This is a genomic window from Sinomonas sp. RB5 (assembly GCF_054063535.1).
Genome location: NZ_JBSSGJ010000006.1, coordinates 57,078 through 113,364 on the forward strand (window position 1 = coordinate 57,078; position 56,287 = coordinate 113,364).

Here is a 56,287-nt window from a genome sequence, read left to right on the forward strand (position 1 = left end):
GGTCACGTTCGGCGAGGCCATGGCGATGTTCATGGCCTGCGAGCCCGGCCCCCTGCACGCGGTGAGCACCTTCGAGCGCGGGCTGGCCGGCGCGGAGACCAACGTCGCCGTCGGGCTCGCCCGGCTCGGGCACCGTTCCGGCTGGATCGGGCGCGTGGGGGCGGATCCCTTCGGCACCTACGCCCTGGAGACCCTCCGGGCCGAGGGCGTGGACACGCGCGCGGCGAGCGTCGACGGGACCGCCCCCACCGGCTTCCAGCTCAAGGGCCTGGCGCTCGGGGGCGACCCGGAGGTGCGGTACTTCCGTGCGGGCTCGGCCGGCAGCCGGCTCGCCTCGACGGAGGACACGGACGAGGCGATCGCCTCGGCCCGGCACCTCCACCTCACCGGCATCCCGCTCGCGCTCTCGGCCAGCACCCGCGCCTTCGCCCTGCGCGCCCTCGAAATCGCCCGCGCCCACGGCGCGACCGTCTCGTTCGACCCGAACATCAGGCCCACCCTGTGGACGAGCGAGGCGGAGCTCATCGACACGACGAACGCGATCGCGGCCAGGGCCGACTGGGTCCTGCCGGGACGGTCTGAGGGGCGGCTCCTCACGGGCCGGGACAGCGCCGACGGCATCGCCGACTTCTACCTCGGCCTCGGGGCCTCGCGCGTGGCCGTCAAGGACGGCGCCGCCGGAGCGTCCCTCCATGCCGCAGGCCACCGGTGGGACCATGCGGGCTTCCGGGTCAGCGTGGTCGACACCGTCGGGGCGGGCGACGGGTTCGCCGCGGGGCTCATCAGCGCCTACCTCGACGGGCTCGACGACGCCTCCGCCCTCGAGCGCGCGAGCGCCGTCGGCGCCCTCGCCACGACCCACCGCGGCGACCGCGACGGCCTGCCCACCCGGGAGCAGCTTTCCGCCTTCACCGCCGGCGCCACCCTGGCACCGGCTCCCTGACCCCTCAAGGAGGACTCCCCGTGGAGCTCCAGATAGCACTCGACCGCATCCCCCGTGCGCGGGCCCTCGCGCTCGCGCGCGCCCTGGCCCCCTCCGCGGACGTCATCGAGGTGGGCACCTCGCTCATCAAGGCCCACGGCATGGAGCTGGTCCGCGAGATCGCCGCGGCCGCGGGGCCCACCCCCGTCCTGGCGGACCTCAAGACGGCCGACGACGCGGCGACCGAGTTCCGCATGGCCTTCGAGGCCGGCGCGCGGGCGGCGACCGTCCTCGCCGTCGCCCATGACGCGACCCTCGAGAAGGCCATCCGGACCGCGCAGGACCATGGTGCGGAGACGGTCGTCGACCTCATGGCGACGACCGAGGAGCGGCGCGCCCGGCTCGCCGCGGATCTGCCCGACGAGGTCGTCCTGGCCGCGCACGTCGCCAAGGACGTCCAGGCCGCGCACGCCGGCCCGGCGAGCCTCCTCGGTGCGTGGGCCGCGGGACGCAGGCTCGCCCTCGCCGGCGGCCTCGGCGCGGACGACCTGCCGGCCCTCGCGGCCATCCCGCGCCTCCGCGTGATCGTGGGCGGGGCCGTCACCGGCGCGCCCGACCCCCTGGCCGCCGCGGAGCAGCTCCGCGAGCGCCTGGACAGCTCCGACGAAAGGACCCGCAGTGGCCGATGACCCCCTGACCACGATCGCCCGAGAGCTGGAGCCGGTGCTCGCGCGGATCGACCGGGACGAGCTCGAGGGGACGGTGCGCGCGCTCGAGGAGGCGCCGCGCGTCTTCGTCACCGGGGAGGGCCGCTCGGGCCTCATGGCCAAGGCCTTCGCGATGCGCCTCATGCACCTCGGCCTGACCTCCTACGTGGTCGGCGAGACCACCACTCCGGCGGTGGGCCCCGGAGACCTCCTCGTCGCCGTCTCGGGATCGGGCACCACGGGCCACACCGTGCAGATCGCCCAGTCCGCCGCGGGCGCCGGGGCGCGGGTGCACGCCGTGACCTCGGACCCGGACTCGCCGCTCGGGCGGCTGGGCTCCGCGCGGCTCGTCCTCCCCGCCGCCACCAAGCACCGCCGTCCCGGCGAGCCGCCGAGCATCCAGCCGCTCTCGAGCCTGTTCGACCAGGCCACGCACCTGACGCTGGATGCGGTGTGCCTGATCCTCGCCGAACGGCGGCAGGTCGACAACGCGGCCGCCAAGGCAGCGCACGCCAATACCGAGTAGGGGCGAGCGGAGGTCAGGCGCCGGTCGCGCGCGAGCCGGCCCACCCGCCGTCGGCCGCCTCGAGCCCCTCGACAAGCTCGAGGCCGCGGCGCGCCCAGGCGATCTCCGAGCGCGCGCGGTCCACGAGGCCCTCGTAGGTGAAGCGCTTGAACGCGACCGTGCGCTCGCGCGCCCCGGGCTCCGTCACGGCGAGCCGCCGGGCGAGCATGGGGTTCGCGACCGCGTCGATGCGCCGGAGCTCGCCCTCCCACTGGGCCAGCTCGCCCTCCCACTGGCTGATGTGGGCGCGGAAGAACTCGCGCGCCGCCGCGGGGGTCGCGGCCTCGAGGTAGGCGGCGCGCAGGTGGGCGGGGTCGCGGACCCGCGCGTACTCGAGCGGGGTCCCCATCCAGTCGAGGAAGGCGCGCTCCCCCGCGGGGGTGACGTGGTAGACCCGCCGGGTGGCGCGCTGGCCCCGCGGCTGCTCCTCGCCCTCGATGAGGCCCTCGGCCTCCATCTTGCGCAGCTCGGGGTAGATCTGGGAGTCGGGGGCATGCCACACGTGGCCCACCGAGAGGGAGAACTGCTTCTGCAGGTCATAGCCCGAGAGCGGGCCGACCCGGAGCAGGGCGAGCAGCGCAAACCTCAGGCTCATGCGACCTCCTTGAGAGACGGACTCGGCACGGGGCGGCGGAGCGCCCCGTGCCGAATTCCCAACCTAGGCCGTCTGGTAGTTGGTGCGCCACCCGCCGTGGTACTCCGTGCGGGCCACGGTGGAGTACGGGACGGGGCTGACCACGGCGCGGACCTCGATCTGCTCGTGGGGCTCGACGGCGGCCTTCCGGCTTCCGCCGTCCGGCTCGCCCCAGACCACCTTGATCTCGGCGCCCTCCGGGACGTTCGGGTCCACGGTCGCGAGCGAGAGCGCGCGGCGCTCGTTGGCGCTGTACCCGGTGAACATCGAGAACCCGACCACGTTGCCGTCGGCGTCCACCACCGAGTCGTAGTTGGCGGAGCCGTAGTTGGCCAGCGGCAGGTCGAAGAACTTGTACTGGGGGCCGTCCACGTCGAAGAGCGAGCCGAAGATCTTGGTCATGTCCTCGGCGTTCCAGGCGAGGGTGACCTTGCGCCGCTGGGTGGCCGGGTCCATCTTCTCGAGCGCGTCGCGGCCGATGAAGTCGTGGTCGAACTTCACGAACGAGCCGTAGCCGAGCTCCCAGGGGGTGAGGTAGTAGTCCTCGATGCTGTCCGAGACGAACGAGCCGGCCAGCGTGCCCGTGGCCTCGTAGCCGTCGGCCGGGAGCCACTCGCGGTAGCCGCGCTCGGCCTCGCCGGTGTAGATGGCCGGAAGCGGCGAGGGGATCCAGCCCGACTCGAGCGTGTTCGAGGGGTAGGCGCGCGAGCCCACGGGCACGAGCCCGAACTCGGCGCCGGCCTCGACGATCGCGTTCATGATGCGGTCGTGGTCCGCGTAGGGGCCCCAGACCTCGAGGCCGGGAGCGCCGGCCATGCCGTGGCGGAGCGTGCGGACCGTCGTGCCGTCGATCGTCATGGTGGACATGTTGAAGAACTTCAGCTGCTCGACGGGGCCGCCGTTGAGCTTCTCGATCACGGCCCACGCGTTGGGGCCCTGGATCTGGAAGCGGTAGTACTGGCGCGAGACGGCGTGGCCGTACGGGCGGGAGGGCGAGCGCCGGTCGGCGGTGATGTCCAGGTTGGCGTAGCCGCCCGTCTCGCCCTGGTACAGGAGCCAGTTCGTGACCGGCGCGCGCCCGACGTAGACGTACTCGTCCTCGGCCTCGCGGAAGAGGATGCCGTCGCCGATCACGTGGCCCGAGGCCGTGGTGGGCACGTACTGCTTGGCCTTGTCCACCGGGAAGTTCGCGGTGGAGTTGATGGCGGTCGCGGTGATGAGCTTGATCGCGTCCGAGCCCTTGAGGAACAGGTTGTCCATGTGGTGCGACTGGTCGTAGAGCACGGCCGTCTCGCGCCAGGCCTTCTGCTCCTTGATCCAGTTCTGGAAGTCCGCCGGGACCACCGGGTAGATGTAGGAGCCGATCTGGGAGTTGCGCAGCAGGTCGACGGCGCCGTTCGACGCGTCGAGGACTTCCTGCAGATTCTTCGGTGCCACGGTGAACCTCTTTCTATGCGGGAGGGGTCTGGGGATGGGTCAGAAGACGATGGTCTGGTTGCCGTGCCGGATCACGCGGTCCTCGGCGTGCCACTGCACGGCGCGGGAGAGCACGGCGCGCTCCACGTAGGCGCCGCGGGCCTGGAGATCTGCCGCGGTGTGGGCGTGCGTGGCGCGGGCGACGTCCTGCTCGATGATCGGGCCCTCGTCGAGGTCCTTGGTCACGTAGTGGGCCGTGGCGCCGATGAGCTTCACCCCGCGCTCCTTGGCCTTGCGGTAGGGCGCGGCGCCGATGAACGCGGGCAGGAACGAGTGGTGGATGTTGATCAGCGGGACTCCGACCCGGTCGAGGAAGTCGGCGGAGATGATCTGCATGTAGCGGGCGAGGACCACGAAGTCCACGTTGCCGGCCAGCAGCCTGAGGATCTCCTCCTCGGCGGCGGTCTTGTCCGGGCCGGCGGAGGGGACGTGGAAGAACGGGATGCCGAACGAGCGCACGTCCTCGGCGGTGTTGGTGTGGTTCGAGATCACCATGGGGATCGTCACGGGCAGCTCGCCGCGCCGGTGCCGCCACAGGAGCTCGAGGAGGCAGTGGTCCGAGGTCGAGGCCATAATCGCCATCCGCTTGGGCACGGACAGGTCCGTGAGCGTCCACTGCATGCCCAGCGGGCCGAGCGTCGCCGCGAGGTCCCCCTCGATCTCGGGCATCGCCACCGCGAGGTCGGGCCGGATGAACTCGACCCGCTGGAAGAAGTCCCCGCCCGTGGGGTCAGTCGAGTACTGGTCGAGGGTGACGATGTTGCCCTGGTTGCGGGTCACGAGCGCCGCGACGGCCGCCACGATCCCGGGCTTGTCGGGGCCGTGCACGATCAGGCACGCCCTGTCCTTCCGCGCTTCGGTGTGCACTGCCACGGCGCGGCCTAGGACCGTTCGGCGGTGAAGGTGCGGACCCAGTCGGCGGTCGCCTTCAGGCCGCCGAACGTGTAGAAGTGCAGCCCGACCTTGCCGGGGATGCCCGGGTGCGGCCAGGCGTCCGTGAGCGCGGAGGCGAGGTCGTCGACGAAGTGCTCCGGGCCGGCCTCGCCGAGCAGGTTCGTGAGCGAGAAGCCGTACTTCTTCACGATCATGGCGTTGGCGCCCACCCCGAAGCGCCGGGCGAAGCCCAGGAGTCGCTTGATGCCGGCGGGCCCAGGGGTGCCCACGCGGATGGGGGCCTCGATGCCCTTGGCCCGCACGCCTGCGATCCACTCGGCCACCGGCTGTGTGTCGAAGGCGAACTGGGTGAGGATGACGGCGCCCAGGCCTTGGTCCTTCAGCGCCGCGGCCTTGTCCTCGAGGGCCCGTGCGAGGGTCTCCTTCGAGATGTCGGGGTGGCCCTCGGGATAGCCGCCGATGCCGACCTCGCGCACGCCGTACTGCTGGAGCACGCCGCTGGAGATCACGGCCAGGGAGTCCTCGTAGGGGCCCTCCGGCGCGGCCGGGTCGCCGCCGACGGCGAAGAGGTGCTCAGTCGCGCCGACCTCCTGCAGGCGGCCGAGGAACTCCTCGAGCTCGCCCTGCGACTTCAGGCGCCGGGCGGAGATGTGCGGGACGGGAGTGAACCCGTTCTCCCGGACGGCCCGGGCGGCCGCCACCCGCATCTCGAGGTCCTCGTTGCCGAGGAAGGTGATGTTGATCCGCGTCCCGGCGGGGATGTGGTCCTTGGCCTCGAGCAGGCCGGGCACGTCCTTGCCGGTCATCTCGAGCGAGAAGTTGTCGATCAGCTGCAGTGATGCTTCGCGGTTCACTGCGGGTGCGCTCTTTGCCACGTTCCGGCTCCTTTCGGCGCGGGCGCCACGTTGCGTCCTCCCTCGAATCTAACTATCTCCATAGGGAATGTCTATAGGTATCTGGTCCGGGCTTCTCCTGATGGCGAGACGGCCCGCGGCAGTCCCCGGGCACCGCAGCAGAGAGGGCCGGAGGACGCGCCCCGCCGCGGTCGGCGGCGGCGCCCTCCGGCCCCCTGGGTCCGCGGTGGCTGCTAGCCGGCCGCGAGGGCGTCCGGATCGAGGTGGGCCACAGAACGGGTGTCCTGGAAGGCGCGCACTCCCTCGATTCCCTGCTCGCGGCCCATCCCGGACTGCTTCATGCCGCCGAACGGGGCGCGCAGGTCGAGCCGGGTGGCGCCGTGGTCGTTGACCCACACGTAGCCGCACACGAGCTGGCGGGCGATCCGGTCCGCATGGGCCGCGTCCGCGGACCAGACGGATCCGCACAGCCCGGCCCAGGTGCCGTTCGCGGCGCGGACCGCCTCCTCCTCCGTGTCGAAGGGCAGGATCGGGATGACCGGGCCGAACTGCTCGTGGGTGACGACGCGCAGCGCCGGGTCGGGGTCGATCACGAGTGCGGGGCGCAGGAAGTTGCCGCCGGCCAGCTCGGGGTCCGTGGGCAGCGTCCCGAACTCGCGGACGTCGGCGCCGGAGGCCTTGGCCTCCTCGATCAGCTCGGCTACGAACGCCTTCTGCACGGGCGAGTGCAGCGGCCCCATGGTGGTGCCCTCGTCGAGGCCGTAGCCGATCACGGCCTTCTCGAGCCGGGCGGCGAGGCCCGCGACCACCTCGTCCATCCGCGAGCGGTGCACATAGACGCGCTTGGCGTTCATGCAGATCTGCCCGGTCGTGTCGAAGATGGCCGCGTAGAGGCGGTCCAGCTCGGCATCGTCCAGGGTCGCGTCCTCGAGGATCACGGCCGGGTCATTGCCGCCGAGCTCGAGCGTGACCCGGGTGAGGGACCCCGAGGCCATCTCCATGATCTTCTTGCCGCCCCCGACGCTGCCGGTGAAGCAGACCTTGGCGATGTCCGGGCTCGTGATGAGCGCGGACATGTCCGCGTCCTTGCCGGTGACCACGTTGAGCACGCCCGGCGGGAGCTTCTCCGCGATGCGCTGGACCACCCGGGTGGTGGCGAGCGGGGTGGTGGGCGGAGGCTTGACGATCGCGGTGTTGCCGGCGAGGAGCGCGTGCGGCAGGGACGCGCCCAGGATCGCGATCGGCCAGTTGAACGGCACGATCACGGTGACGACCCCGAGCGGCTGGTACGCGACCGTCGTCGTCACCGGGATGCCGGGCGCGGGCGCGAGGACGGTCGCGGCGTCGACCTGGTCGGCGAGCGCGAGGGCGAGGTTCCAGCGGATCTCGAAGACGAGGGAGTCCACCCAGGCCTCGAGCCGGATCTTGCCGTTCTCCTGGGACAGGATCGCGGCGTCCTCGTCCCGGGCCTCGGCGATGCCCTCGATCGCGGCGCGCATGCGCTCGGCCCGCTCGGCCGCACCGAGCGCGCTCCACGCCGGGAAGGCGCCCTTGGCGGCGGCGATGGCGTCGTCGACGTCGGCCGCGCTCGCGGCGGCCGCGTGGCCGACGACGGTCCCCGGCTTCCCGGGGTCCGCCACCTCGAGCGTCGCGGCGGCCTGGCGTTCGGCGCCGCCGATGTACAGGCCCGTGGTGACGGGCGCCGCCGGGGCTGACGTGTCCAGTGTCTCAGTCATGGTCTCCACACTCCTTCGTGCGGTTTGGTGGGTACTTCTAGGGTGTCACTGCCGGACCACCGGCGTCCCGTGCGTGTGGAACGTCTCGATGGTCTTCATCCCCCACGCCTGGCCCTTCTTCCGCTCTTCCTGGCTCCACTCGACCACGGGCGAGTCCGGGTCGAGCAGGAGGCGGGCGCCGGCGTTGGCGAACTCGATGCGGTTCCCGCCCGGCTCCCAGACGTAGAGGAAGAAGGTCTGGTTGATCGCGTGCTTGTGCGGGCCGGACTCGATGTGGATGCCGTTCTCGAGGAAGATGTCGGCGGCCTTGAGGATGTCCTCGCGGGTGTCCGGGGCGAAGGCGAGGTGGTGGAGCCGGTTGCCGTGCTTGAGCCAGTCGTCGGAGTACACGATGTCGTAGGACTTGTTGTTGAAGTGGAACCACCAGGCCGCGTAGCCGCCGTCGTCGAGCCTGATCCGCTCGGACTCGCGCCCGCGCAGCGCCTTCGCGACGAACTCGCCGTTCGCCACCACGTCCTTGGCGAGGTAGTTGATGTGGTCCAGGCGCCGGGCGTTGACGCCGTGTCCGGGGAACCGCGAGGCCTGGTTCTTCAGGGCCGGCCTGTCGTCCGTGGCCTCGTAGCGCTCGGTGTCGTAGTAGATCCCCATCTCGTGCCCGTCGGGGTCGCGGAACGCATAGGTCCGCCCCGTGCCGACCTCGCCGTCCTCCCACCCGATGCCCAGGCCCATCTCCTCGATCGCCGCCACGCGCCGCTCGAGCGCCTCGGCACTCGTGGTGCGGAAGGTGGTGCGGCCCACGCCCGCGTCGTCGGACGCGGTGAGCTTGATCGTGTAGAGCTGGTACTCGTCCCACGTGCGCAGGTAGACAGAGTCCCCCGCCTCGGCCACGACCCGCATCGCGAGCAGGTCCTGGAAGAACCACAGGCTCTTCTCGAACGTCGGGGTGAGGAGCTCGACGTTGCCCAGGTGGGCCACGTCGAACGAGGTGTAGTCGGTCATTGCTGTCCTCTTTCGTGCTGCGGGCGCGTGGTGGTCCTAGAGGCGGGGGCGGGGGAAGACGCGCCCGTCGAAGATCTTCCGGGCCGTGCGCAGGGCGGCGGAGCGGACGACGGCGAGCCCTCCGGCGGCGGTCCCCTCGCCGGCGGCCGCGTCGGCGGCGCCGCTGCCCGCAGCCTCGATGGGCGCGAGCGCCACGTCGACGTCGAAGTGGCCCGTGGGGTGCTCGATCCGGAAGGGCGCGCCCTCCTCGGGCAGGACGGCGAGGGCGTGGCCCACGGAGCCGGGCGCGAGCAAGCCCGCGGCGGCGGTGAGGGCGCCGAGGACGCCGATCGAGGTGTGCACGCGCACGGGGAGGAAGCTGCGGGTGGACACCGCTCCCCCGGCGCGGGGCTCGGAGAGGAGGACGAGCTTGGGCACCGTCGTGCCGCTGACGTCCCCCATGCCCATGAGCTCGGCCGCGGCGGCCCTGATCTTTGCGAGCCTGGCGGCGAGCTCGGCGTCGGCCTCGAGGTCCGCGGGTGCCTCGTCGCCGCGCACGCCGAGGTCCGCTGCGCGCATCAGGACGCTGGGCATGCCGTTGTCCACGCAGGTCACCTCGACCCCCTCGACCGTGTCGAGGACGCTGCCCGTGGGGAACAGCGCCCCGGTCGAGGAGCCGGCGGTGTCCTCGAAGTCGAGCGAGATCGCGCCGGCGGTGCCCGGCACGCCGTCGATCGCGAGGTCGCCGTCGTAGTCCACCGCGCCGCCCGGCGTCGCGAAGCGTGCCGTCGCGACGCTGTCGCTGTTGACCATGCGGATGCGCACCTCGGTGCGCTCGGGGCCTGCCGGGACGAGGCCGCGCTCCACGGCGAAGGGCCCGACCCCGGCCAGGAGGTTGCCGCAGTTCTGCCGGTCGGTCACGAAGGCCTCGTCGACGCCGAGTTGGAGGAAGAGGTAGTCGACGTCCGCCGGGCCGCCGGGGGCGCCGCCGTGATCTGGCGAGGGCGAGACGACGGCGACCTTGCTCGTGAGCGGGTGGGCGCCGCCGAGGCCGTCGATCTGCCGGGGATCCGGCGTGCCCATGATGCGCAGGAGCAGCTCGTCGCGGGCGGCGGGGTCCGCCGGCAGGTCGGAGGCGAGGAAGTACGCGCCCTTGGAGGTGCCCCCGCGCATCAGGAGGCACGGGATCCCGTCAGCCATCATCCCGTCAGGCATCATCCCGTCAGGCGTTGGCACGGTAGACGGTCCTCGCGAACTCGTGGTAGGGCGCCGGCGCCACGGTGGCCCGGATCCGGACCTGGCGGTGGTCGGCGTCGACCGAGGCCTTGCGGGAGATGGGGGCCTCGCCCCAGACCACCTCGACCTCGGCCCCGTCCGGGACGTCGGCGGCCACGGTGGCGAGGGACATGTACAGCTGGTCGTAGGCGACGTAGCCGGCGTCGGTGGAGATGCCCGCGCGCCGGCCGGCGTGGATGACCTCGTCCATCTGGAACAGGCCGTACCGGGCCTTGGGGAAGTCGAGGTACTTCGCCGGCGTGCCCGGCTCCAGCTGCGAGCGCACCACGGCGGCGACGTCCTCGGCGTCCCAGATCAGGGTGACCTTCCGGCGGCGCTGGTTCTCGGCGTGGCGCTCGAGGGCTTCGCGGCCGTGGAAGTCGTGGTCGAAGCGCACGGAGCGGCCCAGGCCGATGTCGTAGGGGGTCATGTAGTAGTCGTGCACATCCTCGGAGTACAGGGATCCGCCGATCGACCCCGCGCGGGCGGCCGGGAGCCAGGCACGGTACTCGGCGAAGTCGTCGTCGAAGATCGCCGGGAACGGGGTGGGCACCCAGCCGGATTCGAGCGGCGAGGCCGAGTAGGCCTTGGCTCCGACCCGGCGGATGCCGAACTCCTCCCCCGCCTCCGTGAGGGCGTTGAGCACGGTCTCGTGGTCCTCCCAGGGACCGTAGAACTCGAACCCGGGCTGGCCGGCCATGCCGTGGCGGAGGGCCTTGACCGGGCGCCCGGCGATCCGGACCTCGCCGATGTGGAAGAACTTGATCTCGGGGATGGGCCCGGCGAAGACCTTCTCCATCACCTCGTTGGCGCGCGGGCCCTGCAGCTCGTAGCGGTAGAAGGTGGGCGGTCCCTGGCGCATGTGGGAGTTCGCCTCGAGGCGGTGGTGCACGTCCTTGCCGGCGGCCGCCGCCTTCTCGACGTTGAAGCGCACCCAGTCGATGAGCAGGTGGTGGCCGATCAGCACGAGCCCCTCGGGCGCGTCCTCGTTGTAGAAGAGGATGCCGTCGCCGATGAGGTAGCCGTCCTGGTTGACCGCGATGAGCTGCTTGGCCACCCCGGGGCGGAAGCTGCCGAACGTGTTGGGCGAGATCGAGGACAGCAGCGGGATCAGGTCGGCCCCGCCGAGGAAGAGCTGGGTCATGTGGTGCGACTGGTCCATCAGGGCCACGGTCGTGTTCCACGCCCGCTGCTCGTCGCGCCAGTTCGTGAACTCGGGCGCCACGGGGAACGTGAAGGCGGGCCAGTCCTGGTTGCGCAGCAGCTCGACGGGGCTGCCCACGCGGGAGATCGCCTCCGCGAGGGACTCGGCGGCCTGCCCGGCGCCTGCCGGTGACTCTGCGCCTGCCAGTGATTCTGCGGTCATCGTCGACCCTTCCCTTCGCACGTGCCGGCCGGGCCCCGAACGAGGCTCCGGAGGGGTGTCCTGCCAGACAACCACGGCCCTAGCCTCCGGTCAAGGTATCGAATACATTATTGTCACCAATTGCGTCGTCAGTGCAGCGGCCGCCTTCTCGGTCGGGAGCACTCGTCGAGTCGAAGGAGAGAACGCATGGCTGAGAAGAACCTCCAAGAAGTGCTCGATGCGGCCGGTGGCACGCCCCAGAGCACGGTCGAGCACCTGCGCAATTCCCAGCTCGGCACGTACATCTACCCCGTGGTGCCGGCCGAGTTCACCAACTGGCGCCGCGAGCAGAAGGCCTGGCGCGAGGCCGCCGTGCTCTACGACCAGTCGCACCACATGGTGAACTTCTTCCTCAAGGGCAAGGACGCCCTGCAGCTGCTGTCCGAGACCGGCATCAACAGCTTCGCCAACTTCCCGGTCGACACGGCCAAGCAGTTCGTTCCCGTGGCCTCCAACGGGGGCGTGATCGGGGACGGCATCCTCTTCCACGAGGCGGAGGACGAGTACGTGTTCGTGGGCCGCGCGCCGGTGGCCAACTGGCTCCAGTTCCACGCAGAGACCGGCGGCTACGACGTCGAGTACACCTACGACGACCGCTCGCCGTCGCGCCCGTACGGCCAGGCCGTCTCGCGCCAGTACTACCGGTTCCAGATCCAGGGCCCGAACGCGTGGCAGGTCATCGAGAAGCTCGCCGGGGGCCCAGTGGAGAAGGTCAAGTTCTTCCACATGGGCCAAATGGAGATCGCGGGCAGCACGGTGCGCACCCTCCGCCACGGCATGGCCGGGGCCCCCGGGCTGGAGATCTGGGGGCCCTACGAGCAGCACGGGCGGGTCCGGGACGCGGTCCTGTCCGCCGGCGCTGAGTTCGGGATCGAGCCCTGCGGCTCGCGGGCCTATTCCTCCAACACCCTGGAGTCGGGCTGGATCCCCTCGCCGCTCCCGGCCATCTACACGGGCGAGGCCGAGCGCGCCTACCGGGAGTGGCTCCCCGCGGACAGCTACGAGGCGATCAACGCCCTCGCGGGCTCCTTCGTCTCGGCGGACATCGAGGACTACTACCTCAACCCGTGGGAACTCGGCTACGGCTCGTTCGTGAAGTTCGACCACGACTTCATCGGCCGCGACGCCCTCGAGGAGCTCGATCCCGCAGCCCAGCGCAAGAAGGTCACGCTCGCCTGGAATGACGAGGACCTGGCCGCCATCTGGGCGTCCTTCCTCGACCGCGACCGGCCGGGCTACCAGTTCTTCGACCTGCCGAACGCGAACTACGGCTCGTCCAACTACGACTCGATCGTGGACGCGGACGGCACCGTCGTGGGGCTCTCCCTGTTCACCGGCGTCACCGCGAACGAGCGGCGGGGCCTCTCGCTCGCCACGGTGGACCCGAACGTCGAGCTCGGCACCGAGCTGCGCGTGGTGTGGGGCGAGCCGGACGGCGGTTCGGCCAAGACCACGGTGGAGCCGCACGAGCAGTTCGCCGTGCGCGCCGTGGTGAGCCCGGCCCCGTACTCCGTCACGGCGCGGACGGAGTACCACGGAGGCTGGCGCACCGCGGGCTCCTAGAGCGAGTGCCGGCAGGGCCGCCCGGGCCCTGCCGGGACCCCGCAAGGCCGGCGGAGCGCTCAGACGGCCTCGCGGGCCGTCACCTCTCGGAGGGCCTCGATGACGCTGAGCAGGTGGGCCCGCACGGCCCGCTCGGCGGCCTCGGGGTCCCGCGCCAGGATCGCGTCGATGATGGCGGTGTGCTCGAGCACGGAGACCTTGGCGCGGGCCGGGCGGGACGAGAGCCTGAACTGGTGCCGCACGCTCTGGGCGTGCAGCCGGGCGAGCACGTCGGAGGCCGTGGCGTGGTGGCTGAGCTCCCGGACCCGGACATCGAGGGCCCGGTTCAGGCGCGAGTACTCGACGAGGTCGCCCTCCTCCACCGAGGCCACCATGTCCGCCCGCAGCCGGGAGAACTCGGCGGCCTGCTCGTCGGTGAGGTGCTCGGCGACCTTTGCGGCGCACAGGCCCTCGACACCGATGCGCACCTCCAGGATCTCGATCGCCTCGTCGACCGAGATGGCCCGCACCCGCGAGCCCTTGTTCGGCAGGCGCTCCACGAGGCCCTCGCCGGCAAGCTCGAGCAGCGCGGTGCGCACCGTGGCGCGGCTCGCGGAGAACGCCGCGCTCAGGTCCGCCTCGATGAGCCGCTGGTTCGGCGCGTACTCGCCGCGCACAATCGCGTCCCGGATCAGGTCGGTCACCCGGGACTGGGCCCCGCCCTCGGAGGGGCCGACGGCGGGCAGCGCGGCCGCCGTCGCCTCGTTCACCGGTGCTGCCGCCATGGTGCGCTCGCTTCCTGGAGGGCCCTCGCGGCCCGGACGGCCGCGCGCTATTGTCGACAATCTTAGAACCAATCGCGGGAGGACCGCATGCGCATCGCCGTCCTGGGCCTCGGTGAGGCCGGAACCATCTACGCGACGGACCTGGCCGCGCGCGGCGCCCACGTCGCCGCCGCCGACCCGCGCGCCGCCGCCGCGCCGGCCGGCGTCGTGCTCGCCCCCGGCACGGCCGAGGCGGTCCGCGGCGCCGACCTCGTGCTGAGCCTCGTCGGCGCCCGCGCAGCCTCCGCAGCCCTCGCCGAGGCCCTGCCGGCGATGGGCCAGGACGCGGTCTTCGCCGACCTCAACACGGCGGGACCCGAGGAGAAGCGCCGCCTCGCGCAGCGGGCGGCCGAGGCCGGCGTCGGGTTCGCCGACGTCGCGGTCCTCGCCCCGGTCACCCGGGCCCGGATCGGCACGCCGCTGCTCGTCAGCGGCCCCGCGGAGGCCGCGCTGACGGCGCAGTTCGCCGCGCTGGGCGTCCCCGCCACGGGGGCGGGGCCGGAACCAGGGGCCGCCGCGGGCCTGAAGCTCCTGCGCAGCGTGTTCATGAAGGGGCTCGCCGCCACGATCCTCGAGGCGGTGACGGCCGCGAGCACTGTCGGCGCCGCGGACTGGGTCACCGACCAGATCGCCGCCGAGCTCGGCCCCGGCGGCCCGGCCCTGGTCCAGCGCCTGCTCGAGGGCACCCGCCGCCACGCCGTGCGGCGCGAGGAGGAGATGCTCCAGGTGCGCTCCTACCTCGACGCCCTGGGGTCGGCCCATCCCGTGACGGACGCGACCATCGAGTGGCTCCACGCGGTGTCCGCGGGAGCCCCACCCTCCGGAATCCAAAATCGTTGACAATCTCGTCTCCGATCCGTAGCTTCATTCCCAAGCGACTGTGATCCGTTCCACAGGCCGTGGGCAATGACGCACAACGGAGGTACGCCGATGGCAGCACGCCTGAGCCTGAGCGACGTGAACCTGCACTTCGGCGGCGTCACAGTGCTCCAGGACGTGAGCTTCGACGTGGAACCCGGCACCATCTTCGGACTCGTCGGACCCAACGGCGCCGGGAAGACCTCGCTCTTCAACTGCATCAGCGGCCACTACCGGCCGAGCTCCGGGTCAATCACGATCGACGGCACCGAGGCCGTGGGGCGCGCTCCCTCGCACCTGGCCCGGATCGGCCTCTCCCGGACCTTCCAGCACCCCGCGCTCCAGCTGCGCGCCACCGTGCTCGAGAACGTGGTCCTCGGCGGCCACACCCGCCTCCCGGGCGGCCCGCTCTCCTGGGCCCTCGGCCTGCCGTTCACCTCCAGAGCCGAGCGCGGCCTGCGCGCCGAGGCGCTCGAGCTCCTCGACCGCGCTGGTCTCGCCTGGGCCGCGGACCGGCCCGCGGACGAGCTCTCGCACGGGCTGCACAAGGGCATCGAGCTGTGGCGGGCGCTCCTGGCACGGCCCACGCTGCTCCTGCTCGACGAGCCCGCCGCCGGGCTCTCGCACGGCGAGGTCGAGCAGCTCATCGCCACCGTGAAGCAGGTGCGCGACGAGCAGGACATCACGATCGTGATCGTCGAGCACCACATGGGCCTCATCTCGGCGCTCACGGACCGCGTGGTGGTGCTGGACCACGGCCGCAAGCTCATGGAGGGCACCGCGGCCGAGGCGCAGTCCGACCCGCGCGTGATCGAGGCCTACATCGGGAAGGACGCGGCCGATGACGCTGCTTGAGCTCGACCACGTCACCGCCTCCTACGGCCCCGTCCAGGTGCTCGAGGGTGTCTCCCTGACCGTGCCGGAGGGCGGCGCCGTCGGCGTCCTCGGGGCCAACGGCGCGGGCAAGACCACCACGCTGCGCGCCATCAGCGGCACGGTCCGCACCGGCGGGACGATCCGATTCGCGGGCCGCGACATCCGCGGCCTCCGGCCCGACCAGGTCGCAGCGCTCGGGATCGCCCACGTGCCCGAGGGCCGCGGCACGCTCGCCCAGCTCAGCGTGCGCGAGAACCTTGCCGTCGGCGCCTACCTGCGCAAGGACCGCCGGCAGATTGAGAAGGACATCGAGTACTGCCTCGAGCTGTTCCCGAACCTGCGCAACCGCATCGGCTCGCGGGCCGCGGCGCTCTCCGGCGGCGAGCAGCAGATGCTCGCCGTGGGCCGGGCCTTCATGGCCAAGCCCAAGCTCCTCCTGCTCGACGAGGCCTCCCTCGGCCTCGCGCCCAGCACGGCGAAGACTGTCTACGAGGCCATCCGCCGGCTCCGCGTCGACTCGGGCATCGCGATGCTCGTGGTCGAGCAGAATGCCAACCTCGCGTTCTCCCTCGTCGACACCGCCACGGTGCTCGAGACGGGGCGGACCGTGCTGACCGGGACCTCGGCCGAGCTCAAGGGCATGGACGAGATCCGCCGCGCCTACCTGGGGGGCTGAACCCGATGGAGACCTTCATCCAGCTCGTGGTCGACGGCCTCTCGACCGGCTCGATCTACGCGGCCCTCGCCCTCGCGATCGTCCTCGTGAACCAGGCGACCGGCCTGATCAACTTCGCCCAGGGCGGCCTCGCCGTCCTCTCTGCCTACATCGCGTACGCGTTCGTGCAGGCGGGGCTGCCGCTCCTGGCGGCCGTGCTCCTGGCGATCGTGCTCTCGTTCTGCCTCGGCGCCCTCGTCGAGCGGTTCCTCATGCGCCGCTTCGAGCGCGGCGACCCGGACACGGCCGTGGTCGTCACCATCGGCCTGCTCACCCTCGTCACGGGGATCGTCGCCGTGCTGTGGGGCTACAACAACCTGCAGTTCCCCTCGCTGTTCCCGCTCTCGAGCGTGCACGTCCTCGGCGCCGTGGTCAGCGTCCGCTCGCTCGCCACGACGGTGACCATCGTGGCGATCATGGCCCTGCTGCAGCTGCTGTTCCTTCGCACCAAGCTCGGCCTCGCGCTGCGCGCCGTGGCGGACAACCCCGCCTCCTCGGCGCTCTCCGGCCTGCCCGTGGGGCGGCTGCTCATGGTCGGCTGGGGCCTCGCGGCCGCGCTCGGCGCGGTGGCCGGGGCCCTCGTCGGGCCACAGCTGACGCTGACCCCGGGGATGCTCGACGGCGCTCTCGTGTACGCGCTCGCCGCCGTGATCCTCGGCGGGCTGGACAGCCCGATCGGGGCCGTGGCCGCGGCGTGGGGCATCGGCGTGCTCGAGAACCTCGTCGCCGTGTACGTGCCGCTGATCGGGCACGACCTCAAGATCGCCGTCCCGTTCGCGCTGATCTTCGTGATCCTCCTCCTCCGTCCCCAAGGCCTGTTCGGCAGGAAGGTCGTGGTGCGGGTCTGATGGCAGCGCTGACATCCCGCCGGGCGCGGATCGCCGTCGCCGTCCTGGTCGTCGTCGTCCTCGTCGCGGCCCCGCTCTTCCTGCCCGCGATCGTCAACCAGAGCCTCGTGCGGATCGGCGTGTACGCGGTCGCCGTGCTCGGGCTGAACATCGTCATGGGCTACACCGGGCAGGTCAACCTCGGGCAGATCTTCTTCCTGGGCCTGGGCGCCTACGTCACCGCCTACGGTGTGACGCACGGCTGGAACATCGTCCTCGTGTTCGTCGCGGCCGCCGTCATCACGGGGATCGTGGGGCTGCTCGTGGCCCTCGCCGCCGCGCGCCTCGGCGGCCTCGCGATCGCGATGGTCACGATCGCGCTGCCGATCGTGGGTGTCCCGCTCGCCAAGCGGCTCGACACCTTCACCGGCGGCTCCCAGGGCACCTCGGCCATCTTCTCCAACGCCCCCGACTGGTCCGGCCTGTTCAACGACCAGTGGCAGTACTACATCGTCCTGCTCGTGGCCGGCGTCGGGTTCCTCCTGGCCCGCCGGCTCGTGCGCGGCAAGTACGGGCGCGCGTTCGCCGTGGTGAAGGGCAACGAGTCGGTGGCGGCCTCGATGGGCGTCTCCCCCTATTGGACCAAGGTCCTCGCGTTCACGATCGCCTCGGTGTTCGGCGGCGCGAGCGGCTTCCTCTACATGGCGGCCGTCCAGTACACCTCCCCCGAGACCCTCAGCTTCGGCCACTCCATCAGCCTGCTCGCCGCCATGGTGATCGGTGGGGCCGGCAGCATCGTCGGCTCGCTGATCGGCGGCGCGTACTACATCCTCGTGCCGCAGCTGACCAACGCGGTCGATCCGAACCTGACCACCATCAGCCAGGGCGTGATCCTCCTCGCGGTGCTGTTCCTCCTGCCGGACGGCCTCGTGAGCCTGCCCCGGGTCCTCCGCCGGCTCACCCGCCGCGGCACCGCCGCCCGCGCCGGGGGCGCCCTCCCGGCCGGTGCCCCCTCCGCCACCGAGAAGCACCACTCCACCACGGGGACTCCCCCGCACCACGCTCCCGCGCAGGTCCAGATCCCGGACGCGGCGCCGGAGGCACCCGAGAAAACAGAGAGGCACGGTCGATCATGAACGTTCGGAAAGGAACACGGGGGCTCCTCGGCGCCGTCGCGATGGCGTCGGTCCTTGCGCTCTCGCTGACAGGATGCCGCGGCGGCGCACAGAGCAGCGGCGGGGGCACGGCGGCGTCGCCGGGCATCACCGACACGTCCATCACGCTCGGCATCACCACCCCGCTCAGCGGCGCCACCGCCGGCCCGGGCACCTGCACCGTCGCAGGCGTCAAGGCCTACTTCGGCGCGAAGAACGCCGAGGGCGGGATCAAGTTCGGCGACGGCAAGACGCGCAAGGTGGACATCAAGACCTACGACGACGCCTACGACCCGCAGAAGTCGCTCTCCAACTTCCAGCAGATGGTCTCGGACAACGTCTTCGCCGAGGGCATCGGCCTCGGGACGCCGACCAACCGCGCGTTCCGCGAGGCCGCGATCAGCCAGAAGGTGCCCCAGGTCCTCGTCATGACGGGCGATCCGGTCTTCAGCGACCAGAAGCAGAGCCCCTGGCAGCTCGGCCTCGTCCCGGCCTACCAGAACGAGGGCGGGGCCTTCGGCAAGCTGCTGGCCTCCTCCGGCGGCACGCACAAGGTCGCGATCCTGTCCCAGAACGACGACTACGGCAAGGGCTACGTCTCCGGCTTCAAGGACGCCATCAAGGGCGCCTCGAACATCAGCGTGGTGGGCGAGCAGACCTACGAGGCCACGGACACCTCGGTCGACGCGCAGATCACCCAGCTGGCCGCGACCGGCGCGGACGTGTTCTTCAACGCCATGTCCATCACCCCGCTGACCATCGCTACCCTGCAGAAGGCCCAGCAGATCGGCTGGAAGCCCAGCTGGTTCCTGCCCTCGAACACCTCGAGCCCCACGGCCATCCTGCAGCCCGGCGGGGCCTCGGCCTACCCGGGCATCTACTCGGTCGCCTTCTCCAAGGCCCCGCAGAGCCCGGAGTTCGCCAAGGACCAGGACGTGGTGAAGTTCCTCTCCGACCTCAAGCAGTACGCGAACTACCAGGGAATGCCGGCGTTCCCGCACTGCATGTGGAGCTACATCGCCGGCGCCACGCTCGACCAGGCGTTCCAGAAGATGACCGACCCCACGCGGGACTCCTTCATGAAGGCCCTGCGCAGCATCAAGGGCTTCAACGCCCCGCTCATGCTCCAGGGCACCACGGTGGACACCACCATGGACGGCCAGCCGGCCATCTCCTCCGTGCTCGTCCAGAAGTACAACGGCAAGGGCTACGCCACCGCACAGAAGTTCGGCTGACCCGCACCCACCGCCGTTCCTGCGGTCACCGGCGACGGCGGCGGCCCACCTCGCGCGAGGTGGGCCGCCGCCGTCGTGCGTGCGGGCGGGAACGGCTACTCGAGGTCGGCGATGGCCCGTCCCGTGCGGTCGGGGGCCATGAGGGAGAAGACGAGCCCGGTGACGGGTCCGATGATGCCGAGGGCGAGCGCGAAGGGCACGCTTCCGGCGATCGTGAGCGCGAACAGGGGGAAGATGCCGGCGCCGAGGCCGCGGCCCACGTAGTAGCTCGCGCTGGATCCCGTGGAGCGGATGCGGGTGGGGAAGAACTCGGACATCCAGACCCCGAGGACCCCGAAGCCGCCCGCCGCCGCGGCGCAGAGCATGAGCGCCCAGAAGGCAGGCCAGGCCCAGAAGTCGGCGCCCACGTGGGCATGGTGGGTGGTCAGGAGCACGAGGAACCAGACGAAGCCGACTGCGCCGACCGCGGAGGCGAGGGTGAAGGCGTACTTGCGGCGGATCGCGTCGGAGACCACTCCGGTGAGGGTGTAGGCGACGATCGTGGCCACGTAGCCGATGAGGACGATGAGGCTGACGGTGTCCAGCGGGAGCTTCTGGGTCGCCAGCAGGTAGGTCGAGAGGTAGGCGCCGACGGAGTTCGTGGTGAGGAACATCGCGGTCGAGAGGATCATGAACAGGACGGTGCCGACGACGAACTGGGGCTTGAAGATGTCCACCACGGGCACCTTGGTGCGGCGGAGCTCCTCGGGCAGGGTGCCCGCCTTGAGGTGCTCCTGGTAGGCGAGCCACTGCTTCGATTCGGGCAGCAGTCTGAGCGAGGCGATGCCGATGACGGTGCTGACGAAGCCGACGCCGATGTAGCCGGCGCGCCAGCCGAGATCGTGCCCCAGGACGGTGAGGAACAGGAACAGGATTCCCTCGGTGAGGATCTCCCCCGCGAAGTACATGGCCTGGATGATCCCGCCCATCGTGCCGCGGCGGCCCGTCTTCCAGCACTCGGTGAACATCGAGAAGGACAGGCCGAAGAGGCCGCCCATGCCGACCCCCGCGAGGACGCGGGTGGCCATGAACATCTCGTAGTTGACCGCGAGGCCGCCGAGGGTCGCGGCGATGCCGAAGGCCACGACGGAGATCGCGAAGGTGCGTCGGCGTCCGAGGGTGTCTCCGAGGGTGCCGAAGACGAAGCCGCCGAGGATGGAGGCGAAGCCCTGGACCGTCGCGACGGTGATGAGCGCGATCGTCGAGACGTGCAGGCTGCCGGAGATGTACACGAGCGGATAGCCGATGAGATTCAGCTCGGCCCCGTCGAAGAGGGTGCCCAGGAGGGCGAAGGCCAGGATGAGGCGGATCTCGCGGCGCGAGTAGAGGGTTGCGGTGCCCACGCTGGGGGCTCCCTTGGTAAGAGGCATCATGTGCACTTCCTCGTCGTTGAGGCTCTAGTGAATCCTAGGTGAGCTTCCGCTCGGGTGGCGCACGACGGCGGGCGGGCGCCCGCCGTCGTGCGCTCGGCCCAGTGCCGGGAGCGGCACCGTGCCGGGAACGGCCCAGTACCCGGAAGGGCACAGTGCCGGTACGGTCAGGCGCGGGCGGGGGCGCCGACGCGGCCGAGCCCGGCCGAGGCCAGCGCGAGCGCGATCTCGTCGTGGGCACCGGGGGCGAGGGGCAGGAGCGGGTGCCGGACGGTGGCGTGCTCGAGGATGCCGCGGGCCACGAGGCCCTCCTTGAGCGCGACCGTGCCCTCCATGTGGGACCCGCGGTGGTAGACGTTCTTGGTCACGGGCAGGAGGCGGTCGTGGACCTCGCGGGCCTTGGCGTAGTCCTTGGCCTTGCCGGCGGCGATGAGCTCGACGAGCGGCTCGGGGGCCAGGCCGCCGTAGCCGACCAGCGCGCCGTCGACGTCGAACATGGTGTGCAGCAGGTACTCGTCATGGCACGTGAGGATCTGCAGGTCCGGGAACGCCGCGCGCAGCACCGGGATCTCGGTGTCCCAGCGGCGCATGTTCCGCACGCCGTTCTTGGTCGCGAACACGCCCTCCTGGCCTGCGATCTCGAGCTGGGTGTCGAGGTCGTAGGTGGCCTTGGTGGCGTCCGGGTACTGGAAGAGGATCAGCGGCAGCCCGCTCGTCTCGTAGATCTCCTGGTAGCGGGTCTGGGGGGCGCCCTTCTGGTACCCGAAGCGCAGCCAGCCGTGGGAGGGGTAGACGAGGCCGGCCGAGGCGCCGGCCTCCACCGCGCGCTGGGCTTCCTCGGCGGCGACCTTGTTGCCCTCCCCGGTGATGCCGGCGATGACCGGCACCCGGCCGTCCGCGGCATCGCGGAACGAGGAGATGACGAGGGCCTGCTCGGCCTGGGTGAGGAACGTGCCCTCCCCGGCGTGGCCGAGGACAACGAGGCCCTTGACGCCCTCCACGCCGGCGAGCCAGCCGCCGAGGCGGTGGATGGCGTCCACGTCGACGTCGCCGTCGCGGGTGAAGGGGGTGACGGGGGCGGGGACCAGGCCCCGGAGGTCGATGGTGCTCATGTGGCTCTCCTTCGAGTGATCGATCCAGTTTGTGCAATCGATTCCGTTATCGATTGCTTCGACTGTAAGCTTGATCACGAGAGCACGTCAAGAGGTCAGGGAAAGGCGCCATGGAGGCCAAGGAATCAAGCGGCACGCGGCCGACGATCACTGACGTCGCCGAGGCAGCGGGCGTCGCACGGTCGACCGTCTCACGGGCCATGAACCGCGAGCACCGCTTCTATCGGAGCCCTTCCGCGGCCCGCATCCGCGCGGTGGCCGAAGCGCTCGGGTACGAGCCGAACCCCACCGCCGCGAACCTCCGGCGCCAGCAGACCAACACCATCGGCGTCCTGGTCTCCCGGCTGACCGACACGGTCATGGCGATGCTCTTCGAGGAGATCGCGGCAGCCAGCGCGGCCCGCGGCTACCACGCACTCGTGGCCACCACCTATGACGACCCGGCCCTCGAGCGGGAGAACGGGCTGGCGATGCTCGCCTCGCGCGTCGACGGGCTCATCCTGACCACGGCCACCACGGAGGGGGGCCTGTGCACGGAACTCCTCGAGCGCGGCATCCCCCATGTACTGGCGCTCCGTTCCTACGGCGAGAGCCCGAGCGTGGTGGGCGACGACGTGCTCGGCGGCTATCTCGCGACCCGTCACCTCATCGACCTCGGCCACCGCCGGATCGGCCTCGTGGCCGGCCCCGACCACGCGCCGACGGCCGTGTCCCGCCGGGAGGGCTATCGGCAGGCGCTGCGCGAGGCCGGCATCGAGGACGCCCCGGAGCTCGTCTACCCGTCGTCGTTCAGCATGGAGAGCGGCGAAGCCGCGGCGGAGGCCTTCCTCGCCACCGGGGACCGGCCCACGGCGGTCTTCGCGGTCAACGACAACACGGCCTTCGGCTTCACGTCCGTCATCCAGCGCGCGGGACTGTCCATCCCGAAGGACCTCTCCATCGTCGGCTACAACGACATTCCGCTCGTGGCGCGGCTCCCGGTCCCCCTCACGACCGTCCGCGTGCCCTTCCGGGACATCGCCTCCGCCACCGTCGACGCGCTCCTGAACTCGCTCCAAGGAAGGCCGGCCTTGGCGGCCCATCGGACGCTCGCTCCCACGCTCATCCCCCGCGCCTCCACCGGCCGCCCCTCCGCGCGGCCGGGAGCCCGGTGAGGATCCGGCGGGTCAGGAAATGACCGGGCCGGGCGCACCGGGGCCGGACGGCGGTACCCTTCGGGCATGACGCAGGAACGCTGGCGCGAGCTCACCGAGTGGCCCACACTCGCCGCTGCGGTCGTGTTCCTGGGCGCCTACTCGGTACAGGTCATCGGGAACCTGCCGCCCGAGGAGGGGGCGTGGGCCGAGGGCCTGCTGTGGGCCGCGTGGGCGGTGTTCGTGGTGGACTACGCGGGGCAGCTGTGGCTTGCGCCCCAGCGGGGGCGCTGGTTCGTCCGCAACCTGCACGAGCTCGCGATCCTCGCCCTGCCGGCCCTGCGGCCGCTGCGGCTCGTGACCTTCCTCCGGGTGGTCCACAACAAGGCCGGCAACGCCCTGCGCGGCCGCCTGGTGGTCTACGTGATCGCCGCGGCCGGGATGCTCATGTACTGCGGGGCGCTCACGGTCGAGGACGTCGAGCAGAACGTGCCAGGCTCCAACATCCGCAGCTTCGGGGCGGCGATCTGGTGGGCGCTCGAGACCATCACCACGGTGGGCTACGGCGACCACTACCCGGTGACGGTGATCGGCCGGCTCGTCGCCGCCGCGCTCATGGTCTCCGGCATCGCGGTCCTCGGTGTGGTCACCGCCTCCATCGCCGCGTGGCTCGTGGAGACGATGACGTCGCAGACCGCCGCCGAGGTCGAGGCCGGCGTCGAGGCCGTCGAGGCCGAGGTCGAGGACGTCGAGGCGGAGGTCGAGGCGATCGACCAGAGCCTCGAGGCGAAGGTCCAGGCGCTCACGGAGCGGGTCGAGCGGCTCACCGCGGCGCTCGAGGCCCGCGAGGCCGAGCGCCGCGGCACGTGGCCCGGGGCCTGACGCCCAGCCTGCTGGCTCAGCCGGCGAGCTCGGCCCGCAGGTCCCGCTTGAGGATCTTGCCGGTGGGGCCCTTGGGGAGCTGGTCCACGATCCGCACCTCGCGCGGGTACTTGTAGGCGGCGACCTGGGACTTGACGAACTCGCGCAGCTCCTCGGCCGTCGTGGCGCCGGGGGCGCTGAGGGCGACGACGGCGACCACCTCCTCGCCGAGCTCGGCATGCGGGGCGCCCACCACGGCGGCCTCGGCCACGGCGGGGTGCTCGTAGAGGACCTCCTCGACCTCGCGCGGGTAGACGTTGTAGCCGCCGCGGATGATGAGGTCCTTCTTCCGGTCCACGATCGAATAGCAGCTGTCCGCGTCAACGCGGCCCATGTCCCCGGTGAGGAACCAGCCGTCGCGGATGGCCTCGGCCGTGGCGTCCGGCCGCTTCCAGTAGCCCGTCATGATGTTGTGCCCGCGCACGGCGATCTCGCCCACCTCGCCCTGCGGGACGTCCTCGCCGTCGAGCCCCACGACGCGGAGCTCGACCCCCTCCACGGCGGTGCCGATCGAGCCGGGCTTGCGGAGCCGGTCCGGGTGGTTGAACGCGGCCACCGGCGAGGTCTCGGACAGGCCGTAGCCCTCGAGGATGATGCAGTCGAACTCGTCCTCGAACCGGTGCAGGACCTCCACGGGCAGCGCGGCGCCGCCCGAGATGCACACCCGCAGGGACGAGGTGTCGTAGCGGCGGTGGTCGGGGACGGCGAGGAGGGCGCTGTACATCGTGGGCACGCCGGCGAACACCGTCACGTGCTGGGCGTCGATGATCTCGAGCGCGGCCTGCGCGGAGAACCGCGGCAGGAGCGCGATCGTCGCTCCGGCCATCACCGTGGTGTTCAGCGCGCAGGTCTGGCCGAAGGTGTGGAACAGGGGCAGGCCGCCGAACACCACGTCCTCGGACGTCAGCGTCAGGAGGGTGCGCACCGTCAGGTCCGCGTTGCGGATGAGGTTGCTGTGGGTCAGCTCGGCGCCCTTGGGCCGGCCGGTGGTGCCCGAAGTGTAGAGGATGACGGCGGTGTCCCCGTCCGCGCGTTCCACGGCCTCCCCGAGCGGCTCCTCCCCCGCGAGCGCCCCGGTGAACGCCCCGCGCCCGATCGGGATGACGCGCGCCCCACCGGCCCGTGCGCCCTCGGCAGCCTCCTCCGCAACGTCCTCGGCCGCGAAGAGCACCGTCGCCCCGGAGTCCTCGAGGTAGTAGGAGATCTCGCGCTGCTTGAGCAGCGGGTTCATCGGCACCACGACGGCTCCGGCGCGCAGGGCGCCGTAGTAGAGGGCGGCGAACTCGGGCACGTTGGGCAGCATGACCCCCACCCGGTCCCCCGCTCCGACGCCGGCGCGGGCGAGCAGCCCGGCGGCGCGCGCGGCCGCGGCCGAGAGGTCCGCGTAGGTCCAGGCCTCCTCGCCGCACGTGATGGCGGTGCGCGGCCCGTGGGCGGCGGCGGTGGACTCGAGGTACGCGGCAAGGTTCATGGGGACTCCTCGGCAGGAAGCTACTGTGGCGTAGGCCACAGACGATTCAATCGTGAAACTGAGTCTCACGTCAACCGGAATTCAGTCCCATCCGCGGGGCCTAGGGAACCAGCCGCGCCTCGTGGATCACCCGGGCCAGCTCGGGCGCGGTGTCCGGAAGCGGGCGGCGCCCCCACAGCCCCAGGTAGACCTCCCGTGCACTGCCCGTCACGGTGCCGAGCAGCGCCTCCCCGCCCTCGCCGGGGGACGCCGCCGGCAGGACGAGGGACGCCGCCGGCCGGCCGTCGTCGTGCGTCACCTCGAGGCGGACGACGCCGGGCAGTCCCCTCGAGCGCCCGAGCCTCACCTGACGCGGGTAGAAGCCGTCGAGGACCTCGCGGATGCCGTCGAGGGCGAGGTCCTCGGGGAGCTGCCACGCGGAGGCGCGGCCGAGGGCCTCGAGGAGGTCGAAGGTGTGGACGGCGAGCTCGTGGACCTGGCGGCGGGCCCAGAATGCCGCGGTGCGCCCGTCCCACAGCGTCCACGCTGGCGCCTCCGGGCCGGCGGCGCGGAGCGCGGCGACCAGGTGCGCCGCGCTCGCCCGGTACCACTCGACGGGCGCCTCCCGCTCGGGGCGGTCCTCGAGCCGCGGGGCGCGCTCGGAGCCGAGCGCCGCGGCGGCCCAGCGGTGGATGCCCGAGAGGTGGTCCACGAGGTCGAGCGCCGTCCAGCCCGGGCAGCCAGCGACGGGCTGGGCGAGGCCCGGGTCCTGGGCCGCGGCATCCCGGGCAGCCTCGGCGAAGGCGTCGGCGAGCGCGGCGATCCGGTCGAGCGCCGCGGTGAAGTCGGCGGCCGCGGTCACGCCGGCTGCTGGGCTGCGAGGAACTCCTTCACCGCCGCGGCGAAGACGGCCGCGTCGACGTTGTGCGTCTGCCCCTCGAGCACGCCCGTGCGGGCCCCGGGGATCGCGGCGGCGGCCTCCTGCGCGGCTGCCGGCATGAAGGCCGGGCTCGCGCCGCCGGAGAGCACCAGGGTCGGGGCGGTGATGCGGCCGAACACCTCCCGGGGGACCTCGCCGTTGCGGCCCATCGCGGCGTTGTCGTACGCGAGGGTCGGGGCAAGGCGCACGGCGGTGGCCCAGGTGGGCGACTGGCGGGTGCTGTCGATGGCGGCGTCGGGCAGGCCCACGTAGCGCAGGAAGGTGGTGAGGGCGCCGTCGTGGTCCCCGGCCTCGAGCCTCGCGTCGAGCGTGGCGGTGTACTCCCGGGCGCGGGCGCGGCCGGCGTCGTCGGTCATGAACGGCGGCTCCCACATCACGAGCGCGCGCACCGGCAGCGCGGCGGCGGCCCGGGCGGCCAGGGCGGCACCCGAGGAGAGGCCGACCACGGCGGCCGCCGACCCGGCGTCGTGCGCCGCACGGTCGAGGAGCGCGCCGATGTCCTCGATCTCCCGCTCGGGCGCGAACGGCAGGGTGTCCGTGCTGTCGCCGCGGCCGCGGCGGTCATAGTTGTAGACCGTGAAGCTCTCGGCCAGGGCGTCCGCGAGGTGGGCGTCGCCGCGGCGGTCCACGCTGGCCCCCGAGACGAGGATGAGCGGGGCACCGGTGCCGAGGTGGTCGTAGGCGATGGTGGTTCCGTCAGCTGAGGTGAGACGTTCCATGGGCCCACGCTACCCCGTGAGGCGCGCGAGTTCTCCAGAGAGCAGGCTGGTGAGTTCGTCCTGCTCGGGAACCACGCCCGGATCGGCGAGCACGGTGACGACAAGCTGGCCCGCGTAGGAGAGCACGGTGAAGCACACTCCCACGTTGCCGGGCGTCATGCTCGCCGGGATGATCCGCGTGACGCGGTGCCCGGCGAGCATGAGCGGCTCCGCGGGCCCCCGCATGTTCGAGAGGAACGTGTTCACGAGCCGCTGGTGGTCGATGAAGCGCTGGAAGACCCCGGCGCGGGCCAGCGTGCGGAAGGCGACCCCGAGCGGCCCGGCGGACGTGCCGCGCCGCGCGCCCCGGCGTGCCGCGGTCTGCTCCATGACGCGGGCGAGGCGCACGGCGGGGTCGGGGACGCTGGGGACCTCGATGGGGACGACGCCGTTGGCGTTGCCGAGCGTCGCGGCCTCGGTTCCGCGGCGGGACGAGATCGGGACCGAGACCACGAACGACCCCGGGGACTCGCCGCGCGCCCGCAGGGCGGTCCCCAGGGCTCCTGCCACCGCCACGAGGACCAGGTCGTTGAGGGTGCAGTGCCGGGCATGGGCAGCGTCGAGGACGTCGCTGAGCGGGACGGTCAGGGCAGTGATGCTGCGCCGGCTCCCGGTGGGCCGGTTGTAGGACGTGCGGGCGGCTCGGACCCGCGCTCGGGCGCTCCGCGGGCCCGGCCGCTGGCCTCTCTGCGCCGCATGCCGGCGCCCGCCTCCGATCAGGCCGAGCTCGCGCAGGCCGGCAACCGCCGCCGGCAGCGCCCGCGGCACTCTGGCGAGGGCGGAGAGCCGCTCGGCCCAGGCGTCCACGAAGAGGTCCCTCGGGCGCGGCTGCGGCTGCGGGAAGGCGGCAGGACCTGCGGTACCGGCAGCAGGGGGCGGCTGGGGCGCGGGCTGGGCGGGCGCGCGCTGCGCGGGAGCGGTGTCACCGAGGGACGCGAGGACTGCAAGGCCGCCGAGCCCGTCCGCGAGGACGTGGTGGGCCACGAACACGAGTGCCGCCGGCTCGCGTGGGCCCCCGTGGACCCAGTGCGCGGCCCAGGGCGGCCGGTCCTTCTGGAGGCGGCGGCAGGCCAGATGGGCTGCGGTGCGGAGGATGCCCTCCTGCCCGCCGGCAACCTCGGTCTCGGAGAGATGGCGGTCGAGGCGGAACGTCGGGTCGTCGACCCACACGGGCCGTCCGGCGCCCGGCGGGGTCCGCATCAGCCGGCGGCGCAGGCGGGGGATCCTCGGGATCCGCTGCTCGAGGACGGCAGCGACTTCGGCGAAGGCAGGCACCGCTCCGGCCTCGAACTCGAGGACGGCGGCGATGTGCATGGGAGCGGGCCCCCGGTCGGTGGCGAGCACGGTGAGGTCATTGCTGCTGATGCGTTCGATCCCTGTGCGCGTCACGGCTGCTCCTCCGGCCAGAGCGCCGGCTCCCGGTGCGTCTGGAGCCAGCGTAGGCGCGCGCTGCGGCGGGGAGTAGGTCCCTCTGGCCCCACGGCGAGGGCCCGCGCCGTGTGGCCCTAGGCTGGGGCGCGCCCGTTCTGTCGGACGGGTTGGCTAGGGTGAGTGGATGATCGTCGAGTTCGGGTGGTTCCTCGATCGCGCGCCGTGGGCGTACGCGAGCCCGGGGCTGAACCGCGTGCGGGTGGGCCGCAAGAACCTCATCGGACTCCTGCAGACGCGCCTCGGGCTCACCCGCCCCGAGGTGCCCAACGCCGAGCGCGTGAGCCAGTACCTGCGCCGGCTCGAGCACCTGGACGCGCCGGAGGCCTGGTTCCACCGCTCGCTCGCCGCCGATCCCTGGTCCACGGCCCAGGAGCTCCTCGCCGCACGCGACGATGCGGTGGCCAACGGCTGGGACGGCGCGCTCGACGGCGAGGCCTCTCCCCTGCTGCAGACCCTCGCCGCGGCGGAGGGCCTCGGCCGGCAGACCGCGGGGGGCGAGCGGGCTGGGAACGGACCGCTCGCGCCATCGCTCGCGGACGACGTCGTGGAGCTGCTCGCCGAGCTCGAGGGCAGCGCCCTGCCGCTCGGCATCGACGAGCTGGTCCTTCAGCACCCCGAGGGCACCTTCCCGGCCGTGTGGCGCAGGATCATCGGGGCACTGCGCCGGCGCGGGGTCAGGATCAGCGAGGCCCCCGAGCCCGCGGGCGCGCCCGAGCTGACGGTCCTGGCCGCCGAGACCGAGTGGGAGGCCGCCGAGCATGCCGCGCGCTGGCTCGCCGCCGGCACCGGCACGAGCACGGCCGTGGTGTGCTCGGACCCCACAGCGGTCCTGGACCAGTACCTGGCCCTGCACGGCCGGCCGCGGCTCGGCGTGGGCGCCCGCTCGGCCTGGCGCGCCCAGGACCAGCTCATCCCCCTCTTCTTCGAGCTCGTGTGGGAGCCGGTCAACGTGCACCTGCTCGCGGAGTTCCTCACGCTCGAGGACTCGCCGGTCAGGCGCCGCGCGGCCCGGCACCTGCTGCGCGCGCTCAGCCGCGAGCCCGGGACGCGGGGTCCCGTGTGGGACGCGGCGATCCGGGCGATCGGCGAGGACGAGACGCTCGGTCCCGAACTCGCCGCGACCCTGGACAGGCTGTTCAGCACGGGCCTGCTCCCCGATGTGGAGCACCGCCTGCCGAGCGGGGCGCAGCTCGTCGACGCGGCGGCCTGGTTCGCCTCGGCGCTCACGGCGAGGGCCGCCGTCGTGCCGCGGCTGCAGACCACGGCCGCGCAGCTGCGCCGGGTCCTGGCGCTCGTCGCCCCGCTGCGGCACGTGGGCCGCAAGGACCTCCGGCGCATCATCGCCTCCGTGGTCACGGCCGGCGCCGAGCCGCTCGGCCCCGCCGAGGCCGCGCCCTGGCTGCGCCTGAACCACCTCGTGGAGCTCGGCGAGGACGTGGAGGACGCGCTCTGGTGGGGGTTCCAGTCGGCGGCCGCGCCCACGGTGCGGCGCTGGGACCCGCACGACGCCGCCTCCCTCGCCCGGGTGGGCGTCGAGCTCCCCACCCCGCAGGACCTCACGGCGCTGGCGGTGCGCGAGACCCTGGCCGCCGCAGCCCGGTGCCGGCGGCTCGTGCTCGTGCACCTCGCGCAGCGCAACGGCGAGCGCGTGGTCCCGAACCCCCTGCTCGAAGCCCTCGTGGAGCGCTACGGGCCCCCGGCCGCACCGGACCAAGGGCTCGGCGACCGGATCAGGCGGGCGACCCGCGCGCCGGCGGACCTGACCGACGGGCAGGGGGCGTGGAGCCTCGCGGGCCGGACGGCGACGCTCGCCCGCGCGACGGCGCACCGGCCGGCGGCACCCGATCCGGTCCAGGAGGTCGGGGCCAACGCGGCGCTCGCGCCGGAGACCATGTCCTACTCGCAGCTCGACGTGCTGCTGGGCTGCTCGATGCGGTGGGCGCTCGAGCGCAAGGGCGCCCTGCGGGTGCCGGACGCCGCGGACATCCCCGAGGGCAGCCGCATGATCGGCTCGTTCGCGCATCGGGTCATCGAGGTGCTGCACGGGCGGATCCGCGCGGCGCACCGGGCCGTGCCCGAGGACGAGGAGATCGCCGAGGTCATCGGCGAGCTCCTCCCCCAGCTCGCCTCCGAGCTGCTCCTGCCGGGGCAGAAGGCGCGCCGGCTCACCGTTGTGGACGCGGTCACGGTCGCCGCCCGGGAGTTCTTCCGCGGGCTCGAGAAGGGCGGCGTGGCGCTGCAGGAAGTCGAGAAGCCGATCTCCAAGGATCTGCAGCTCGTCACCCCGGACGGCGTCCTCACCGTCCCGGTCCGCGGCAGCGCGGACGCCGTGGGGATCGACGAGCAGGGCCGCACCGTGGTGGTGGACCTCAAGTGGTACAACTCCGCCAAGCACCTGCGCCAGAAGATCAAGGAGGGCACCGCCCTGCAGCTGGCTCTGTACCAGTGGGCGCTGCACGAGGGCGAGGCGCCGCCGGACGACCCGACCGCGTACTTCCTCCTCAAGCAGCACGCGTTCGCCTCGGCGCACGGGCACTTCGGGCCGGCCATCCCGCGGGACGAGGACCCGGCCCAGCTGTGGGGCAGGGCGGTGCGGTCGGCCGAGTTCACGGTGGAGCAGGTCCTCGCCGGCCGGGTCACCGCGACCAAGCCCGTGGAGGACGCGTTCGCCGCCGCGCAGGCCGAGGCGGCCGCCGCCGAGGGCGGCGAGCCGACCACCGTCAAGGACGCCGAGACTGCGGTGGGCCGCCTGTACGTGGAACCGGGCTGCCGGTTCTGCCATTTCGGGGCCCTCTGCGGGCTGAGGGGGGACTACTCGTGAGCGCGCAGCTGCTGGAGAACGTCACGATGGTCTCGGCCAGCGCAGGGACCGGGAAGACATACACGCTCACCGAGAAGATCGTCCAGGAGATCACCGCCGGGACCCCGGCGGAGAAGATCATGGCCACGACCTTCACCAAGAAGGCCGCCGGGGAGCTGCAGGAGCGGATCGCGGCCCGGCTCCTCGACGCCGGCGGCAGGGCGCCGGCACCGGCCCTCGCGGCGGCGTCCCAGCAGCTCGGGGCGAGCCTCATCGGCACGGTCAACAGCGTCTGCGGGCAGCTGCTCGCTGAGTACGCGATCGACGCCGGCCTCTCCCCCGCGCTCGAGGTGATCGGCGAGGACCAGCTCGCGGCCATGTTCCGGCTGGCCACGGACGAGATCCGCGCCGAGCACGCCGAGGTCCTCGCCCCGATCGCCGTGCGCCTGGGCACCCACCCCGACCTCGCGCAGGGGTACGGGGTCGAGTCGTGGGAAGAGACGCTCCAGCGGATCGTGAACCTGGCCCGCGCCAACCGGCTCGACGCCAACGCGGTGCTGGCCTGCGCGGAGCCCTCGTGGGCCGGGTTCCGGGGCTTCCTCGACCCGCCCGGCGAGGACCGCCGCCCCGAGTGGTTCCGCGAGCTGCACGGGCTGCGGGCCGAGCTGGACAGGACCGTGGCCCGCGGCGTGCACGAGGACGGCACCGCCGCGAACCTCACCACGAAGTCCTTCCTCGAGAACCACCCCAAAGTCCTCGACCGGATCGCCCGGGCCCAGAGCGTCGAGACGACCCCGTGGGAGGTGTGGCGCGGCTTCCTCGGCTCGGGCGCCCCGGCGCCGCTGAAGAAGATTTTCGGGCCCCTGCGCGACCGGATCGGCGCCGAGCTGCTCTCCAACCCGGCCCTCCACGCCGACCTCGAGGGCTACGTCCGCGGGCTGTTCCGCTGTGCCGCGAAGTCCCTCGAGGCCTACGAGCAGTTCAAGCGGGACAACGCCCTCATGGACTTCGTGGACCAGGAGGCCAGGGTCCTGGACCTGGCCCGGCACAACCGCGCCTTCCGGGAATCCTTCCGCGCCCGCGTCGACGTGCTCGTGGTGGACGAGTTCCAGGACACGAGCCCGCTGCAGCTGGCCCTCTTCCTCGAGCTGGGCGCCCTCGTGCGGCGCTCCGTGTGGGTGGGGGATCCGAAGCAGGCCATCTACGAGTTCCGCGGCACCGACCCGGAGCTCATGGAGGCCGTGATGGCGCGGGTCCCGGCGGAGCGGCGCGAGCAGCTCTCGCACACGTGGCGATCGCGCCAGACGGTGGTGGACCTCTCCAATGCCGTGTTCGAGCGGGTCTTCGCGGACCACGGCATGACGGCCGAGTCCGTCCACCTCGAGCTGCCGCCGGCGCGCGCCGCCGCCCTCGGCGAGGACCCGGGGAGCGTCGAGGCCTGGTCCCGGCCCGCGGGCCGCGCCGAGGACCGGCTCCGCGCCACCGCGGCCGGGGTGAAGGACCTCCTCGGGCGGCGCCCCGGCCTGCGGCCCTGCGACGTGGCCGTCCTGACGCGCACCAACGCCGAGGTCCGGGCGGTCGCGGCGGCGCTCGACGCCCTGGGGCTGCGGGCCAGCCTGGACCCGCGCGCCCTCGGCGGCGCCCGCGAGGTGCAGCTGGCCCGGGCCGGGATGGCCTATGTCGCCGACCGGTACGACACCGTGGCCCTCGCCGAGCTCGTGGCCCTGCACCCCGAGCACCCCTCCCACCTGACGTGGCAGCGGGAGCTGCTCGGCGCCGTCGTGCCCCGCGAGCAGGTGCGCAACGAGGCGGGCGAGGTGGTCGCCGGGCCCCGGCTCGTGCACGACGCGTGGCGGGCCGTGCCCGTGGTCGCCGCCCTCGATGCGCTGCGCGAGCAGGCCGTCGCGGCCACCCCCACCGAGGTGCTCGAGGCCGTAACGGGCGTGCTGGGCCTGCCGCAGCTGATCGCGGGATGGTCCGCCCCCGAGCGGCGGCTGCGGAACCTAGACGCCTTCCGCGGCGCGGTCGAGCTGTACTACGAGCGGTGCCGGGCGCTCCGGGAGCCGGCCACGCTGCGCGGGTTCCTCGAGTACTTCGCCTCGGACGAGCACGAGTCCGCGGAGAATTCGGGCCCGGACGTGGTCAACGTGCTCACCTACCACCGCGCCAAGGGGCTCGAGTGGCCCGTGGTGGTCATGGAGAGCCTGGACAAGGAGACGAAGGCGCGCCCGTTCGGGACCGGCGTCGAGCAGACCCGGGAGCTCGACCTCGCCGATCCCCTCGCAGGGCGGTGGATCCGGCTGTGGCCGAGCCCGTTCCCGTACGGCGGGTCGGCCCTGGACCAGCGGGCCCAGCAGTCCGAGGCCGCCGCGCGGTTCCTCGCCCGCGAGCAGCGCAACCAGGCCCGGCTCATGTACGTGGGCATGACCCGCTCCGCGCACACCACCGTGCTCACGGCGAAGAACGGCTCCCCCAGCATGCTCAACGACCTCGGGATCGAGTCCCTCGTGGCGTGGAAGGCAGGCGAGGAGCCCGCAGCCGGGGCGGTGACCGTCTGCCGCGACACCCAGATCCCGGCGCGGCTCGCGTGCCTGCAGCCGGCGGAGGACGTGGCGGACGACGGCGGGTGGTTGCCTCGGTTCGTCGACCCGCCCGCGGCGGGGGCCGGCGCGGTCCGCCGCCCGGCACGGCTGAAGGCCAGCGAGGTGTCCGCGGAGGGCCTGGAGGCAGAGATCCGCGAGGCCGCGCTGCTCGGCGCGCCCCTGGCCACGCACGGCTCCGAGGAGTGGGGCGCCGTGGGCAGCGCGGTGCACGCGTACCTCGGCACCGAATTCCGCGCCCTCGACCCCGCCGGCCGGGCGCGGCTCGCCGGGCGCCTCGTGGAACGGTGGGGCGTGGCGCGGACCATCGACGCCTCGCTCCTCACCACCGCGGGAGAGCGCTTCGAGGCGTGGCTCGATGCCGAGTTCCCCGGCTGGGTGCGCCACCGGGAGGCGGCCATCGGGTGGCGCCCGGACGGGCAGACGATGGAGGGCTGGATCGACCTGCTGCTCGAGGGCCCGGACGGGTTCGTGCTCGTGGACCACAAGACGTACCCGGGCCACGACCCGGCAGGGCACATCCGGGCCCACTACCTCGGGCAGATGGACGCCTACCGGCGCGCGGTCGAGGCCGCGACCGGCCGGCCCGTGGTGCGGGTGCTCATGCACCTGCCGGCGCTCGGGCGCGTGTACGAGGTGGCGTGAGGGCTCCTGGCACGCGTCCCCGCCCGTCAGGAGGTCAGGGTGTCCCCCGCCACGCTGTCCCGGAGGCCTGCGAGGGGCGGCCCGGCGTACCCGTACTGGTCGAGGTCCTTGCCGTCGGTGACCACCGTGCGCGCCGGAACGTCCGCAAAGACGATCGGCCAGTCGTTGGCCGCGTATACTTGGCTGCTACGGCCATCGGCCGTCCGCGGCGTCTGGCTTGCCCCGCGACCTCCTCGACTCCACGAGAGTATGACGTCACCGGCCTCGGCTGCATCCTCTTCGACACCACCCGACGGGATGCCATGGAAGACCACGATCGCCGAATGTACCGCACCATGATTTCGGACGCCGCCTCCGGCCTCCTGACCGGATCGAAGCTATCCCTTGCGGTCCGTCGCCTCGGCGGCTGGACCGAGAACGGGTGGTGGGAGGCGGTGATCTCCCGTCCCGAGGACATCGAGGAGCTCATGGCTGGCGCCCTCATCGATGGGACGCACCTGACGTTCGACGACCGGGCCGACCTCATGGCCTGGCTCTCGTCTGTCGGCGCAACGCCGAGCGAGCCCATTCCGCTGCACTGGCAGGACCTCGCGGGCTTCACGTGCGCGGTCGCCCTGCAGAACGACCGCGAACCTCGGCCCCAGCTTCCCTGAGGAATCCTGCACATGAACGAACTCGAGGCGTCCCTGGTCGTTCGCGCCGGAGCGGACCTGCTCGTGGCCGCGTCCTCCGATCCCCGCTCCAACGAGGGCTACGGCGCGGTCAAGGCCAACATCTCCGCCGCGCTGGACAGCCTCGCCCAGGCGCTGCAGAACTTCGAAGGGGCCGCACGGGAGCCGAACCGCTCGAAGGGCTGGATGGAAGACCTTCGACGGGTGGCCGACGACCTGGCCGGCAGATAGACCACGGTCCGCTACTTCCTTCGGGCCGCCGTCCGTTGACCGCGGCGAGGGGCGCTGGGGACAATGGCTGGACTGAGGGAACCTGTCTCCTGGTCTCGGGGTCTCGACGGGATCGACCATGACGATGAAGAAGCTCGCGGGGGCCGTGGCTGTCGCGGCCGCCCTGCTCCTGATTGCCCCGGCAGTGGAAGCTGCCGCGGCCCCGCCACCTCCGCCCGCCTGCGGCTACTCGTGCCCGGGCCTCGTGGTGGTGGGCAACTGGCTGTGGCTGCCGAGCATCGGGGTCGACGAGTACCAATGGGCGTACGTCACTCCGGGCTCGCCCTACTGGCACCTGCTGCGGTACCCCGTGTGACCAGGCCGACCTGAGCCGGCGCTGACGCCACCACGCCCTGGCCCGCGAGGCGCTAGCCGAGCGCGGCGTCGAGCGTCACGAACCCGTAGCCCGCGGCGCGCAGCTGCGCGATGACGGCGGGGAGGGCGGCCGCGTCGAGGGTCGAGCCGTCGTCCGGGTTCGAGCCGAGGTGCATGAGCACGATCTCGCCCGGCTGGGCCGCGGCCATGACGCGCTGGAGGACGAAGTCCGGCCCTCGGGTCCCGCCCACGGTGCCCTCCCAGCCGAGGGTGTCCACGGTCCAGCGGATGGCGGCGTACCCGGCGGCGTTGACGTCCGCGATGGTGCGGGCGTCGCGGTCGCCGTAGGGGAAGCGGAAGAAGGGACGCGGGTCGGCGCCGGCGCCGAGGATCGCGGCCTGCGCATTGCCCACCTGGGCGGCAATCTGGGCGTCCGTGAGCGTGGTGAAGTACGGGTGCGTCATGGAGTGGTTGCCCACCGTGTGGCCGCCGGCGACGATCGCGGCCACGTCGGCACGGAACAGGTTCGCCCAGGCCCCCGTGAGGAAGAACGTGGCCGGCACGCCGTTGGCCGCGAGGGTGTTCAGGATGGAGCGGACGGCGGCATTGTTGGCGCCGGCGTCGAAGGTCAGCGCGACGACCCTCCGGCTGGTCGGGATGCGCCCGAGGTCCACGCCGTTCAGCGAGGCCGGGAGGGCCGTGTAGATGACCTGCGTGGTGGAGGTGGCCGAGTTCCACAGGATCGCGCCGTGCTGGAAGTCGCTGCGGCGCCCGCCCGTGATGCTGTACTCGCCGCTGATCGGATACCCGAGCCGGCCGTGCTCCCAGCCGAGCGAGGCCCACTGGGACCGGATCCCGCCGCGGACCTCGTGGGCGCCCCAGAACGGGTCCCAGTAGATCGAGGAGCCGTTCGCGCCGCTGAAGTGGTTGTAGCGGCCCACGCCGTCCGGCGCCGCGGTCTCGTCCGTCACCGGGAAGCCGAGGACGCTGGCCGTCCCGCCGAGCCCGATGTACCTGGCCAGGATGGCGCCGTGGACCTCGTGCGCCCCGGTGCCCGGGCTCCAGTACACCGAGCCGCCCGTGAACTCGCTGTACCGTCCCGTCGGCGCCTGGGTGGGGCTCTCGTCCCGGATCGGGAAGCCGAGGAAGCCGGCCGGACCGCCGCGGCCGAGGTACTCGGCGCGGATCCCGCCGTGGACCTCGTGCGCCCCGGTGGCCGTGCTCCAGTACACCGAGCCGCCCGTGAAGTCGTTGTAGCGCCCGCCCGCGCCCGGGGTGGTGGTCTCGTCGGTGCGCGGGAAGCCGAGGAAGCCGCCCGGGCCGCCGCGGCCGAGGTACTCGGTGCGGATGCCGCCGTGGACCTCCCAGGCGCCGGTGGCCGCGCTCCAGTAGATGCTCCCGCCCTGGTAGTCCCGGCCCGCGCCGCCGGCCACGGGGTACTCGGAGCCCAGGGGCGCGCCGAGGAAGGAGGCCGCGCCGCCGAGCTGCTCGTAGTGCGCGTCGATCGCGTTGAGGGCGGCCGGGACGAGGACGGGCAGCGGGCCGCCCCCGGCCGTCCAGCCGGTGAGGACCAGCAGCGCGAACATCGCGAGGACGGCTGGGAAGCGGCGCATCGTGACCCCTCGGGGCCTGCCCGGGAGGGTCCCGGGCCTGTGGTGCCCATGATCCTCCTGGGAGCCCTGCTACCGCGTGAGGCTTTGGTCCTCCCGGTCAGAACCCCCTGGTGCCGTTGGGCGTGCCGAGCCCGGTGGGGCCGTCCCAGCCCGGGCCGGCGGTGCACCAGAGCGCGGGGGTGCAGGTGCCGTTGGAGCCGGACTGCACGTCGAACAGCGCCTCCGAGTGCTCGTACGGGATGCTGTTCGCGTACGTGTCCTTCCCCTTGGAACCCGTGTGGCCGGCGAGGGCGTAGACCGAGGCGATGATCGGGGAGGCCTCGCTCGTGCCACCGAACTGGCCCCAGCTGGCGCTCGCGGCCGAGGTCGGATAGTGGACCGCAAGGCCGCCATGGGCCGGATCGGAGGCCGCGGAGACGTCGTTCATCGCCCGGTTGTCGCACCCGGTGCCGTACTCGTCGGCCGCGCCCAGGGGATCGTTGAACGCGGAGCAGCCCGAGCCGGTGCCGGCCCAGACGCTCTCGGCCCAGCCGCGCTTGGTCCCTGGCGCCGGCGTCAGGCTCGTGCCGCCCACCGCGGTGACGTAGGAGGACGTCGCGGGGTAGGACCCGCCCTGGTAGCCGGAGTCCCCGGCGCTGGCCGTCACGGCGATGCCGGGCACGTTGTAGTACTTCCCGTAGGCGTCATCGGAAGCGTCGGCGCCGCCGTAGCTGTTGGAGATGGCCACGACGCCGTGCATCTTAGCCGCGGTCTGGACGGCGGTGCCCACGCTCGTGATCTCCGTGGTGCTGGCCTGCAGGACCACGATCCTGCAGTCCGGGCAGGCGGCGGAGACGGCGTCCACATCGAGGGCCTGCTCCTGCGCCCAGCCGAGGTCGAACCGGGGCAGGGCCTTCCCGCCGTTCTCGTTGACGATCGTGAGGCAGCCGCTCGCCGTGGTGCAGGGAGGCAGGCCGAACTGCTTGCGGTAGGCGGCGAGGTCCCGCTCGAGGTTCGGGTAGCCGTAGGCGTCGACGATCGCCACGGTGCGCCCGCCCGAGGCGGTGCCCTTGAGGTTGTAGGCCGAGCGCAGCTGGGCGGGCGTGAGGGCTCCGGCGGGCGGGGCCGCCGCGCCGCCCGCGGCCCGGCCGACGGCGTCGATCGCCTGGCGGGCGGCGCAGGCCACCTGCCCGGGCCCCGGGGGCGGGCAGATCTGGATGGACGGATCGGCGGCCCGCACCACGAGGGGGGCGGCCGAGGCGCCCGCCGGCGGCGCCGCGCTGGCTGCGGGGACTCCGGCGGTGAGGGCTGCCGCCACGAGCAGTCCCGCCCCGGCGGCGGACAGTAGCTTCCTGATCATGGGGGCTCCTCCTGGCGTCCGGACGCCGCAGGCGGACAACGTGCCTGCCGCATCTGCTTAATCGCTGGCGACGGCCAGCCCTTGCTTCGAGGGTAGGTGCCCCGGGCGCCCGGCAGTAGGGCAACTGGGCAGTAGCTGAAGGAAACCTCGCCGTGGCAGGTCAGCGCGCCCGCGGCGGCCGGTGGACGCCAGACCGCAGCCTCTCCCCGGCGAGGGCACCCATCCAGTAGGCTGCGCAGCACCATGAAGCCCATCGCCGAGAAGACCTTCTTCAGCTACGCGACCGTTGCGCCGATGAGCCGGACTGCCTACGAGGCCGCCCGGGACTTCATGGCCGACTTCTACCAGTACGGCCCGCCCGAGGTGCTCTACCGCTACGACCGGCTGGCCGACGAGATGGCCGAGGAGGCCGCGCGGCTGCTCCACTGCGCGCCGGCGGAGATCACCTACCTGAAGAACACGACCGAGGGCATCATCATCGCCAGCGAGGTGCTGCCCCTCGATCCGGGCGACGAGGTGCTCGTGCTCGGCAACGAGTACCCGGCCAACCTGCTGCCGTGGCTGCGCAAGCGGCACGACGGCGTGACGGTCAGGGTCATCACGGGCCGCGACAACGAGGCCGCCTTCCACCGGCTGCTCGAGGCCGTCAGCCCCAGGACCCGCGCCATCAGCATGTCCTCGGCCCAGCGCTACGACGGGTTCATGCCGGATCTGGCCCTCCTCTCGCGCGTGTGCCGCGAGCGGGGCATCTTCCTCGTGATCGACGCCGTCCAGCACATCGGCGCGCGCTCCTTCGACCTGGCCGAGACGCCCGTGGACATCCTCGTGTGCGGCGGCCAGAAGTACCTGCGCGCCGGCATGGGCATCGGGTTCATGTACGTGCGGCGCGGGCTCATGCCCTCCCTGCGCCACAGTCGGGTGGGCATCCGCAGCATGGAGCGGTTCGACGAGGAGTCCTACGTCCTCAAGGACACCGCCGCGCGCTTCCAGGACGGCACCCAGAACGTCGCCGGACTCGCGGCGCTGCACGCGTCGCTGCGGGAGCTCAACGTCCTCGGCATGGACGCTGTGCAGGAGAAGAACCTCGCCCTGCTGCAGGGGATCAAGGGGATCCTGCGCGAGCACGGCATCGACTTCATCGACCACGGCACGCGCCAGAGCAACATCGTCTCGATGCGCACCGAGGACCCGGAGGCCCTGTCCGCGTTCCTCATGGAGCGCAACGTCTACATCAAAGTCGTCGAGGACGTGGCGCGGATGTCCTTCATCCACGAGTCCACGCTCGAGGAGGCCGAGGTCCTCGCCCGGCACACCCGCGAGTTCCTGGACCACGCCCGGAACTGATCCGGTACGGAGCGAGTCCAGTCCGGAGACAGCCCGTCCGGAGCTAGTCCCCCTCCGAGCTAGCCCTCCGCGACCTCCCGGTAGAAGGCCGGGGCCGGGAGGACGGCGCCGGGGTCCCGCCGCACCGGGGCGGGCGCCTCGGTCTCCTCCACCGACCAGTCCACGGTGGGCAGGATGATCGAGGGGTCGATGTTGTCCCGGTAGCGGTACGTGAACTCCAGCATCGCGGCCATGTCCGCCTGGAGCCGGGCCTCCTTGTCGGCGTGCCGGGCGGCGATCGCCGCGTGCACCTCGACGTGGGGGTCCAGCCGGCCGACCGGCTCCTGGCGCGGGTTGGCGAGGTGCCTGATCTGGGTGGACGGGTCGATGGCCGCGAGGCGCTGGGCGATCTCGCTGATGCTCAGCCGGTGTGTGTAGTTGTGCAGGACCTGGTGCTCGCCCGGGGCGACGTCGAGGTCGGTGAATTCCAGGAAGTTCTCGACCGTGTCCTCGAGGCTGATCAGGCCCGTCTTCTGGCTCCCGTCCCCGTAGACGGTGAGGGGGTGGCCGATCACCATCTGGCACACGAAGCGGTTGAAGACGGTGCCGAAGACCGAGTCGTAGTTGAACCGGGCCGCGAGGCCGGCGCACTCCTCGGGGTGGTTCTCCGGGATGGTCGCCCCGAAGATGGTGGCCTGCTGCACGGTGATGACCTTCAGGCCCCAGATCTTCGAGCAGAGGTCGTCGATCAGCAGGTCGGTGATCTTGGACTGGTGGTAGAAGTCGGTGGCCTGCATGGGCAGGAAGCCCTGCAGGACCTGGTGCTGTGCCCCGTGGTCCTCGAAGGTGAAGTCCTTCTTCTCCAGCGGGATCCAGTCGGTGTCGGTGCCCATGTAGCACCCAGCCGACCCGAGCTTGATGTAGGTGGTCGCCTTGCTCAGACCGGCGATGGCCCAGAGGACGTTGAGGTGGCCCACGATGTTGTTCGAGAACGTGGCGGCGGCGTTCTTGGCACTGCTCATCGAGAACGGCGCCGAGGGCTGCTGGGCAGCGTTGATGACGACGGCGGGCCGGTACTTCGCGATGACCCGCTCCACGGCGCCGGGGTCCAGGAGCTCGACCTTCTCAAAGGAGAGGTTCTGGCCGCCGTAGAGCCTCTCGTACTCGGCGATGCGCGCCCTGGGCGTCTTGAGGGGTACGAGGACCTTCGCCCCGGCCTCCTTCTCCCATCGGCGTTTGATGAGGTTGTCCACGAGGACCACCTGTCGGCCGGTGCGGCTGGCCAGTGCCAGTCCGAGCGTCCAGCCGAGGTAGCCGTCGCCGCCGAGGACCATGATCGTTCCCGCTGGGGAGGATGAGCTCTGGGGGTGCATGAGGGTGCCTTCCGCTCTTCGCCACAGCCGGACGCGTTCCCCACGTCCGCCCCTGTGCCGCGGGGTCCCAGATTCCCCACCGACCCATGGTGGAACGCACAGGTTGCCCCGAGCAAACACCGATAACGCAACAGCAACAGACGGCGCCCAGGGCACACCAGCAACAGGGCCCACGATCCACGGGGCACACCAGCAACGCCGGCGGCCCGGTCCCGCGTCCCCCCAATGAGAAACGCGGGCCCGGGCCGTCGGAGCCTGTGGCACGGAAGGCCGCAGCGGTCAGAAGCCGCCGGTGCCGTTCGGGGTGCCGAGGCCGGTGGGGCCGTCCCAGCCGGTGCGGGCGGTGCACCACTGGGTGGTGGTGCAGGTGCCGTTGGAGCCGGAGGCGACGTCGTACAGCGCTCCGGTGTGGGCGTACGGGATGCTGTTGGCGTACGTGCCGGTGGCCTTCGAGCCGGTGTTGCCCGAGAGGGCGTAGACGGAGGCGATGATGGGCGATGCCTCGCTCGTGCCGCCGAACTGGCCCCACGTGGAGCTCGTGCTCGAGGTCGGGTAGTAGACCGCGAGGCCGCCGTTGGAGGGGTCGGAGGCGGCGGCGACGTCGTTCATCGCCCGGTTCGCGCAGCCGGTGTTCGAGCCGGCCGCGGCGGCGAGCGGGGCGTTGTAGGCCGAGCAGCCGGAGCCGGTGCCGGACCAGACGGACTCGGTCCAGCCGCGGGTGTTCGACGCCTGGTTGAGGCTGGTCCCGCCCACCGCGGTGACGTAGGAGGAGGCCGCCGGGTAGGAGGCGCCCTGGTAGCCGTTGTCGCCGGCGCTGGCCGTGACCGCGATGCCCGGGAAGTTGTAGTACTTCCCGTACGTGGCGTCGGAGGCGTCCGAGCCGCCGTAGCTGTTGGAGATGGCGACGACGCCGGGCAGCTTGGCCGCGGTCTGGACTGCGGTGCCGAGGTTGGTGAAGGAGGCGGTGCTGGCCTGCAGGACCACGATCTTGCAGTCCGGGCACGCGGCGGAGACGGCGTCGACGTCGAGGGCCTGCTCCTGCGCCCAGCCGAGGTCGAACTTGGGCAGCTTGGTGCCGCCGGTCTGGTTCAGGACCTTGAGGCAGCCGCTGGCGGAGGTGCACGCCGGCAGGCCGAACTGCTTCCGGTACGCGGCGAGGTCGCGCTCGAGGTTCGGGTAGCCGTAGGCGTCGACGATCGCCACCGTCCGCCCGCCCGAGGCGGTGCCGGTGAGGTTGTAGGCCGAGCGCAGCTGCGCGGGCGTGAGGGCGCTCGCGGGCGGCAGGGCGTTGCTGGTGATGCGCCTGCCGGCAGGGTCGGTGGCCGCGCGGGCGGCGCAGGCGGCCTCGCCGGGCTTGGCGTCGGCGCAGACCTTGACCGAGTGGCTGGCTGCCTTGGCGGCCGGCGGTGCCGCGGTCGCGGCGGTGGTGCCGGTGGCGAGCGCTGCCGCGACGAGCAGCGCCGTTCCGGCGGCGGAGAGTAGCTTCCTGATGTGGACCGCCCCCTTTGTGCGTGGTGCGCGGCAGGGGGTCCGGGCCTGCCGCGGGTGCGTTGACTCTGGCCGGCGGCCAGCTCCGCACACCACGTTACGGACGGGTAGGGGCCGGGCAGGGCGATCTTGGGGGAAACTCAGGAAAGCCTTGCACAGCGGTGGCCCCGGGCGGCGGGCGAGCGGCGCGCCCGGGGTGCGCGGCCGCCGTCGTGCGCCTCTGTCCCCTGCCCCCCCTACGGCAGCGGCGGAATGGCGCGGCCGGGGTTGAGGATGCCGTGCGGGTCCAGGGCGTGCTTGACCGCGTGGTGCAGGGCCAGGCTCGCGGGCGGGAGCTCCTTGGCGAGCCCGTCGAGCTTGAGGGTGCCCACGCCGTGCTCGCCGCTCACCGTGCCGCCGGCGGCGAGGGAGGCGTCGATGATCTCGGTGAACGCCGCGTGCGCGCGGGCCTTGGCGGCCTCGTCCCCTGGCTCGGTGATGATGAGCGGGTGCAGGTTGCCGTCCCCGGCGTGGGCGATGTTGGCAATCAGCACGTCGTGGGCCGCGGCGATCTGCTCGATCCGGGCGAGGACCTCGGGGACCCTGGCCTTGGGCACGCAGACGTCCTCGGTGAGCACCGGGCCGAGCCGCTCGAGCGCCGGGTAGGCGAGGCGGCGGGCGGCGTAGAGGGCCTCGGACTCCTGCTCGTCCGCCGAGACGGCGGCGACGCTGGCCCCGGCCTCCTCGAAGCAGCGCGCGAGCTCCGCGGCCTCGAACTCGCCCTGCTCGCCGCGGGCGTCGGTGCGCCCGATCAGCACCGCGTTCGCGTCGGTGGACAGGCCCATGTGCTTCCAGTCGTCCACCGCCTTGAGGCAGTGGCGGTCCACGAGCTCGAGCGCCGAGGGGCTGATCCCGGACTCGGCCACGAGCGCCACCGCCCGGCCGGCGTCGACCAGGGAGTCGAACATCCCGGCGACCGTGATCGGCGCCGGCGGCAGCGGGCGCAGCCGCACCACCACCTCGGTCACCACGGCGAGGGTGCCCTCCGAGCCCACGATGAGGCCGACGAGGTTGTAGCCCGCCACTCCCTTCGCGGTCCGGGTGCCGAGCCGGGTGATCTCCCCCGTGCCGGTGACCACCTCGAGCTCGAGCACGTAGTCCCGGGTCACGCCGTACTTGACGCAGCACATGCCGCCGGCGTTCGTGGCGACGTTGCCGCCGATCGTGGACCACGGCGACGAGGCCGGGTCCGGCGGGTACCAGAGGCCGTGCTGGGCCACGTGGGCGCGCAGGTCGTCGTTGACCACGCCGGGCTGGACCCGGGCCCACCGCTCGGCGGCGTTGACCTCGAGCACCGCGTTCATCCGCTCGAAGGAGACCACCACGCAGCCCTCGATCGCGTTCGCCGCCCCCGAGAGCCCCGTCCCCGCCCCGCGCGCCACGAGCGGCGTGCCGGTCTCGGCGCACCAGCGCACCACCTCGGCAACCTCCTGCGTGCTCTCCGGACGCACGACGGCGCGCGGGTCGCCGTAGACGGCCCACTCGCCTTCGTCGTGGAGGTAGCCCGCGAGGGAGGCCTGCGCGGTCAGGACGCGGCCGGCGGGGAGGCGGGCTTCGAGGGTGGCGGTGCCGGCAGTCTCGGAGGTGGGCATGGGTGGACTCTATCCCTCGGCGGGGTCTCCCGGCCGGGACCCGGTGGGCGACCCGGCCGGTTTCAGGAGCGCGGCGGGGCGGTGCTCGCGCGCTCGACGAGGTGCACGGGGGCGATGACGCCGGGGCCCGCGCCGGGCTCGGCCTGTTCACGTCCGAGGGCCCGCAGGACCAGCCGGGCGGCCGCCGCGCCCTGTTCGCCGACCTCCTGCGCGACCGTGGTCAGGTCGAGCAGCTCCGCCAGGGGGTGGTTGTCGATGCCGATGACCGAGATGTCCTCGGGGACGCGGTAGCCGCGGTTGCGCAGCGTGTGCAGGACGCCGAAGGCGAGCTCGTCGGAGTGGGCGTAGACCGCCGTCGGCGGCTCCCCCGCCGCATCGAGGATGTCCGCCATGGCCTTGGCGGCGTTCACCGGGTTCCAGTCGACGTCCCTGACGAGCGCGGGGTCGGGGCTGACCCCCAACGCTTCGAGGGCGCTCTCGTAGGCCCGTGACCGGCCCGGGGTGGCCGGCCATCCGGGCTGGTCCGGGTCGCTGCCGGCGATCATGGCGATCCTGCGGTGGCCCAGGGAGGTGAGGTGGTCCATCGCGAGCCGGCCGGCGTTGACGTCGTCGATGCAGACGTACGGGTAGGACGCGGACTGGCCGCCGGCGGCGATGATCTTGGCCCCGATGAGCTCGAGCCGCTCGCGCTCGGCCTCCCCCACGGGGAACGCCACGACGACCACGGCGTCGACCTTGCGGCGGGCGGGCAGCCTGGCCAGGAACTCGCGGCGGTCCTCGGCGTCGTCGACGTGGTAGAGCAGGATGTCGAAGTCCGCCTCGGAGAGCACGCGCTCGATCCCGCTGACCATCTGGCCGAAGAACCAGCGCTCGATGTGCGGCACCACCACGGCGACCCGCCCGGTGGTCCCGATGGCCAGGCGCCGCGCATCGGGCGAGACCACGAAATCGAGGGCGCTGGCCGATTCCAGGACCCGGGCGCGGGTGACCGCCGAGACCCCGTAGGCGTCGTTGAGGGCGCGCGACGCCGTGGAGAGCGAGACCCCGGCGTGGCGGGCAACATCGGCGAGGCTCGGCGCCGTCTGGGAGTTCACACGGCGATCCTACCCCGGCGTCCCCTTGACTTCGGAAGCGCTTCCGATAACACTTTCGGAAGCGCTTCCGAAGGTGGAGCGCACGATCCCGCCAGCGGAGGAAACCACCTATGGGCCCGACCCGTCTTCGCCCTGCCCGCACCCGTGCCGCGGCCGCCGCGCTGGCCGCCACGGCGGCCCTCGCCGCGACGCTCCTGTCCGCCTGCAGCCCGCCGGGAAGCTCGTCCGCCGCGGCCGCCGTGCCCTCGACGGCCAGCACGGACCTCGGCTCACAGCCGGTCACGCTGACGCTCTACGACGGGGCCGGGCTCAAGCCGATCGACGACGCGCTGATCGGGGCGTTCACGAAGCAGCACCCCAACGTGAAGATCACCACCCGCTTCGACCCGGACAACGTCCAGGCGGTCAACGCCCCGCGCGTGCTCTCCTCCGAGACGCCGCCGGACATCGCGCGCATCGGCGCGCTGGGCGACACCGTCGAGAGCGGCCTGCTCACCGATCTGGCGCCGTGGGCGTCCGCCTACCACTGGGACAAGCTCCCCGGCGGCCAGCTCGCGCAGTACACCTCGACGCCGGACGGCGTGCGCGGCACCGGGGCGCAGTACACCGTGGCCTCCGGCTTCACCGTGACCGGCCTGTACTACAGCAAGGGCCTGCTCTCCCGCCTGGGCATCTCCCAGCCGCCCGCCACCACCTCCGAGCTCGAGGCGGACCTGCAGAAGGCCAAGGCCGCCGGCATCACGGGCATCATGGCCGGGAACCAGACCGGCCAGCTGGCCACCGCCCTGCAGTTCGCGCTCAACAACAGCGTGGGCCAGAAGCAGCTCAACGCGTGGATCTTCGACCAGCCCGGGGCGAGCATCGCGACCCCCGAGGCCACCGCGGCCGCGCAGACCATCGCCGACTGGGCTGCGAAGGGCTACTTCAACGCGGACACGAACGGCACCCAGGCGACCGACGCGCTCGGGCGCTTCGCCCGCGGCGAGGCGCTCTTCTACGCCTCGGGCAACTGGGACTCCTCCTCGCTCCAGAAGCAGATGGGGGACAACGTCGGGTTCGTGCTCCCGCCCGCGGCCCAGGCCGGCGGCAAGGTCCTCGCGATGTCGGATCCGGCGTCGAACTTCGGCATCCCCGCCAAGTCGAAGAACAAGGACGCGGCGGCGGCCTTCCTGAACTTCCTCACCTCGCCCGAGGCGCGCCAGATCGCCGTGGACAACGGCTTCGCCCCGAGCGGCTCCGGGGACGTCCCCGCCACGAAGAACGCCCTCTCCGGCCAGATCCAGAAGGCCTTCTCCAGCCTCGTCGCCGCGGACGGGCAGGTCCAGTACGTCCAGAACGCCAGCAGCGGCGCCAGCAGCGTCTGGACCGCCCAGGTCCAGCTGCTCGCGGCCGGGAAGACCTCGCCCGCCGAGGCGCTCAAGGCCGTCCAGACCCAGTACCAGCAGGACCTGAACAAGTGACCGCCCTCCGCACCGCGGCCCCCGAGACCCGCTCGGGGGCCGCCGCGGCCCCGTCCCGCAGGCCGCGGCGCCCGCTCCGGCGCTGGGGCGGATGGCTGTTCGTCCTCCCCGCCCTCGTCTTCTACAGCGTGTTCGTGCTCAAGCCGCTCACGGCCGCGATCCAGTACTCGTTCTACCGCTGGAACGGGATCACGGTGGCGACCTTCGTCGGCGTCGCCAACTACGTCCGCGTCCTCACCGACCCGCACCTGCTCTCCGGCATCGCGCACGCGTTCTTCCTCATCCTCTTCTTCACCGCCCTGCCCGTGGCCGGGGGCCTGCTCATGGCCGCGCTCCTGCGCGAGATCCGGGCCAAGGCCTTCGGCACGCTGGCCCGAACGGTCCTCTTCCTGCCGCAGATCATCCCCGGCGCGGCCGCGGCGATCGCCTGGGTCTGGATGTTCTCCTCGAGCGGGACCGCCAACCAGGTCCTCTCCGCGGTGGGCCTCGGCGGCCTCGCCCGCGCGTGGCTCGGCGACTTCACCTGGTCCCTGCCGGCCGTGGGGATCATCGGCACCTGGATCAACCTGGGCTTCTGCATGATCCTGCTCCTGTCCGGGATCGGGAAGATCGACGCCTCCATCTACGAGGCCGCGCGCCTGGACGGGGCCGGGTTCGTGCGGACCCTCGTCTCCGTGACCCTCCCGGGGCTCAAGCAGGAGCTCGGGGTCTGCATCACGGTGACGATCATCTCCGCCCTCGCCAGCTTCGACATCATCTTCATGTCCACCCAGGGCGGTCCGGGCTACTCCACGATGGTCCCGGGCGTGCTCGTGTACCAGCTCGGCTTCACCGAAGCGCAGGTCGGCCTGGCCTCGGCCCTCGCACTCGTGCTGACGGTCCTGATCCTGGCCGTGGTCCTGCCTCTCCAGCGGCTCTTCAGGACGGAGGACTGACCATGAGGGCACCACTGAAAGAACGGCTCCCGGGCCTGGCCCTGCTCCTGGCCGCCATGCTCTTCTCCATCGTCCCGCTCGCGAGCATGCTCACGGCGGCGCTGCACCGGCAGGGGACCGTCCCGGTCGGGATCGAGTGGCCCGCGGACCCGCAGTGGCACAACTTCATCGACGCCTGGAACGTCGCCAACGTCACGCCCCTGCTCCTCTCGAGCCTCCTCCTCGTCGCCGGCGTAGTCCCCGCCGCGGCCCTGATCGCCACCATGGCCGGCTACGGCCTCGGCCAGCTCAAGGTCCCCGGCGGTGCGGTCTTCTTCGTCCTGCTCCTGCTCGGGCTGACCCTCCCGCGCGAGGCGACGATCGTCCCGCTCTACTACCAGCTGCGGGACATGGGGCTGCTCAACAGCCGGCTGGGCCTCACTCTCGTGCTGATCGGCGAGTTCATGCCCTTCGCCGTCTTCTGGATGCGGGCGCACTTCCTCACCATGCCCAAGGAGCTCGGCGAGGCCGCCTCGATCGACGGCGCCGGGGCCTGGCAGGGCTTCCTGCGGATCCAGGCGCCCCTCGCCGTCCCGGCCGTCTCCTCGCTGTGCCTGCTGCTGTTCCTCTGGACCTGGAACACGTTCCTCGAGGCGATCGTGCTGGTCGACGATCCCAGCCAGCGCACCATGGCAGGAGCGCTGCAGAACTTCGTGGGCCTGCACTCGACCGACGTGGTCCTGCTGAACGCCGGCTCCCTGCTGATCATGGCGCCGACGATCATCGTGTTCCTGCTCTTCCAGCGCCACTTCATCAAGGCCATGATTGCTGGCACCGTCAAGGGCTGACCTCCAGCCCGCCCCACCCCACACTGAAGGAGCCATGACAGAGACCCAGCCCCTCGACGCCGGGCCGCTCGCCGGCGCGGACGCCGACTGGTGGCGGCAGGCCGCCGTCTACCAGATCTACCCGCGCAGCTTCGCCGACTCCAACGGCGACGGGATCGGCGACCTCAACGGCATCACCTCCCGGATCCCCTACCTGGCCGAGCTCGGGATCGACGCCGTCTGGCTGAGCCCGTTCTACCCCTCGGCGCTCGCCGACGGCGGCTACGACGTGGACGACTACCGCGATGTGGACCCACGCATCGGCACCCTGTCCGACTTCGACCGGATGGCCGCGGCCCTGCACGCGGCGGGGATCCGGGTCATCGTGGACATCGTCCCGAACCACACCTCGGACCGGCACGCCTGGTTCGCCGAGGCCCTCGCCGCCCCGAAGGACTCCCCCGCGCGCGGCCGGTACATCTTCCGGGACGGGCGGGGGCCGGACGGCGCCCTCCCGCCGGACGGGCTGCAGTCCCTCTTCGGCGGCAGCGCGTGGGAGCGCGTCACCGAGCCGGACGGGACCCCCGGGCAGTGGTACTTCCACCTGTTCGCCAAGGAGCAGCCGGACCTCAACTGGGACAACCCGAAGGTGCACGAGGACTTCCTGGCCACCCTGCGCTTCTGGTCCGACCGCGGCGTCGACGGCTTCCGCGTGGACGTGGCGCACGGGCTGAAGAAGGACATGGCCGCGGCGCAGAACGGGCTGTGGACCACGGACCCGGACGAGGTCCTGCGCGGGGGCGAGCACCCGCTCTGGGACCGGGACGAGGTCCACACCGTGTACGCCGAGTGGCGCAAGGTGTTCAACGAGTACACCCCGCCGCGCATGGCCGTGGCCGAGGTCTGGGTCGCGCCGCACCGCGTCCCCCGGTACGCCTCCGCCGAGGGCCTCGGCCAGGCGTTCAACTTCGACCTGCTCAAGGCCGACTTCGATCCGGGCCAGTTCCGCACCGTCATCGAGAACAACCTGGCGCTGGCCGCGGCGTCGGGCGCGTCCTCGACGTGGGTCTTCTCGAACCACGACGTGGTGCGGCACGCCACCCGCTACGGCCTCCCCAACGGGACCGGCCGCCGCGGGCTGGGCACCGACGGCCTCGACTGGCTGCTCGCCGGCGGCGACCCGGGCGAGGTCGACGCCGAACGGGGCCTGCGCCGGGCGAAGGCGGCGACCCTGCTCATGCTCGCCCTGCCCGGCTCGGCCTACCTGTACCAGGGCGAGGAGCTGGGCCTGCCGGAGGTGGGGCAGATCCCGGCCGCGGACCGCCAGGACCCCATCTACTTCCGCAACGGGGCCAACGAGGTGGGCCGCGACGGCTGCCGCGTCCCCCTCCCTTGGGAGCCCACCGGCACCTCGTTCGGCTTCGGCGCCGACGGCTCGCACCTGCCGCAGCCGGCCTGGTTCCGGGACTACGCCGCGAGCGTCCAGGCCGCCGACGCCGGCTCCACCCTCGCCTTCTACCGGCGGGCGCTGGCGCTGCGGCACCGGCTGCAGGGGGCCGAGGAGCTCGACTGGCAGGCCTCGTCCGGCGACGTCCTGCACTTCGCCCGCCCGGGCGGCTGGCACGTCGTGGCCAACTTCGGCGAGGCGCCCGTCGAGCTGCCCGAGGGCGAGCTGCTCCTGGCCAGCGCCGCCGCCGAGGGCGGCAAGCTGCCCGCCGAGGCGACCGCCTGGGTGCGGGTCTGAGGTGGGCCGACGACGGCGGGCCGGCCCGCCGTCGTCGGCCTGCTCCGCCCGGGCGCCCCGGGAGGGGACACTGAGGGGGTGAGCCAGAACCCGTGGGTGCTGCACGTGGACCTCGACCAGTTCCTCGCGGCGGTCGAGGTGCTGCGCAGGCCCGAGATCGCGGGCAGGCCCGTCATCGTGGGCGGCCGGGGCGATCCGACGGAGCGGGCCGTGGTCTCGACCGCGTCCTACGAGGCCCGGGCCTACGGCGTGCGCTCGGGGATGCCGCTGCGGATCGCCGCACGGAAGGTGCCGGACGCCGTCATCCTCCCCGTGGACCGGGAGGCCTACCTCGAGGCGTCCGACGCCGTGATGGCCACCCTGCGCGCCCAGCCCGGAGCGACCGTGCAGGTGATCGGCTGGGACGAGGCCTTCGTGGGCGTCGAGACCGACGACCCGGAGGCCTACGCCCGCCGGCTCCAGGCCGCCGTCCTGGAGCGGACGCGGCTGCACTGCAGCGTGGGGATCGGCGACACCCTGGTCCGGGCGAAGGTGGCCACGGGCTTCGGCAAGCCGGCCGGCGTCTTCCGGCTCACGGCCGGGAACTGGCTCGAGGTCATGGGCGCCCGGCCCACCAAGGAGCTGTGGGGCGTCGGCTCCAGGGTCTCGGCCCGGCTGGCCACGCTCGGCATCCGGACCGTCGCCCAGCTGGCCGCCGCCGATCCGCAGGACCTGGTCCCCGAGTTCGGCCCCAAGATGGGCCCGTGGTACGCGCAGCTCGGGCGCGGGGACGGCAGCAGCACGGTCGACAGCACGCCCTGGGTGGCGCGCGGGCACAGCCGCGAGACCACCTTCCAGCGCGACCTGACCCACCCCGCCCGGGTGGAGGCGGCCGTGCGGGAGCTGGCGGCGCGGGTCCTGGAGGACGTCGCGGCCGAGGGGCGGCCGGTGGTGGGGCTGACCCTCAAGGTCCGGTATGCCCCCTTCGACACGACGACGCACGGAGGCAGGATCCCCGAGACCTCTGACCCGGGCGAGGTCCTCTCCCGTGCCCTCGAGCTCGCGGCCTCGATCGAGCCCGGGCGCCCGATCCGGCTCCTCGGCCTGCGGGCGGAGCTGGCGATGCCCGAGGATGCCAGGGAGGGGCACACGCCCACCCGCGCGGGCTGGTGACGGCGAGGCCTGTCCGGGCCTACCATGTCCCCACATCGTCGCGGCTGGGAGCGCACTCATCGAGGAAGAAGCCCGCCGTGGTCGCCGTCCAGATCCGTTCAATCAGAACCGCAGACGGCGGCTCCCTGCGCCTCTACAGCTACGGCAGCGGGCCAGGCGCGGTCCTCGCCGGGGGCAGCCTGATCCGCACCGCCGCCTACGCGAGGTTCGCCCGGGGCCTCTCGACGACCCTCCCGATCCACCTGTACGACCGCCGGGGCCGCGGCGGCTCCGGCCCGCAGCCGGCCGACTACTCGATGGAGACCGAGCTGGCGGACCTCCAGGCGGTCCTCGACGCAACGGGCAGCTCCGTGGTCCTGGGCCACAGCTTCGGCGGGGGCATCGCGCTCGAGGCGGCGCTGCGGCTGCCGGTGAGCCGGGTGGGCGTCTACGACCCGGCCGTCAACGTCGGCGGGTGCCTCCCGACGAGCATGCTCCCCGCGCTCACCGCCGCGGCCGCGAGGGGCGACCACGTGGGCGCCGTCGTGGTCTTCTCCCGGGAGATCGACCCCGTGATGGCGAAGGTGCCGCTGCCCGACCCGGCCGCCCGGGCGCTCGTGTGGAGCGTCGCCCATTTGACGAGGGACGGCCACGCCTGGAGGGAGATGGTCCCCTCCCTGGCGCACGAGCTCGCGCTGCTGGACGGCAGCCGCGAGACCGCCGACCGGTACGCCGGCATCGCGGTTCCCCTCCTGCTCCTGGCCGGCGCCCACAGCCCCGGCTACTTCCGCACCATCGCCGCCGGCGTCGCCGCGGCCCTGCCAGGCAGCACCAGCCTCGTGGTCCCGCGGGCCGGCCACGGCGCCCTGCACCGGCCCTCGGAGGTGATCCTTTCCGCCTTCCGGCGGTTCCTCGCGCAGGCGGCGTAGGCGCGGGCCGGCTCACCGACGGCCGGGCAGGCCCTCCACGATCTCGGCGGCCAGCGCCTCGGGTGTCCCCTGGCGGGCGTCGATCCGCAGGCTCGCCACCTCCTGGTACAGGGGGCGCCGGCGGTCGTAGTTGCGCTGCCAGGCCTCCGCGACGTCGCCGCCGAAGAGCGGCCGCCCTCCCTCGATCCGCGGCAGGACGGTGGCCAGATCGGTGTCCAGCCACACCACCGTGGCGGCTCCGAGCAGGCGGCGCGTGCCGCCGTCGAGCACGGCGCCGCCCCCGAGGGACAGCACCGCTCGGTGCTGTTCCGCGAGCAGCGAGGCCACCACGGACGCCTCGGCGCGGCGGAACGCTTCCTCGCCCAGCGAGCGGTAGAGCTCAGGGATGGGCCCCCGCGCGGCGGCCAGCGCGTGGTCGCTGTCCCGGAACGGGACGCCGAGGAGCCGCGCGAGGGCGGTCCCGACGGCGGACTTCCCGGCCCCGGTCGGGCCCACGAGCACGATGGTGCGCTCAGCCACGGGCGCCCAGCCCTTCCGCTCGGAGCAGCTCGATGAACCGCTGCACGTAGGGGTGGCCGCTGCTGCTCGTGGCGGCCCAGGTCTCGACGGTCAACGGGTGCCCCTCGGCATCGACTTCCTTCACCTCGACCCAGCGCCAGCTGGGCATGTTGTGGGTCGCGGAGGCCTCGGTCATGAGTGCGGCGTCCGCCCGCGAGCTCATCGCGATCAGCTCGCTGTGCTGGGAGAACCTCCGGAAGATCCAGTCCGTGGTGACGCCGGCGGCCTTGGAGGCGGCCCGGAGCCGCGTCTCCTCCCCCGCCACCTCCCCGTTGGCGTGGGCCATGACGCGCAGCCCCGCGAGGTCCGCGAAGCGGATGGACGTCCGGGCGGCGAGCGGCGAGCCGGGCGGGAGCGCCACGCCGATCCGCTGCGTGAGCACCCGCTCGGAGGGATACTCCGGCGGCGCGAGGTGGAGCAGCCCGATCTCGAGGCGGCCGTCCTTGAGCATGAGCCGCTGCTCGTCGCTGCTGGCCTCGTGCAGGGAGATGTCCGCCTGCGGGATGGCGGCCTGCGCCTCGCGCACCACCGCGGCGAGCCAGCCCTGGGGCACGCCCGGAGGCAGCCCGACCCGGACGAGCTCCTTGCTCTCGCTCGCCGTCCGGAGCACCTCGGGGATGCGGTCCACCTCGGCGAAGACCACCCTCAGGTGGGTGTGGAGGCCGCGCCCCGCGGGAGTGAGCTGCGCGCCCCGCGAGGTTCGGGTGAACAGCTCGTGCCCCAGCTCCCGCTCCAGGGCCGCCAGCTGACGGCTGAGCGAGGGCTGGGTCAGGTGGAGGGCGACGGCGGCCCTGCTGATGGAGCCGAGCTCGGCGACCGTCGAGAAGTAGTGCAGGCTCCTGAGCTCCATCCGGCCATGGTATGCCCGCCGAGCATGGGCCTGGAGCCCAAGGGGCAATTGTGACATGCCGTGATCCGGGTCACGATGAGGGGGATGACACAAGAACCGAAAGACCTACACGTCGATGTCGCCGTGGTCGGAGGAGGAGCAGCGGGAGTGGCAGCCGCGGTCGGCGCCGCGCAGTCCGGCGCCTCGGTCTGCCTCATCGAGCAGTACGGATTCCTCGGCGGCGCCGCGACCGTGAGCTCGGTCCTGACGCACTGCGGGTTCTTCGACCAGACGCGCGAGCAGGTAGTGGCCGGCGTCGGCCAGCAGTTCCTGGACGCGCTGCAGAAGCGGGACATCTACCGTACCGAGACCTTCCAGGCCTCGGGCAACACGGTGGTGCTGCTCGACCTCGAGACCACCAAGACCGTGTTCGACGAGCTCGTCGCGGAGGCCGGCATCACCCTGCTGCTGCACAGCCACCTCGTCGGCGCGGCCGCGCAGGAGGGGCGCCTCGAGGCGGTGGACGTCTCCCACCGCGGCGGCCGCCTCCGCGTCCACGCCCGCGCCTTCGTCGACGCCAGCGGGGACGGCGCGCTCATCGCGGCCGCCGAAGCCGAGGCGCTGGTCTCCGCGGTGAACGAGCGGCAGGCGAGCACCCTCGTGATGCGCGTCGGCGGGGTCCCGGCCGAGGCGGACCTCTCCGCGGACGCGATGGCCCGGGCCGTCCGGCGCTACGAGTCCCTGACCGGCGCTGCGCTCACGCGCGACCACGGCATCGCCGTCCGGATGCCGATCTCCGGCGAGGTCATGCTGCTGCTGGCCGACCAGCACCGCGATGTCTTCGACGTGCAGGACCTCTCCGCGGCCGAGGTGGAGGGCCGGCGCCTCACGTGGCACTATCTCGAGGCGTTCCGGCTCTTCCTCCCCGGCTGGGAAGCCTCCTTCCTCGCGGCCACCGGGCCCCAGCTGGGCATCCGCGAGGGGCGGCGCCTCAAGGGCCTCGAGACCGTGGCGGCGGAGGACGTCGCGGCGGGGCGCAAGCTCGGCGACGAGGGGATCGCCCGGTGCGGCTGGCCCATGGAGGACCACACGGTTCCCGGCGTCACCGACTACAACGGCATCCGGGACAAGGGCTGGTATCACATCCCCTACGGGAGCATCTGCTCCGCCTCCGTCGAGAACCTGTGGGCCGCTGGCAGACTGGTCAGCGCTGACCGGCGCGCCTTCGCGTCCCTGCGCGTCATGGGCACGGCCTTCGCGACGGGGCACGCGGCCGGCGTCGCCGCGGCCGTCTACGCGGACTCGGGCCGGCACGACCTCGCCGCCGTCCGCGACCTGCTTTCCCGGCAAGGAGCCCTGATCTGATGACAGCACCGACCTCCGCGCCCCGCGGCCGCATCGCCCTCACCGGCGCCGCCGGGAGCCTCGCGCGCGACATCATTCCCCACCTGCGCCGCTGCGGGTACGAGCTGGTCTGCCTCGACCAGGCCGAGTCAGCAGACCCGATGGGCTGCGAGTGGGTCATCGCCTCGATCCACGACGCCGACCGGCTGCGGGAAGCGTTCGCCGGCTGCGCCGCCGTCGTCCATCTCGCCGGCATCCCCCTCGAGGCGAGCTGGGAGGAGATTTCCCGGACCAACATCGACGGGACCCAGGCGGTGCTCGAGGCGGCGCGCGCCGCCCGCGTGCCCAAGGCGGTGCTCGCCAGCTCGATTCACGCCACCGGCTACACCCCGGTGCCTGCCGAGGGCGACCTCCTGCCCGACGACGTCCCCGTCCGCCCGAACACCTTCTACGGGGTGTCCAAGGCCGCCGTCGAAGCGCTCGGGAGCGTCTACGCGGACCGGTACGGCCTGGACGTGGTGTGCCTGCGGATCGCCTCGAGGTTCGCCAGACCCGAGAACGAACGGATGCTGAGCACCTGGCTCTCCCCCGCCGACGCCGGGCGCCTGTTCGAGGCCGCCCTCTCCGGGGCGGCGACGGGCTTCCGGATCGTGTGGGGCGTCTCCCGCAACACTCGCGGCTACCTCTCCCCCGACGGTGGCCGGGCCATCGGGTTCTTCCCCGAGGACGACGCCGAGGCCCACGCCGACGAGCTCCCG

General features: G+C 72.5%; 49 protein-coding genes (2 of these 49 only partly in view). 26 read left to right on the plus strand and 23 right to left on the minus strand.

The window, feature by feature from the left end; genetic code table 11:
- The 3 genes in view from ACVWWH_RS08845 to hxlB are tightly spaced (at most 20 nt apart) and all read left to right on the plus strand, a layout consistent with a single transcriptional unit that may run on beyond the window.
- Positions 1-943, plus strand: partial view of a sugar kinase gene (locus tag ACVWWH_RS08845; protein WP_457316316.1) — the 3' portion only. The gene continues 20 nt to the left of window position 1, outside the view; 943 of the gene's 963 nt are visible here — the last part of the coding sequence; its start codon lies off the left edge, out of view; the stop codon is at positions 941-943.
- 20 nt (positions 944-963) lie between these two features.
- Complete coding sequence (locus tag ACVWWH_RS08850) at positions 964-1,611, plus strand: orotidine 5'-phosphate decarboxylase / HUMPS family protein (protein ID WP_066496765.1); 648 nt, start codon at positions 964-966, stop codon at positions 1,609-1,611.
- The gene (gene hxlB / locus ACVWWH_RS08855) at positions 1,601-2,155 is read left to right on the plus strand and encodes a 6-phospho-3-hexuloisomerase (protein ID WP_457316317.1); all 555 of its coding nucleotides are present in this window, start codon (positions 1,601-1,603) and stop codon (positions 2,153-2,155) included. Before ACVWWH_RS08850 ends, hxlB begins: the two co-directional genes overlap by 11 nt.
- A gap of 13 nt (positions 2,156-2,168) precedes the next feature.
- Here the strand turns inward: hxlB and ACVWWH_RS08860 are convergent, their stop codons facing one another.
- The 8 genes from ACVWWH_RS08860 to ACVWWH_RS08895 all read right to left on the minus strand — a co-directional run bounded on the left by ACVWWH_RS08860 (position 2,169) and on the right by ACVWWH_RS08895 (position 11,407).
- A complete protein-coding gene (locus ACVWWH_RS08860; protein ID WP_066496764.1) occupies positions 2,169-2,789 on the minus strand; it encodes a PadR family transcriptional regulator in 621 nt (206 codons plus the stop codon).
- A gap of 63 nt (positions 2,790-2,852) precedes the next feature.
- On the minus strand, positions 2,853-4,265 hold the full coding sequence (gene ligM, locus ACVWWH_RS08865) for a vanillate/3-O-methylgallate O-demethylase (RefSeq protein ID WP_457316318.1): 1,413 nt from the start codon (positions 4,263-4,265) through the stop codon (positions 2,853-2,855).
- A 39-nt stretch (positions 4,266-4,304) separates the two neighbouring features.
- Positions 4,305-5,177 carry a formyltetrahydrofolate deformylase gene (gene purU / locus ACVWWH_RS08870; protein ID WP_066496762.1) on the minus strand — a complete coding sequence of 291 codons (873 nt, stop codon included), beginning with the start codon at positions 5,175-5,177 and terminating at the stop codon, positions 4,305-4,307.
- An 8-nt stretch (positions 5,178-5,185) separates the two neighbouring features.
- Positions 5,186-6,073: a methylenetetrahydrofolate reductase gene (locus ACVWWH_RS08875; protein WP_457316319.1), complete on the minus strand. Its 888-nt coding sequence runs from the start codon at positions 6,071-6,073 to the stop codon at positions 5,186-5,188.
- A gap of 212 nt (positions 6,074-6,285) precedes the next feature.
- The gene (locus ACVWWH_RS08880; RefSeq protein ID WP_457316320.1) at positions 6,286-7,788 is read right to left on the minus strand and encodes an aldehyde dehydrogenase family protein; all 1,503 of its coding nucleotides are present in this window, start codon (positions 7,786-7,788) and stop codon (positions 6,286-6,288) included.
- A 45-nt stretch (positions 7,789-7,833) separates the two neighbouring features.
- Positions 7,834-8,787 carry a VOC family protein gene (locus tag ACVWWH_RS08885; protein WP_066496757.1) on the minus strand — a complete coding sequence of 318 codons (954 nt, stop codon included), beginning with the start codon at positions 8,785-8,787 and terminating at the stop codon, positions 7,834-7,836.
- Positions 8,788-8,823: 36 nt separating this feature from the next.
- Complete coding sequence (locus ACVWWH_RS08890) at positions 8,824-10,002, minus strand: 4-oxalomesaconate tautomerase (protein WP_457316321.1); 1,179 nt, start codon at positions 10,000-10,002, stop codon at positions 8,824-8,826.
- On the minus strand, positions 9,989-11,407 hold the full coding sequence (locus tag ACVWWH_RS08895; protein WP_457316322.1) for an aminomethyl transferase family protein: 1,419 nt from the start codon (positions 11,405-11,407) through the stop codon (positions 9,989-9,991). The genes ACVWWH_RS08890 and ACVWWH_RS08895 overlap by 14 nt, the downstream gene beginning before the upstream one ends.
- 186 nt (positions 11,408-11,593) lie before the next feature.
- On the opposite strand from ACVWWH_RS08895, the gene ligM (ACVWWH_RS08900) reads away from it, so the two are divergent.
- On the plus strand, positions 11,594-13,009 hold the full coding sequence (ligM, locus tag ACVWWH_RS08900) for a vanillate/3-O-methylgallate O-demethylase (RefSeq protein WP_457316323.1): 1,416 nt from the start codon (positions 11,594-11,596) through the stop codon (positions 13,007-13,009).
- A 59-nt stretch (positions 13,010-13,068) separates the two neighbouring features.
- Here the strand turns inward: ligM (ACVWWH_RS08900) and ACVWWH_RS08905 are convergent, their stop codons facing one another.
- Positions 13,069-13,773 (minus strand): GntR family transcriptional regulator, encoded by a 705-nt coding sequence (locus tag ACVWWH_RS08905; protein WP_084249360.1) that lies wholly within the window; start codon positions 13,771-13,773, stop codon positions 13,069-13,071.
- 87 nt (positions 13,774-13,860) lie between these two features.
- Between ACVWWH_RS08905 and ACVWWH_RS08910 the strand changes: the two genes are divergently transcribed.
- From ACVWWH_RS08910 to ACVWWH_RS08935, 6 genes are all read left to right on the plus strand, one after another.
- A complete protein-coding gene (locus ACVWWH_RS08910; RefSeq protein ID WP_457316324.1) occupies positions 13,861-14,652 on the plus strand; it encodes an NAD(P)-binding domain-containing protein in 792 nt (263 codons plus the stop codon).
- Between the two features lie 90 nt (positions 14,653-14,742).
- Positions 14,743-15,525: an ABC transporter ATP-binding protein gene (locus ACVWWH_RS08915; RefSeq protein WP_084249359.1), complete on the plus strand. Its 783-nt coding sequence runs from the start codon at positions 14,743-14,745 to the stop codon at positions 15,523-15,525.
- Complete coding sequence (locus tag ACVWWH_RS08920; RefSeq protein WP_066496748.1) at positions 15,512-16,222, plus strand: ABC transporter ATP-binding protein; 711 nt, start codon at positions 15,512-15,514, stop codon at positions 16,220-16,222. Before ACVWWH_RS08915 ends, ACVWWH_RS08920 begins: the two co-directional genes overlap by 14 nt.
- A 5-nt stretch (positions 16,223-16,227) precedes the next feature.
- The gene (locus ACVWWH_RS08925) at positions 16,228-17,109 is read left to right on the plus strand and encodes a branched-chain amino acid ABC transporter permease (RefSeq protein WP_066496746.1); all 882 of its coding nucleotides are present in this window, start codon (positions 16,228-16,230) and stop codon (positions 17,107-17,109) included.
- Entirely contained in the window at positions 17,109-18,224 is a 1,116-nt protein-coding gene (locus ACVWWH_RS08930) for a branched-chain amino acid ABC transporter permease (RefSeq protein ID WP_457316325.1), read from the plus strand. Before ACVWWH_RS08925 ends, ACVWWH_RS08930 begins: the two co-directional genes overlap by 1 nt.
- Positions 18,221-19,477: an ABC transporter substrate-binding protein gene (locus ACVWWH_RS08935; RefSeq protein ID WP_457316326.1), complete on the plus strand. Its 1,257-nt coding sequence runs from the start codon at positions 18,221-18,223 to the stop codon at positions 19,475-19,477. The genes ACVWWH_RS08930 and ACVWWH_RS08935 overlap by 4 nt, the downstream gene beginning before the upstream one ends.
- 95 nt (positions 19,478-19,572) lie before the next feature.
- Here ACVWWH_RS08935 and ACVWWH_RS08940 read toward each other — a convergent pair whose 3' ends face one another.
- Both ACVWWH_RS08940 and ACVWWH_RS08945 read right to left on the minus strand, forming a co-directional pair.
- Positions 19,573-20,859, minus strand: a complete 1,287-nt coding sequence (locus ACVWWH_RS08940) for an MFS transporter (RefSeq protein ID WP_457316327.1) — start codon at positions 20,857-20,859, stop codon at positions 19,573-19,575.
- Positions 20,860-21,053: 194 nt separating this feature from the next.
- Positions 21,054-21,998 (minus strand): dihydrodipicolinate synthase family protein, encoded by a 945-nt coding sequence (locus tag ACVWWH_RS08945; protein WP_066496741.1) that lies wholly within the window; start codon positions 21,996-21,998, stop codon positions 21,054-21,056.
- 110 nt (positions 21,999-22,108) lie between these two features.
- On the opposite strand from ACVWWH_RS08945, the gene ACVWWH_RS08950 reads away from it, so the two are divergent.
- Together ACVWWH_RS08950 and ACVWWH_RS08955 are read left to right on the plus strand one after the other, a co-directional pair.
- Positions 22,109-23,152: a LacI family DNA-binding transcriptional regulator gene (locus ACVWWH_RS08950; RefSeq protein WP_457316328.1), complete on the plus strand. Its 1,044-nt coding sequence runs from the start codon at positions 22,109-22,111 to the stop codon at positions 23,150-23,152.
- Positions 23,153-23,218: 66 nt separating this feature from the next.
- On the plus strand, positions 23,219-24,013 hold the full coding sequence (locus tag ACVWWH_RS08955; protein ID WP_457316329.1) for a potassium channel family protein: 795 nt from the start codon (positions 23,219-23,221) through the stop codon (positions 24,011-24,013).
- Between the two features lie 16 nt (positions 24,014-24,029).
- Here the strand turns inward: ACVWWH_RS08955 and ACVWWH_RS08960 are convergent, their stop codons facing one another.
- The 4 genes from ACVWWH_RS08960 to ACVWWH_RS08975 all read right to left on the minus strand — a co-directional run bounded on the left by ACVWWH_RS08960 (position 24,030) and on the right by ACVWWH_RS08975 (position 28,589).
- Entirely contained in the window at positions 24,030-25,523 is a 1,494-nt protein-coding gene (locus tag ACVWWH_RS08960) for a long-chain-fatty-acid--CoA ligase (RefSeq protein ID WP_457316330.1), read from the minus strand.
- A gap of 100 nt (positions 25,524-25,623) precedes the next feature.
- Entirely contained in the window at positions 25,624-26,364 is a 741-nt protein-coding gene (locus ACVWWH_RS08965; protein WP_457316331.1) for a maleylpyruvate isomerase family mycothiol-dependent enzyme, read from the minus strand.
- Positions 26,361-27,161, minus strand: a complete 801-nt coding sequence (locus tag ACVWWH_RS08970) for an alpha/beta fold hydrolase (protein ID WP_457316332.1) — start codon at positions 27,159-27,161, stop codon at positions 26,361-26,363. The genes ACVWWH_RS08965 and ACVWWH_RS08970 overlap by 4 nt, the downstream gene beginning before the upstream one ends.
- Positions 27,162-27,170: 9 nt before the next feature.
- Entirely contained in the window at positions 27,171-28,589 is a 1,419-nt protein-coding gene (locus tag ACVWWH_RS08975) for a wax ester/triacylglycerol synthase domain-containing protein (protein ID WP_457316333.1), read from the minus strand.
- Positions 28,590-28,755: 166 nt separating this feature from the next.
- Between ACVWWH_RS08975 and ACVWWH_RS08980 the strand changes: the two genes are divergently transcribed.
- The 5 genes from ACVWWH_RS08980 (at position 28,756) to ACVWWH_RS09000 (ending at position 35,933) form a co-directional block, all read left to right on the plus strand.
- Positions 28,756-31,452 carry a PD-(D/E)XK nuclease family protein gene (locus ACVWWH_RS08980; RefSeq protein WP_457316334.1) on the plus strand — a complete coding sequence of 899 codons (2,697 nt, stop codon included), beginning with the start codon at positions 28,756-28,758 and terminating at the stop codon, positions 31,450-31,452.
- Complete coding sequence (locus ACVWWH_RS08985; RefSeq protein WP_457316335.1) at positions 31,449-34,676, plus strand: UvrD-helicase domain-containing protein; 3,228 nt, start codon at positions 31,449-31,451, stop codon at positions 34,674-34,676. The genes ACVWWH_RS08980 and ACVWWH_RS08985 overlap by 4 nt, the downstream gene beginning before the upstream one ends.
- Before the next feature lie 323 nt (positions 34,677-34,999).
- The gene (locus tag ACVWWH_RS08990) at positions 35,000-35,329 is read left to right on the plus strand and encodes a hypothetical protein (RefSeq protein WP_457316336.1); all 330 of its coding nucleotides are present in this window, start codon (positions 35,000-35,002) and stop codon (positions 35,327-35,329) included.
- Positions 35,330-35,341: 12 nt separating this feature from the next.
- On the plus strand, positions 35,342-35,578 hold the full coding sequence (locus ACVWWH_RS08995; RefSeq protein ID WP_066496725.1) for a hypothetical protein: 237 nt from the start codon (positions 35,342-35,344) through the stop codon (positions 35,576-35,578).
- A gap of 118 nt (positions 35,579-35,696) precedes the next feature.
- Complete coding sequence (locus tag ACVWWH_RS09000) at positions 35,697-35,933, plus strand: hypothetical protein (protein ID WP_066496724.1); 237 nt, start codon at positions 35,697-35,699, stop codon at positions 35,931-35,933.
- 52 nt (positions 35,934-35,985) lie between these two features.
- Here ACVWWH_RS09000 and ACVWWH_RS09005 read toward each other — a convergent pair whose 3' ends face one another.
- Positions 35,986-37,545 carry a polysaccharide deacetylase family protein gene (locus tag ACVWWH_RS09005; RefSeq protein WP_457316337.1) on the minus strand — a complete coding sequence of 520 codons (1,560 nt, stop codon included), beginning with the start codon at positions 37,543-37,545 and terminating at the stop codon, positions 35,986-35,988.
- A 97-nt stretch (positions 37,546-37,642) separates the two neighbouring features.
- Positions 37,643-38,884, minus strand: a complete 1,242-nt coding sequence (locus tag ACVWWH_RS09010; protein WP_457316338.1) for a S53 family peptidase — start codon at positions 38,882-38,884, stop codon at positions 37,643-37,645.
- 243 nt (positions 38,885-39,127) lie between these two features.
- Here ACVWWH_RS09010 and ACVWWH_RS09015 point away from each other — a divergent pair, with 243 nt between their 5' ends.
- Positions 39,128-40,228, plus strand: a complete 1,101-nt coding sequence (locus ACVWWH_RS09015; protein WP_457316339.1) for an aminotransferase class V-fold PLP-dependent enzyme — start codon at positions 39,128-39,130, stop codon at positions 40,226-40,228.
- 59 nt (positions 40,229-40,287) lie between these two features.
- Here ACVWWH_RS09015 and ACVWWH_RS09020 read toward each other — a convergent pair whose 3' ends face one another.
- The 4 genes from ACVWWH_RS09020 to ACVWWH_RS09035 all read right to left on the minus strand — a co-directional run bounded on the left by ACVWWH_RS09020 (position 40,288) and on the right by ACVWWH_RS09035 (position 45,793).
- Positions 40,288-41,580 (minus strand): NAD-dependent epimerase/dehydratase family protein, encoded by a 1,293-nt coding sequence (locus tag ACVWWH_RS09020; protein WP_457316340.1) that lies wholly within the window; start codon positions 41,578-41,580, stop codon positions 40,288-40,290.
- Between the two features lie 279 nt (positions 41,581-41,859).
- The gene (locus tag ACVWWH_RS09025; RefSeq protein WP_457316341.1) at positions 41,860-43,164 is read right to left on the minus strand and encodes a S53 family peptidase; all 1,305 of its coding nucleotides are present in this window, start codon (positions 43,162-43,164) and stop codon (positions 41,860-41,862) included.
- A 140-nt stretch (positions 43,165-43,304) separates the two neighbouring features.
- Entirely contained in the window at positions 43,305-44,699 is a 1,395-nt protein-coding gene (locus ACVWWH_RS09030) for an FAD-binding oxidoreductase (RefSeq protein ID WP_457316342.1), read from the minus strand.
- Between the two features lie 62 nt (positions 44,700-44,761).
- Positions 44,762-45,793, minus strand: a complete 1,032-nt coding sequence (locus ACVWWH_RS09035; RefSeq protein ID WP_457316343.1) for a LacI family DNA-binding transcriptional regulator — start codon at positions 45,791-45,793, stop codon at positions 44,762-44,764.
- A 110-nt stretch (positions 45,794-45,903) separates the two neighbouring features.
- Here ACVWWH_RS09035 and ACVWWH_RS09040 point away from each other — a divergent pair, with 110 nt between their 5' ends.
- From ACVWWH_RS09040 to ACVWWH_RS09065, 6 genes are all read left to right on the plus strand, one after another.
- Positions 45,904-47,253 carry an extracellular solute-binding protein gene (locus ACVWWH_RS09040; RefSeq protein ID WP_457316344.1) on the plus strand — a complete coding sequence of 450 codons (1,350 nt, stop codon included), beginning with the start codon at positions 45,904-45,906 and terminating at the stop codon, positions 47,251-47,253.
- Complete coding sequence (locus ACVWWH_RS09045) at positions 47,250-48,188, plus strand: carbohydrate ABC transporter permease (protein WP_457316345.1); 939 nt, start codon at positions 47,250-47,252, stop codon at positions 48,186-48,188. Before ACVWWH_RS09040 ends, ACVWWH_RS09045 begins: the two co-directional genes overlap by 4 nt.
- 2 nt (positions 48,189-48,190) lie before the next feature.
- Positions 48,191-49,015 carry a carbohydrate ABC transporter permease gene (locus tag ACVWWH_RS09050; protein ID WP_457316346.1) on the plus strand — a complete coding sequence of 275 codons (825 nt, stop codon included), beginning with the start codon at positions 48,191-48,193 and terminating at the stop codon, positions 49,013-49,015.
- Between the two features lie 34 nt (positions 49,016-49,049).
- Complete coding sequence (locus tag ACVWWH_RS09055) at positions 49,050-50,738, plus strand: glycoside hydrolase family 13 protein (RefSeq protein ID WP_457316347.1); 1,689 nt, start codon at positions 49,050-49,052, stop codon at positions 50,736-50,738.
- Positions 50,739-50,816: 78 nt separating this feature from the next.
- Entirely contained in the window at positions 50,817-51,890 is a 1,074-nt protein-coding gene (locus ACVWWH_RS09060; RefSeq protein WP_457316348.1) for a DNA polymerase IV, read from the plus strand.
- A 77-nt stretch (positions 51,891-51,967) separates the two neighbouring features.
- Entirely contained in the window at positions 51,968-52,798 is an 831-nt protein-coding gene (locus tag ACVWWH_RS09065) for an alpha/beta fold hydrolase (RefSeq protein WP_457316349.1), read from the plus strand.
- 12 nt (positions 52,799-52,810) lie between these two features.
- Here the strand turns inward: ACVWWH_RS09065 and ACVWWH_RS09070 are convergent, their stop codons facing one another.
- Together ACVWWH_RS09070 and ACVWWH_RS09075 are read right to left on the minus strand one after the other, a co-directional pair.
- Positions 52,811-53,317, minus strand: a complete 507-nt coding sequence (locus ACVWWH_RS09070; RefSeq protein ID WP_457316350.1) for a shikimate kinase — start codon at positions 53,315-53,317, stop codon at positions 52,811-52,813.
- The gene (locus tag ACVWWH_RS09075) at positions 53,310-54,206 is read right to left on the minus strand and encodes a LysR family transcriptional regulator (RefSeq protein WP_457316351.1); all 897 of its coding nucleotides are present in this window, start codon (positions 54,204-54,206) and stop codon (positions 53,310-53,312) included. The genes ACVWWH_RS09070 and ACVWWH_RS09075 overlap by 8 nt, the downstream gene beginning before the upstream one ends.
- An 84-nt stretch (positions 54,207-54,290) precedes the next feature.
- Here ACVWWH_RS09075 and ACVWWH_RS09080 point away from each other — a divergent pair, with 84 nt between their 5' ends.
- Positions 54,291-55,550 (plus strand): FAD-dependent oxidoreductase, encoded by a 1,260-nt coding sequence (locus ACVWWH_RS09080; protein WP_457316352.1) that lies wholly within the window; start codon positions 54,291-54,293, stop codon positions 55,548-55,550.
- Positions 55,550-56,287, plus strand: partial view of an NAD-dependent epimerase/dehydratase family protein gene (locus ACVWWH_RS09085; protein ID WP_457316353.1) — the 5' portion only. It continues 120 nt past the right edge of the window; only the first 738 of its 858 coding nucleotides appear in the window; it begins with the start codon at positions 55,550-55,552; the stop codon falls past the right edge of the window. The genes ACVWWH_RS09080 and ACVWWH_RS09085 overlap by 1 nt, the downstream gene beginning before the upstream one ends.

Bases quoted from the DNA above. Each gene is read 5' to 3' on its own strand.
- ACVWWH_RS08860 (WP_066496764.1), bottom strand. From the start codon at position 2,789: ATGAGCCTGAGGTTTGCGCTGCTCGCCCTGCTCCGGGTCGGCCCGCTC.
- ACVWWH_RS08880 (WP_457316320.1), bottom strand. From the start codon at position 7,788: ATGACTGAGACACTGGACACGTCAGCCCCGGCGGCGCCCGTCACCACG.
- ACVWWH_RS08885 (WP_066496757.1), bottom strand. From the start codon at position 8,787: ATGACCGACTACACCTCGTTCGACGTGGCCCACCTGGGCAACGTCGAG.
- ACVWWH_RS08895 (WP_457316322.1), bottom strand. From the start codon at position 11,407: ATGACCGCAGAATCACTGGCAGGCGCAGAGTCACCGGCAGGCGCCGGG.
- ligM (WP_457316323.1), top strand. From the start codon at position 11,594: ATGGCTGAGAAGAACCTCCAAGAAGTGCTCGATGCGGCCGGTGGCACG.
- ACVWWH_RS08905 (WP_084249360.1), bottom strand. From the start codon at position 13,773: ATGGCGGCAGCACCGGTGAACGAGGCGACGGCGGCCGCGCTGCCCGCC.
- ACVWWH_RS08910 (WP_457316324.1), top strand. From the start codon at position 13,861: ATGCGCATCGCCGTCCTGGGCCTCGGTGAGGCCGGAACCATCTACGCG.
- ACVWWH_RS08915 (WP_084249359.1), top strand. From the start codon at position 14,743: ATGGCAGCACGCCTGAGCCTGAGCGACGTGAACCTGCACTTCGGCGGC.
- ACVWWH_RS08920 (WP_066496748.1), top strand. From the start codon at position 15,512: ATGACGCTGCTTGAGCTCGACCACGTCACCGCCTCCTACGGCCCCGTC.
- ACVWWH_RS08925 (WP_066496746.1), top strand. From the start codon at position 16,228: ATGGAGACCTTCATCCAGCTCGTGGTCGACGGCCTCTCGACCGGCTCG.
- ACVWWH_RS08930 (WP_457316325.1), top strand. From the start codon at position 17,109: ATGGCAGCGCTGACATCCCGCCGGGCGCGGATCGCCGTCGCCGTCCTG.
- ACVWWH_RS08935 (WP_457316326.1), top strand. From the start codon at position 18,221: ATGAACGTTCGGAAAGGAACACGGGGGCTCCTCGGCGCCGTCGCGATG.
- ACVWWH_RS08945 (WP_066496741.1), bottom strand. From the start codon at position 21,998: ATGAGCACCATCGACCTCCGGGGCCTGGTCCCCGCCCCCGTCACCCCC.
- ACVWWH_RS08950 (WP_457316328.1), top strand. From the start codon at position 22,109: ATGGAGGCCAAGGAATCAAGCGGCACGCGGCCGACGATCACTGACGTC.
- ACVWWH_RS08955 (WP_457316329.1), top strand. From the start codon at position 23,219: ATGACGCAGGAACGCTGGCGCGAGCTCACCGAGTGGCCCACACTCGCC.
- ACVWWH_RS08960 (WP_457316330.1), bottom strand. From the start codon at position 25,523: ATGAACCTTGCCGCGTACCTCGAGTCCACCGCCGCCGCCCACGGGCCG.
- ACVWWH_RS08970 (WP_457316332.1), bottom strand. From the start codon at position 27,161: ATGGAACGTCTCACCTCAGCTGACGGAACCACCATCGCCTACGACCAC.
- ACVWWH_RS08980 (WP_457316334.1), top strand. From the start codon at position 28,756: ATGATCGTCGAGTTCGGGTGGTTCCTCGATCGCGCGCCGTGGGCGTAC.
- ACVWWH_RS08990 (WP_457316336.1), top strand. From the start codon at position 35,000: ATGTACCGCACCATGATTTCGGACGCCGCCTCCGGCCTCCTGACCGGA.
- ACVWWH_RS08995 (WP_066496725.1), top strand. From the start codon at position 35,342: ATGAACGAACTCGAGGCGTCCCTGGTCGTTCGCGCCGGAGCGGACCTG.
- ACVWWH_RS09000 (WP_066496724.1), top strand. From the start codon at position 35,697: ATGACGATGAAGAAGCTCGCGGGGGCCGTGGCTGTCGCGGCCGCCCTG.
- ACVWWH_RS09005 (WP_457316337.1), bottom strand. From the start codon at position 37,545: ATGCGCCGCTTCCCAGCCGTCCTCGCGATGTTCGCGCTGCTGGTCCTC.
- ACVWWH_RS09010 (WP_457316338.1), bottom strand. From the start codon at position 38,884: ATGATCAGGAAGCTACTGTCCGCCGCCGGGGCGGGACTGCTCGTGGCG.
- ACVWWH_RS09015 (WP_457316339.1), top strand. From the start codon at position 39,128: ATGAAGCCCATCGCCGAGAAGACCTTCTTCAGCTACGCGACCGTTGCG.
- ACVWWH_RS09020 (WP_457316340.1), bottom strand. From the start codon at position 41,580: ATGCACCCCCAGAGCTCATCCTCCCCAGCGGGAACGATCATGGTCCTC.
- ACVWWH_RS09030 (WP_457316342.1), bottom strand. From the start codon at position 44,699: ATGCCCACCTCCGAGACTGCCGGCACCGCCACCCTCGAAGCCCGCCTC.
- ACVWWH_RS09040 (WP_457316344.1), top strand. From the start codon at position 45,904: ATGGGCCCGACCCGTCTTCGCCCTGCCCGCACCCGTGCCGCGGCCGCC.
- ACVWWH_RS09050 (WP_457316346.1), top strand. From the start codon at position 48,191: ATGAGGGCACCACTGAAAGAACGGCTCCCGGGCCTGGCCCTGCTCCTG.
- ACVWWH_RS09055 (WP_457316347.1), top strand. From the start codon at position 49,050: ATGACAGAGACCCAGCCCCTCGACGCCGGGCCGCTCGCCGGCGCGGAC.
- ACVWWH_RS09075 (WP_457316351.1), bottom strand. From the start codon at position 54,206: ATGGAGCTCAGGAGCCTGCACTACTTCTCGACGGTCGCCGAGCTCGGC.
- ACVWWH_RS09080 (WP_457316352.1), top strand. From the start codon at position 54,291: ATGACACAAGAACCGAAAGACCTACACGTCGATGTCGCCGTGGTCGGA.